Raw genomic sequence first — 55786 nt, 5'->3', positions numbered from 1 at the left:
CATCGGCGGGTCCGGATTACCCGCTCTATGATGAACTGCGCGCGGAGGGACTGACCGAGTACATCATCTGGCCCCTGCTCCATACGCTCGGCAAGCGGCACGCGGTCACCTTTGCAAGCGACAGGCCGGGCGGATTCAGCTCCGATGATCTCGCCTTCCTGAAGGATATTCTGCCGGCCCTGGCGCTTGTCAGTGAAATCCGGCTGAAGAACCGCTTCGCCCGCACGCTTCTCGAGACCTATGTCGGGCCGCATGCGAGCGAGCAGATCCTGGCCGGAGCGACCACACGCGGCAGCGGCGTGACGGTAGGCGCGGCGATCCTCATCTGCGATCTGCGCGACTTCACGAAGCTGTCCGACCTATGGCCCAGGGACGACGTCATCGAACTCCTCAACGGCTATTTCGACGCCATGTCGGAACCGATCGAGCGGCACGGCGGGGAGATCCTGAAATTCATGGGCGACGGGCTGCTGGCGATCTTTCCGCTCAGCAATCCCTGTGCCTGCAGTCAGCTTCTCGGAGCCATCGGCGAGGCGCAGGCCGCTCTTGCCGTTCTCAATGAGGAGAACCTGCGCAAGGGCCACGATCCGCTCGGCTACGGCATCGGCGTCCATGTCGGCGATGTGATGTATGGCAATATCGGTTCGCGCCGGCGTCTGGACTTCACGGTGATCGGACCGGCGGTCAACATCGCCTCGCGTCTCGAAACCCTTACGAAGGAGCTGAAGCGTCCGGTTCTGCTCTCAAGAGCCTTCGTCGAAAAGGCAGGCTGTGCAGGGCAGATGGAAAATCTGGGTTCCTATGCCTTGCGGGGGCTTGATGAGCCGGTCGACGTCTTTGCCTTCTCGGGAAAAAAATAGATTTTGCCTCTCATCCGGCCTGCCGGCAGGCCGGATGAGAGGCATGCGCCGTCACTTCATCGTATAGACGTCAATGGTGAAATACTTGTCGTTGATCTTCTTGTAGGTCCCGTCGGCGCGGATCTCATCAAGCGCCTTGTTCAGCTTCTCGCGCATTTCGTTGTCCTCCTGCCGGACAGCAATACCGACGCCGTCGCCGACGAATTTTTTGTCGGTGATCGGCTCGCCGACGAGCTCGCAGCAACCCTTGCCGTCGTCATTCTTGGTGACCCAATCGAGCAGCGGCAGCATGTCGCCGACCTGCAGGTCGAGCCTACCGTTGACCATGTCGAGATTGGCTTCGTCCTGGGTGGGATAGAGCTTGATCTCGGCATCCGGGTAGACGGCGGCGATATAGTCGGCCTGGGTCGTGCCGGATTGGGCGCCGATCACCTTGCCCTGGAGCGCCTCGTTGCTGAAGGCGCTGATGCCGGCACCCTTCGGTGCCGCATGCGTCATCGCGGCCAGGTAATAGGGATTGGTGAAAGCCACCTGCTTCTTGCGCTCCTCGGTAATGAACATCGACGCGATAATCATGTCGTACTTCTTGGCAAGCAGGCCCGGAATGATGCCGTCCCAATCCTGGGCGACGACTTCGCACTCGACCTTCATGCGCTCGCAGAGCGCGAGACCGATTTCCACGTCGAAACCGCCGATCTTGCCGCTGGAATCGACGAAGTTGAAGGGCGGATAGGCACCCTCGGTTCCGATCTTTAGCTTCTCCGCAGCAACGGCGGAAGAAGACAGTGCAGTGCCGGCGAGTGCCAGCGCCAGAATGAGCTTTCGCATGTTCTTTCCCCTCGGTTGCGCCTTTGTTCGGCGCTTCCAGGGAACTGTAGGGGCAGACGTTACATAAGCGAAATCGATAGGCGCGATAATCGATATTCTTAGCGTTGATGAAGTGTGGAAGTCGTGCCCGGGATTAGCCCTTTAGCCGCCCCTGCCTTTTCAGTTGCTGTTCGCGGAAGAAGATGAAGAGACCGGAGGCGACGATGAGGGCGGCGCCGATCACCATCGACAGCCGCGGCGTATCGCCGAAGATCAGCCAGCCGAAGAAGATTGCCCAGAAGAGTAGCGTATACTGCAACGGGGCGACCGTCGCGGCATCGGCGAGCTTCAGCGCCCGGTTGACGAGGACATGGGCGATCATTGCTACGGCGCCGAGCAGGCAGATGAGCGCCGTGTCGAGTGGTTTGAGGGGTGTCCAGTCGAAGGGTGCCCAGACGAGGCCGGCGACCGCGGCGCCGACAATCTGCCAGAAGGCGAGCGTCGTATCCGGAGTGCCGCGCAGCGAACGCCCGGAAATCATCATGAAGGCGAAGGTCATGCTGCCGAGAATCGAGATGACGGCCGGCAGCGTGAAGGCCTGTGACGACGGCTCGAGCGCGACGACGACGCCAACGAAGCCGATGCCGATCGCCGTCCAGCGCCGCCAGCCGACAGGTTCCTTCAGCACCAGCGGCGAAACGGCCGCGACATAGATCGGCGCCGCCAGCCAATAGGTCATGACGTCAGCCAGCGGCAGGTAGACGACGGCGAAATAGAACGCGACCACCTCGGCGGTCGAGGCGACGACGCGGGCAAGCTGAAGGCCGGGCCGCTCGAGAGTGAAGAGTTTTTTCGGGCCGCTTACCCACAGGAAGGGCGCGAGCAGAAGGGCAGCGGCGATGCTGCGGATAAGCACCACCTGGCCGACCGAGTAGGTGGCGACGAGCCACTTCCCCATGACGTCGTTCACCGAGAACATCAACATGCCGAGGAGCATAACGACCACGCCGGCGCGGGCGGCGCCGTTTTCACGGGAAAGGTTGCCGGGGACGCTGTCGACGGCCATGGATGCGAATTCCTTCAGAGCGGGTCCGCGGTCCCGCGGAACGTTTCCGGTCGCGAGGCACGGATTTCAGAGAATCCGGCGCGGCAACCTGCGCAGCCATTCGCATATTCGGGCGGCGCAATCCATGCCGCACTGCTTATCAATTCATCACCTTTGCGAATGATAGCAATTTGCGAAATTGCGGAATTCCGGGAAAGGCGAGGGACGGCGCCGGCGCATGCTGGAGCATTTCCGCTTTCCCCTGAATGCCCAGCCCTTTTGCTTTCGAAATTCCGGACGGAAAACCGCTGCGCACTTTTCCTGGAGTTTCCAGGTCAGGCGCTGCCGACCAGGCGCATGTCGGGATTGAGGAGTTCGCTGTAAAGCTCCGCATAGCGGGCCGCACTGCGATGCCACGAGCAGTCGGTTTTCATGCCCTGGCGGCGAAGTCCCTCCCAGACGCGTCGCAGCCGGTAGAGCCGGAAGGTGCGGCGCAGTGCATGGCGCAGTCCGTCCTCGTCGATGGGCGCAAACTGTATGCCCGTCGCGACATGGGCATGGAGCGCGGCATCGTTGGCATCGATGATGGTCTCCGACAGGCCGCCCGTGCGGGCGACGACCGGTACGCAGCCGTAGCGCAGCGCGTAAAGCTGCGTGAGGCCGCAGGGCTCGAACCGGGACGGAACGAGCATTGCATCCGCGCCGGCATGAATCCTGTGGGCGAGGTGCTCGTCATAACCGATGCTTACACTGATGTTTTGCGGGAACCGTCGCATGAGATCCATGAATGCGGCTTCCAGCTTCTCCTCGCCTTGCCCATGGATGATCAGGGTGCCGCCATTCTTGACAATCTCGCCGGCGGTCGCAGCGAGAAAGTCCATGCCCTTCTGCCATGTCAACCGGTTGACGCTGGCGAAGATCGGTCCGCAGGTGTCCGGCAGGCCGAAATGCCGGAGCAGCACCTGCCGGTTGGGCAGGCGGCGCAGCGGCACGCGCGCCGAATAGTGATGCTCGATGCAGGGATCCGAGGATGGATCCCATACTTCCAGGTCTATGCCGTTGACGATGCCCACGACATCCGCATGCCGTTCGTTCATCACGCCTTCCAGCCCCATGCCGAAGGCCGGGGACATGATTTCCCGCGCATAGGTGGGGCTGACGACCGTGATCGCATCGGCTGCCTGCAGGCCGCCCTTGAGGAACCCGATATCGCCGTAATATTCGACGCCGTCGATCGAATATGCTTCCGCCGGGAGGCCGAGCTCGGGGAAGTAGTGGGCCGGGAATTGCCCCTGGAACGCAAGGTTGTGCACGGTCAGGACGCGAGGAATGGTGTCGTCGCCGGCGTACTTCAGATAGAGGAGGCTCATCGCCGCGTGCCAGTCATGTGCGTGAATGATGTGCGGCCGCCAGTTGGGAACGAGCCCGCGCGCGATTTGCGATGCGACCAGCGAGAAGGCGGCGAAGCGTTTCCAGTTGTCCGCATAATCCCGGCCATGCCTGTCTACGTAGAGAGCCCCTTGCCTGTCATAGAAGGCCGGCGCATCGAGCACGAAGAGATCCAGCCCGTGAGCCCGCGCCGCGATGAGAATGGCGCGTTCGCCGAACAGGCTTTCAAACTCGGCGACCGGGGTCGCGTCGCTGAGCGCGCGCATGACGCCGGGGTAACCCGGAACGAAGCTGCGCGTGTGGATGCCGTGGGCCCTGAGTGCCTTGGGGAGCGATCCCGCTACATCTGCCAGGCCGCCGGTCTTGACGAGCGGAAAAATTTCGGCCGTGACAGACAGTATCTGCATCGTTCATGTTCCGGGAAACGTGTTGAATGCGACCGGCCCACTCGCCGCCTATGTGCCCTCCATCAACACAATCATGAGCATCAAAGTTCCCGCCGTCCGATGAAATTTTATCTGCCTATCGCGCGCTGTTCGTGCGGCTGGGATTCGCGGCGCCTGCCGCCGTCGGGAACACAAGTCGCGGCTCTTGGTTCTCCTATTCGCGCGAGGAGGCGCCGATGGGCCAATGCCCGCGCTCTCGCTTTTGTAGCAGCCGCGCCTGTGCGTTCCGTGGGACGTGCAAAGATCGCTGCGGCATTTGCTCGTACATGGAAGGAGGCAACTGATGACCTTCAGTCTGATCAGTCCCGTATTCGCCGACGGCCAGCCGATACCGCAGAAATATACCCGCTTCGGCGAGAACCTGTTCCCGCCGCTGAAATGGACGGGGACGCCCGAGGCAACGCAGAGCTTCGCGTTGATCGTCGAGGATCCCGATGCGGTGAGCGGTTTGTTCCGCCACTGCTCGATCATCAACATTCCCGGCAGCTGGACTGAGCTTCCGCAAGCGGTCGATACCGGACCCGAACGTGGGATCAAGTTCATCAGAAACGATTTCGGAAACGCCCGTTACGACGGGCCGCAGCCGCCTTCCGGAACAGGCGTGCACCGTTACCGGTTCAGGCTTGCCGCCCTCGACGCGGCCAATCTTTCGATCCCCGACGACGTGGGCGCGGCAGAAGCCTGGGAGAGGGCCTGCAAGCATCTAATCGGCGAGGCGGAGATCGTCGGCACATACGAAGGCTAGATGTAAGCATTTCCAGAAACGGTGTGTCTAGCGGCTTTCCCCCGCATCCGATCACTCGGGCAATCCGGCCAGCCGCAGTCCGTCCGCAAATCGGGCGAGGTCTTCCGGGCGATGAATCGGCAGCCAGTCCCGAAGGGTGGACACGCGCAGTGACGGGTCGAGCGCCCGCAGGCGCTGCATCGTCTTTCGCGCTTCCTCCGTCCGCCCGGCAAGCGCGTGGCTCGCCGCCACCAGGGCGACCGCGACGAGCAGGCTGGGCAGGTTTCCCAGCGCCCTTTCCGCCCAGACCAGGGCGGAGTCGAAGCGACCGGCGAAGAAATGCGCGAGTGCCGTTCCGGCCTGCATCCGGAACATTTCCTGGTCCAGGGGGCTCAGACGTGCGGCGTGCTCGATATGCTCGATCGCACTCTCCGGTTCACCGCGGAAAACGCGCAGGAAGCCGCCGAGGAACCAGGCGGGGGCGAAGTTGGGGTTGAGCAGCCGTGCCCGGTCGATGAGCGCAATGCCGCCGTCCAGGTCGCCGACGAGATGTCCGAGCGCGTGACCGCTTCTTGTCAGCGCCACCGCATCGTCCCGGCCAAGTTCCACTGCCCGCCGCGCCAGGCGCGCGCCCTCGGCTATCTCCTCGGCCCGATCGACCATCCAGCCATTCAACTTGCGCCAGAAGTAACACCAGGCGGCCCCGGCATAGGCAGACGCAAATTCCTGATCGAGCTCGATCGCCCGATAGAACAAGGGCAGTGCCGCCTCGATTGCTTCATGGGTTCCGCTGTGCAGTTTTGCCATTCCACGCAGATAATAGTCGTGGGCGTCGAGGCTTTCCGTCGGCTTGCACTTGGCGCGCTCCATTTCCGCCCGCTCGACCTGAGGTGCGATAGCGCCGACGACGCTTTCCGCCATCCGGTCCTGCAGCTCGAAAATGTCGTCCAGGGTGCCCTCGAAGCGCTCCGCCCAGAGATGCGTCCCCGTCGTCGCGTCGATGAGCTGCCCGGTTATGCGCACCCTGTTTCCGGATTTGCGCACGCTGCCTTCCAGCACATAGCGCACGCCAAGCTCCCTACCGACGTCCTTCACCTCCACCGCCCGGCCTTTATACCTAAAACTCGAATTGCGGGCGATGACGAACAGCCAGCGGATGCGCGAGAGGGCCGTGATGATGTCCTCCACGATGCCGTCTGCGAAATATTCCTGCTCCGGATCACCGCTGAGATTCTGAAAAGGCAGGACGGTGATGGAGGGTTTGTCCGGAAGGACGAGTGCGGAGGCTGTTTCTCCCGATCCGCCGGAGGCCTGTAACGCGGCGCCTGGCCCGACGGGCTGTCGGACTTCTCCGATCCCGCCGATCCTGATGTCGCCGACGAAGCGGAAGCCCTTGCGGGCGACCGTCCGGATCAGGCGCTGCTCCCCGCCGGTGTCGCCGATGGCTTTGCGAACCGCATTGATGTGGCTGGTGATCGTCGATTCCGAGACGATGCGGCCGCCCCACACCGCCTGGAGCAACTCGTCCTTGCTGACGACACGGTCGCGGGTGCCGACCAGATGCAGCAGGAGGTCGAAGACCTGCGGTCCGACGGACACGACCTGTCCGCGCCGAGTGAGTTCCCGGCGCTCCTGGTCGAGCACGTAGTCTCCAAACATGAATTGCACTTCGGCATCCCCTGGCCGGCCGCGCTCGCTGTCCGGGCAACTGGCGAATAATATCTGATTGCACGGCATCGCGTAACTGGCTGCACCGCCGGCAGCAAGGCATGCCGGTCGAACAACCGCTCCTTTGGACGCAATTCCAAGCTTCCTTGAAGGGCAATTCAAGCCCGCCACAGGGACTTCCCTGACGCGCGCAGGCACTCTCCGTTCAGACCGACGGCAATGGTTGCAGTCGAGAGAAGCGGAGACAAGCGATGAAGATCGTCGTTATCGGAGGCACCGGCCTCATCGGATCGAAACTTGTGCAGAACCTTCGCGAGCGCGGCCACGATGTGCTCGCAGCCGCCCCCAATACGGGCGTGAACACCATCACCCGCGAGGGCCTCGCGGGGGCGCTGGACGGCGCGGATGTCGTCGTCGACGTGGCGAACGCGCCGGTGTGGGAGGACAAGGCCGTTCTCGATTTCTTCGAGACGTCGGGCCGCAACCTGCTGGCTGCTGAAGCTGCCGCCGGCGTCCGCCACCACGTGGCCCTGTCGATCGTCGGCAGCGAACGTCTTCCCGACAACGGGTATTTCCGTGCGAAGGTCGCGCAGGAAAACCTCATCAAGGCATCCGGCATTCCCTACACCATCCTGCGTGCCACGCAATTCTTCGAGTTCGTCGGCGGCATTGCCCAAGCGGCGGCCGTCGGCGACGAGATCCGCCTGTCGCCGGCGCTGATCCAGCCGATCGCCTCCGACGACGTGGCGGCGGCGCTCGCCGAGGTCGCGGTCGCACCGCCGGTCAACGGCACGCTCGAAGTCGCCGGTCCCGAGGCGATACCGCTCGATGAACTGGTCAGGCGCTTCCTGCGGTCGACTGAGGACCCGCGCAAGGTCCTGCCCGATGTCCACGCGCGCTACTTCGGCGCCGTGCTTGACGATCAATCGCTGACCCCCGGCAAGAACCCGCGCCTCGGCGCGATCCGCTTCGAGGACTGGCTCGGCCGGCAAGCCGCGGGCTGAGGCTCCCGCGAACAATCGAAAAGGCGACCCGGCACCGGGCCGCGCCACACCAAAGCACTCTCAAAGGAGAACTGAAATGTTCACGCGATTCCTCTCGGCCGTTGCTCTTGCAGCACTCTCGTTCACTGCAGCCTCGGCCGGCGACCGGCCTGCCGGCAAGGTGACCGTCGTATTCGACCACGCCCTTCCGAACGTGCCCGGCAAAAGCATGAGGGGCGTCCTTGTCGAATACGGTCCCGGCGGCGGTTCGCCCGCCCACACGCATCCGAAGTCTGCCTTCATCTATGCGACGGTGCTCGAAGGCGCGATCCGCAGCAGCGTCAACGGCTCCCCGGAAAAGGTCTATCAGGTCGGCGAAAACTTCTACGAAGATCCAGGCTCGCAACATGAAGTAAGTGCGAACGCCAGCGACACGGAACCTGCACGGCTGCTGGCGGTGTTCGTTCTGGACACTGACGAAACGGAACTGACCACGCCGGTCGGGGAGTGACGGCTAGACGCTCATCAGCGCGGCAGCCCTGGCGCAGATCCCTGCGGCAGGGCTGCGGCAATCGACACCCAATAGGAAGTGAGAAGATGGAATCGCTGGAGGAGAAGGTCGCCATCATCACCGGCGCAAGGTCCGGGAACGGTGTCGCCGTGGCGCGACCCAACAGGAAAAAGATGATCGGCCTGGCGCTGTGCCTCGGCGCGGTCGTCGTCGTCGTTGCCGGGTGGACCTGGGCCCGCGAGAGCGGAGCGGCGTCGACCGACAACGCCTATGTCCGCGGGGATGTTACCTCGCTTGCCCCAAAGGTCGCAGGCTACGTCACGGCTGTCGAAGTCGAGGACAACCAAGCGGTACGGGCGGGCGACGTGCTCTTCCGGATCGACGATCGGGACTACCGCGCAAAGCTTGCGCAAGCGGTGGCCAATGTCGAAGCGGCAGAGGCACGGCTGACCAACGTCGATGCGGAGATGGCGCTTCAGCATGCCCTGATCCGCCAGGCCGAAGCGCAGCGACGTTCGGTCGTGGCCGAGTTGAACCTGGCGGCCAAGGCCTCTGACCGCCGCCGCGAGCTTATCCGCAGCAACACGATCAGCCAGGCCCATGTCGACGAAAGCGACGCGGCGAAATCGAGGGCCGAGGCGAACGTGTTGGCGGCTTCCGCAACGGTGGAGGCGCAGCAGCAGCGCATCGCCGTGCTTGCCGCGCAGCGCGAAGCCGCCGTCGCTGCGGTGGCACAGGCGGAGGCCGCGCGCGACCTCGCCGGGCTTGATCTGGAGAGCACCGTGGTGCGCGCCCCCGTCGGCGGCGTCATCGGCAACCGGCAGGTGCGCGTCGGCCGGCTCGTAGCGCCGGGCGCTTCCCTGCTCGATATCGTTCCGCTCGACAATGTATGGATCGTCGCGAATTTCAAGGAAACCCAGCTCGAACATATCCGGCCCGGTCAGCGCGCCAGCATCACCATCGATGGTTACCCGAGCGGAGCGCTTGAAGGCGTGGTGGACAGTTTTTCACCCGGCAGCGGCTCTGCCTTCAGCCTGCTGCCCGCAGACAACGCCACGGGCAACTTCGTCCGCGTCGTCCAGCGCGTTCCGGTGAAGATCCGGTTCGCCGGCAATCCGCTGTCGGGCCGCCTCCTGCCGGGCCTGTCAGCGCGTGTCGAGATCGATCTGGAGAGCGGTTCATGACCATCGCCACCGCCACGCCGGGCCGCGACATATCCATGGCAGGGGGCCTTCTCGTCGCCGGCATAGTGCTTGCGACGCTGACCGAGGCGATCGCCAGCACCGTGCTCTCGCTCGGGCGCGGCGATATCATCGGCGACACATATGCGACGCCCGACGAGTTCGCCCGGTTGGATGTCGGCTACACCGCTTTCAAGCTTATCGGGTTCATGGCCGCCTCCTGGCTGATGAGCCGCTTCGATCCGCGCAGCCTGATCGTCGGCTCGACGCTGGCCATGGGCATGGCATGCGGCATTGCCGCCATGACGGCCCGGCTGGACCTCCTCGTCGCTCTTCGAATGATTCAGGGCTTTTGCGGCGGCACCCTGCTCGTCGGCGGCCAGGCGATCATCTTTCTCGCCTTTCCGCGGTCCCGTCAGCCGATCCTCCAGGCCCTGTTCGCGATGGGGTCCGTCGTCGCTCCCGCGACGATTGCCCCGGCGCTTCAGGGCTGGCTGCTCGATAGCCAGTCCTGGACATGGATCTTCTTCAGCATCGTTCCGCTGGCGCTGGCGGCTGCCGGGCTTCTGCTGATCGCGGATGCCCCGATGCCCGCACGAGCCGCGCGGCGGCCGTTTGACTGGATCGGCTTCTCCCTGATTTCCATTGCGCTTTTCTGCTTCACCTACGTCTTCAGCCAGGGCAGCCGGTGGGACTGGTTCGAGGAGCCGCGAATCCTGTGGCTGGCAGTGATCGGTACAGCCACGCTTCTGGCCTTTCTCGGTCAGCAGGTGCTCGCCAAAGGACAGGGCCTGTTCGACTTCACCCTGTTCGAAACGGAGGATTTCTGCTTCGCCTTCATCGTCAGTTTCGTCGCCGGCGCCGCATTGTTCGGGAGCGCGTTCCTGATCCCGTCCTTTGCCGTGTCCGTCCTTGCCTTCACGCCGACAGACGCCGGGCAGCTCCTGCTGCCGAGCGGGGCACTTTTCATCGGCGCGCTCCTCATCGCCGCCTTTCTCATGCAGCTCCGCCGTGTTCCTCCGGTCGCCACCGTGCCCTTCGGCATCCTGATGATCATGGCGGCGATGTGGATGCTGTCCGGGTCGACCAGCGAAAGCGGTGCGGGCGACATGATGGCAGCGATCCTTTTGCGCGGCGCCGGCCTTGGCTTCCTGTTCCTGTCGATCACCCTGATCGCCTTCAGCAATCTCAAAAGCCGAAATCTCGCCTCCGGTATCGGTCTCTTCAATACGGGCCGCCAGCTCGGCGGTCTCATAGGGGTCAGCGCACTCCAGACCCTGATCGAGCACAACGTCTCCCACAATCTCGCGGTCCTCGGCGCCAACGTCACCGCAGGAGCTCCCGCCATCGCCGATCGGCTGACGACCACCGCTGCCCTGCTAACGGCAAAAGGGATGGACGCGGCTGCCGCGAGCCGCGGGGCGGCCAGTCTTCTCGGCCGGGCCGTGGCAGGTCAGTCCACCGTGATCGCCTTCGACACCGCATTCAACGCGATCGGCCTCCTCTTCGTCATCGCCGCCCCCGTGCTGGTCGGCATCAAGATCGGCCTCTCGCGATATGCAAAAGCGCGTGCTGAAAAAGGCCGCGCCGGCGTGGCGGCCAAGCCGTCGGGTCACCACACCCTTCCGATCAAGCGCGTCCCCGCATCATAAACGTCTCGCTTTTCGAGACACCGTCAGTTACCCGTATCGTCGAGATCAGCTCGTTCAGTTCCGACGCAATCATGGCCCACACACCGTTGGTGAAGACCGAACGCGTGGATTCCTTCGAAAGCACCTGTCGAACTGAAGACGGAGAATTGCGATGACGAATGCACAAGAAGAGACTGTCTCTCGCGCTGGAAGCCGGATCGACAGCGAGCGCGTCCGGCAATTCGCTCTGCGCATGACGTCCTGGCCCAGTGAAACCGGCACGCCGGGCGAAGCATCCTTCGCGGATCGCCTCCATGGGCTTCTCGGCGAACTCCCCTATTTTCGGGAGCATCCGCAGGACCTGGGCCTCCTTGCAAGTCACGGCGAACCGCTGACCCGCAATGTCGTTGCGCTCGTTCGCGGCACGGGCAAGCGAACACTGGTCATGGCCGGCCACTTCGACACCGTGTCGACCGACAACTATCACGAGCTCAAGGCGCTGGCATGCGACAGCCTGGCGCTCAAGGATGCACTCATCGAAAGCCTGTCGGCGCGAACCGGCCGATCCGAACAGGAAGAGCAGGCCCTGCAGGACCTGGCGAGTGGCGACTTCCTCCCCGGCCGCGGCCTTCTCGACATGAAGAGCGGACTCGCCGTGGCCATAGCCTGTCTCGAACAATTCGCGGCCGACACGGACCGACAGGGCAATCTCATGCTGGTCGCCACCCCCGACGAGGAACGGGAAAGCCGGGGAATGCGATCGCTCCGGGACGCGTTGCCCGGCTTGGTCAGGGATTTCGACATCGAAATAGCCGGGGGCATCAACCTCGACGTGACCTCGGATCAGGGCGACGGCAGCGAAGGACGGGCCGTTTACGCCGGCACGATCGGCAAGCTCCTACCCTTTGCCCTGGTGATCGGCTGCAGCTCTCATGCGAGCTACCCCTTCGAAGGGGTGAGCGCACAGGCCATGGCGGCCGGGATCCTGGCACGCCTGGAAGGGAATGCTTCCCTGGCGGATCGCGACGACAACGACATCTCGCCGCCGCCGATCTGCCTCGAGGCGAAGGACCTGCGCGACGGTTACGAAGTGACGACGCCGGAGCGCTTCTGGATAGCTTTCAACTGGCTCTACCATTCGATGACGGCGGACGCACTCTTTGAGCGCTTCCGAGAGGAGGTGCTGACCGGCGCGAACGAGGCCATCGAGACGTTTTCGGCACAGTCGGCGGAATACGGCAAGCTCGTCGGCAGAAGTGCGGGCGGCCTACCAGCCAAGCCGCGCCTTCTGTCGTTCCAGGAATTGCGGGCGGCGGCTGCACGCGTTTTCGGGCACGGCTTCGACGCATTCTATGCCGAGAAGGAAAGGGAATTCTCCCAGAGCGACAACCCTCTCGTCGCTACGCGGCAACTTACTGAGTGGCTCGTCGGTATCGCGCGCCTTTCCGGCCCCGCCATCGTCATCGGCTTCTCGGGATTGCATTATCCGCCCAGCCATCTGCGCCTGGCGGAAGGAAACGACCGCTCCCTTCATCAGGCGATCGAGAAGGCGCGTGCCGGTCTTGGCAACGATCCCGCGCGAAGCCTCATCTGGAAGCCGCATTTTTACGGAATCTCCGACATGAGTTTCCTCGGGCTTGCCGCCAGCGGCAGCCAGGTCGTTTCGGACAACACCCCGATCTCACGTCTGGTCGATCGGCCATCCGAAAACGCGCTGCGTTTTCCGACCGTCAATCTCGGACCTTGGGGACGGGAGTTCCACCAGAAGTTCGAGCGCGTCCATGAACCCTACGCGTTCAGGGTCCTCCCGGATCTCGTTTCCGAAATTGCCAGGACCTTCCTCGGCGACGACAGACACAGGGACTGAGGCTCGCAGATAGGCAAAAAAGTCGCCTGTCCTCCGAAACCCTTGAAACCGGTCGCGACAGGTGGCATATTTTGAGCGACAGATGACGTAGGAGAAAAATTATGGCTCTCGCGGCAAAAGCACCGATACCAGCGGCAGGCGGTGGTGAGCTGCAAAAAATCGAGACCTTACTCGGCGGTTCGCGTGTTCTGGCGCATCACCTGACCAATGCGCTCGACGCGCACGAGCTTCTCTTGCGTGGTCTGCCGGCATCGGCACTGGATCACCTTGTCGGGAATCTCGTCTTCATCGGCAAGACCGAGTCGCTCGAAAAGGCAGTAGGTATGAGTTTGCGCACGTGGCAGCGGCGCAAGGAGACACCCAACAAGCCGCTTAGCCAGGAGCAGAGTGGTCGCGCGTGGAAGTTTGCGGAAATACTCGCAAAGGCGACGGATATTTTTGGATCGCAGGCGGAAGCCGAACAATGGCTGGAGCGTCCGGCGGTCGGACTAGACCAACGCCGCCCGATTGATCTTCTCGGGACGCCGGCCGGCGTCGAGCTGGTCGAGGATCATCTCGACCGCGTCGAATACGGCATCTATGCATGACCCTTCTGCCGGTTGCGCTCGGCGGGACCGAGTTGGTGGCTTGGCGGCTCGACCAAGCCGTCCACGCACCGACATGGGATAGCGGAGAAGGCGCCTACCGAGTGGGCGGCCGCTGGAACAGTAAGGGGGTTCGTGCGGTCTACTGCTCACTCGACCCTGCGACGGCGATCCTTGAGGTCGCGGTTCATAAGGGTTTTCGGGCGCTGGACATGGTGGCGCATACAATGACGGCCGCAGCCATCGCGGACGCCGGCGATGTCTATGTCGTCGATCCGAAAAGCGTGCCTAATCCCAACTGGGCACGGCCGGGCATTCCCGGCGCGGGACAGCAAGCCTATGGGGATGATCTGCTTCGACGCCATCGGTTCGTCGCAATCCCGAGCGCGGTCTCGCCGCATAGCTGGAACCTGGTCTTTCTCGCGGGCGCCGCGCCGGCCGCCTATGCCCTCAAATTCCAAGAGCCATTTGCGCTGGACACGCGATTGCATCCACCGGGAACATGAACGCCCTCATTGGCCGACCCTGTCGTAATGCTCGAGACGCTCCTGAAAACGGCTCAGAGGCGTGACGAGGCGCTGCGTTCTTACGCCGTTCCCAGAATGAAACCGGCGCAGCGGTTGCCCTCGGGAGCATTGGTGTTGCCGGCATTGATGTCGGGGACGGCCGACATGTCGGCCACGCGCAAGCCCTCTATCACCCGCACGCGCATGCGCGCATCGAGCGCCGCCATCGGGTCGCCGTCGGCACCCATGCGGGCCTGGTGGGACGAGGTGATCGAAACCAATCTTACGGCGCAGTTCTGCTGACCCAGGCAGTGGGCCGCGGCATGATCGCCCGCGGGAAGGGCGGGAAAGTGATCTTCACCGCCTCGCTCCTGACCTTCCAGGGAGCATCACCGTGCCGGACTATGCGGCCTCGAAGGGCGGGGTCGGCCAGCTCGCCAAGGCTTTCGCCAACGAATGGGCAGCCCGGAACATTCAGGTCAATGCCATTGCCCCCGGGCTACATCGCCACCGACAATACCGAGGCCTTGCGCAACGATCCGAGCCGCGCCGAATCCATTCTCGCGCGCATCCCCGCGGGCCGCTGCGGCCGGCCCGAGGACTTTGCCGACCCGGCGGTCTTTCTGGCCTCGGCGGCATCCGATTACGTCTCGGGCACGATCCTCACCGTGGACGGCGGCTGGATGGGACGCTGATCCCACCTCGACCGCCGGTCAGGAACTGTACCACAGCCCTGTTTTCTCTTATGTTCCGGGTGGGTGGCGAAGCCAAAGCTCCGCCATGCCCGCCGTGCCGAGTGGGCACGCCCGTCCCAGGAGCCCGAGACATGATGGATGGCGCCTCAAACGCCGCGCCGCGGATAAGCGGTCTTCCCGCGCTTTTCGATCTGAGCGGCCGGGTTGCCCTGATTACCGGATCGAGCGGCGGGCTCGGCCTCACCATGGCGCACGCTCTTTGCGAGGCGGGGGCGTCAGTTATCCTCAACGGTCGCGACGAGGCGCGCCTTGCCGGTGCGCGTGCGGAACTCGAAGAGCACGGCTTCACCGTGGGAACCTCGGCCTTCGACGTCACCAAGTCGGCCGAGGTCGGCCGAGCGGTGGCCGATATTCTCGCCGAGCGAGGCCGTATCGACATTCTGGTCAACAATGCGGGAATACAGCACCGCACGCCGCTTCACGAATTCCCGGAAGACGCCTTCAGGCGCGTCATCGAAACCAATTTGACGAGTGCTTTCCTTGTCGGCCAGGCGGTCGTTCAGGGGATGATCGAACGCCGCGAGGGGACGATAATCAATATCTGTTCGGTCCAGAGCGAACTCGCACGTCCCTCGATTGCGCCCTACGCCGCGTCTAAAGGCGGGCTCAAAATGCTGACCAAAGGCATGGCGCTCGACTGGGGCCGATACGGCATCCGCGTCAACGGGCTTGCGCCAGGCTACTTCAAGACGGAACTGAACAGTGCGCTGGTTTCGGACGAGAAGTTCTCGACATGGCTCGAGCAGAGAACGCCGCTTGGCCGCTGGGGCGATACCGGCGAGCTGGCAGGGGCCGCTGTGTTCCTGGCGTCGGCCGCATCGAGCTTCGTCACCGGTCACATACTCTATGTCGACGGTGGCATCACCAGCTGCCTTTGAGGCGAACATTTCCTGCAGCTGAATCCAGCGAAGGCTGTTGCGGCGAGAGCTTCCGCTAGTGGTTGACTAGTCGTTCGGCGGGCCAAGAACTTCCGGCGGCAATGGGGCAAGGCGTGGCGGCTGCGGATTTATGGCGGGCCGCACAAGTTCAGCTTCGATCTCCACCGCGCAGGCGGGCTTTGGGTTTGGGCCATGCTGTTCGTGCTGGCCTGGTCTTCGGTCTCTTTCAATCTGAAAGAAGTCTATAATCCGGTGACGAAGGCGCCCCTGCCGACGCAGGCGGCCACTCGCTTCCGGGAACATGCTCCCAGGCTCGCCGAGCCGCGCTACCAGCCGCTGACCGATCGCAAGGAGGCGCTCGCCGTGGCGCGGCGACTTGTCGCCGAGCACGCAAGGCACGCGGATCTGCCGTAGAAAGGGAAGACTGGGTGGGGTACGACCCTCGGCGCGGTTTACACCTACATCGTGACATCGTGACATCGAGTCGTGACGCGGGTGAGTTCCGTGAAGGCGGGAATACGCGTCTCGCTTTCCATGGCGACAGCGGCGCATTTCTCGGAATCTACCTGCCCACCGGGCAAGCGGCCGGCGATACCGTCACGACTTGGCTGACTGCCCTGCAGATGGCAGCCGTGTGGGGTCTTCCGTTCAAGGTCTCCATGACCTTGATGGGCGCGCTGGTCGCCATGCTATCCGCCACCGGCGTCATCATCTGGTGGAAGAAACGTAAGGCACGCCGGTGGAGGAAGCTGGCCGTCCGGTCGCCTGCCAGCGAAAGCTGCAAAACGTGCAGGAACTAATCCCGCATCGACACCCATACCGGCGCATGGTCGCTCGACCCTTCAAGCGCACGGATCTCCCGGTCGATGCCGGCGCCGGTCAGGCGGCGCCGGAGCTTGCGGCTCAGGAGAATGTGGTCGAGGCGAAGGCCGGCGTCGCGCTGCCAGCGGTTGCGGCGGTAGTCCCAGAAAGTGAAGAGCTGCTCTTTCGGGTGGATCTTGCGCAGTGCGTCGAGCCAGCCCTGATCGACAAGGCTCCGGAAGGCTGCGCGGCTTTCCGGCTGGACGAGGGCGTTGTCGTCGTAGGAGCGGGTCGGATAGATGTCGCGCGGTTCCGGAACGACGTTGTAGTCGCCGGCGAGCACCACCGGCACGCCCGTCTCGAGCAGCGCGGCGGCATGCTGGTTGAAGCGCAGGTGCCAGGCGAGCTTGTAGTCGAATTTCGGCCCGGGCTGCGGATTGCCGTTGGGCGCATAGAGCGACGCAATCAGGATGCCGTTCACCGCAGCTTCGATGTAGCGGCTCTGCGTATCCGAGGAATCGCCGGGCAACCCGGTTCGCGTGAGCACCGGCTCACGATCGCGGGCGAGAATGGCAACGCCGTTCCAGGCGGTCTGGCCCCGCCAGACGGCACCGTAACCGGCCGCCTCGATCGCGGCTCTCGGAAACTGTCCGTCAGTCGCCTTGAGCTCCTGCAGGCAGACCACGTCCGGCTCGGCCGTACCGAGCCAGGTCAAGAGGATGTCGAGCCGCTTGTTCACGCCGTTGATGTTGAAGGTCGCGATCTTCATGAGGAGCTCAAGGCGCGAGGCGATCCGCCCATCGCGCAACCGCCTCGGCCAGCGTCTTCAGGTGATCTGCGGTCGAGAAGCCCGAGACTGTCTTGCGCGGCTTGAGGTCGTGGTCGCCGTCCTCCAGCCAGAGAAGTTCGATCCTGTCGGACAAGGCGTATCGCGAAACCTCGTCGCGGGTGCCGAATTCGTCGCGGGTCCCCTGACAGATCAGTGCAGGCGTCTTGAGATCGGTAAGATGTCGGGTGCGCAACTGGTCCGGTTTTCCGGGGGGATGGAAGGGATAGCCGAGGCAAAGGAGCCCGGCGATCTTGCCCTCGGCGTGAAGGTCGTCGGCGACCATGCTGGCGACGCGACCGCCCATGGACTTGCCGCCGATCACGAGGGTGCCTTGGGCGCCGAGCTCGGCAACGGCCGCCCGATACTCCGGATTGAGCGTTTCCGCGCGGGGCGGGGGCTTGCGCCCGTCGGCAGTGCGCCGGGCTGCCATATAGCCGAACTCGAAGCGGGCGACGCGAAAACCCACCCCTGCAAGCGCCATGGCGGCCGCGGTCATCGAAGTCGAATCCATCGGCGCGCCGGCTCCATGCGCGAGGAGAATGGTGACGGGCGCATCGCCCGGCCCGTCGAACAGGAATTTTCCGCTCATGTCAGCCAGCCGTTCTGGAGAGGAGATGAAGGTTCACGAACTGCACGCCGCGCTCGGCGGCGCGTGCCCATTCGGAATGCTGATCGAGCTCGAGGTAACGCATCCACCAGCGGCGGGCTTCGGCGAGATTGCCGGCATCGAACTCCAGCTTCGCCAGGTTGAAGATGGCATCGGCGTAATCGCCATCGATTTCGACCGCTCTCCTCAGATGCCGCCTGGCCGTGTCCGTGCGCCCACGTTCGCCCATCAGCCCGGCAAGATTGAACCAGGCCTCGACGAAGCAAGGATCGAGCTTTATGGCGCGGGCATAGTCATGCGCCGCTTCGGCCTCCCGCCCGGCGGCTCTGAGGCAGTTGGCCCGGTTGAACGCTGCAACCTCGTCGGTGCGGTCGATGGCGAGATAGCGCTGGTAGAACGCGGCCGCCTGGTCGTATTCCCCCGCCTCTTCGGCCGCTTCGGCCTGAGCGAAGAGATCTTCGAGCGCCTCCTCGTCGGGAGAGCCGACGTCGAGCAGCAATTGACCGTCGAGCTCGCTCAAGCCCTCGGCGCGTCGCGCATAGATCGTATCCTTGCCTTCGTGGTGCAGCGAGAGCGCGGTGAGGGAGGCGACGTTTCCGGAGCGGTGGACCGAGCGCGCGATCGCGCCCCAGCCGGCGCCGCTGGCCATCAGTCCCGCATATTTTCTGGCGAGGATCAGATCACGGAAAGAATAGGGCTCGCCGTCATGCTCGAAAGCGTCGAACAACGACAGAAGATCGAGGTGGCGAGGGGAGAGCCCGGACTGGTCGACGAGCGATTGCCGCGTAAGCGCCGATGTTTCCGGGGCGCTCGCCAGTCCGAGCAGGCGGAGGAAGCCGTTTTCGCTGAGCACGCGCCGACGCTGCCCGGTTTCGCTGTCGAAGCGAGCCTCGATCTCTGCTTCGGACGCCTTTGCGAGCAGCCCGCGCCCGAAGACCACGAACTTCGTCTGCCTGTTGACACCGCGCCTGAGGTGCCCGCCCTGGCGCTCGACCTCGCGAGCCGCCAGCCGCCGCGGAAAGGCGGCGAGCGCGCCCACGATACCGAATGTCCGACCGGCAAGCGCCATCAGGCTTTCTTCTTGGCCGCGGGTTTAGCAGTTACGCGTTTCGCCGCCGCGGCTTTGGCAGCGGGCTCCTTTGCTGCGGGCTCCGCCTTGGGCTTGCTCCGGGCGGGCGGCTTGGCCTGGGAAAGGCTCGCCTTCAGGGCATCCATGAGATTGACGACGTTGCCGCGTTCGGGCGCCTGCGCAATGATCGGCTTGTGACCCTTGAGCTTCTCGCGGATCATCTGCATCAGCGCGACCTCGTAGCGGTCCTCGTACTGCTTCGGATCGAAGGTGGTCGTCTTCTGCTCGATGAGCGCTTCGGCAAGCTGCAGCATCTCGGGATCCGGTTTGCCGACCGGAATGTTGCCGAAATAATCCGCCGTGCCGCGCACCTCGTTGGGATTGCGCAAGGTGCAGACGAACATTCCGGTCTCGCGCGGACCGATGGTCACCACCCGTTCGCGGCTGGACAGCACGAGACGGGCGATCGCGAGCTTCCCGCTTTGGCGCAGAGCTTCACGCAGGACGACGAAGGTTTCCTCGGCCATGGCCCCGTCGGGCGCCAGGTAATAAGGGGCGTCCTGATAGATGACGTCAACGGAACCGGCGTCGACGAAAGCCTCGATGTTCATCGTGTGATTGGATTCGATCCGGACGCTTTCCAGATCCGAATCCTCGATGATGATGTATTTCTTGTCTTCGTATTCGTAGCCTTTCACGAGGTCCGAACGCTCGACGAGGCCGAGCTCCGGATCGACGGGCTTCATGTTGATCCGGTTATGGGTGTCCTTGTGAAGCTGATTGAAGGAAATGCGCTCGCTTGCGCTGGTGGCGGGGTAGAGCCTCACCGGACAGCTCACGAGACTCAGTCTGATATAGCCCTTCCAACTTGCCCTTGGTGCCATGGTTTTCTCCCTACGCGGCACTACGATCACATCTGCCAGAGCGGGATGAGGAAAGTGCATGCGGTTTCCGCCTGCATCCCGCGCCTCAACGACTACAGTATAGGCAGATCCCTCGCGAAGTCGTCGATATCGGCCCAGGGATCGCCGGACGTGGCCAGAAGGCCCGGCAGCGAAGAATAGTTCAAATCCGCCGGAGCGTCGATAGTCTCCAGATCCGCCCACCTGAGCGGGGTGGAGGCGGGCAGATTGGTGCGGGCGCGCAGCGAATAGGGGGCCGCCCAGGTATGGCTGCGGGCGTTGCGATGGAAGTCGATGAAAATGCGCCTTATGCGGTTGTCCTTGCCCATGGTGGTGGTGAAGGTGTCGGGAGCGGTGGCCGCGAGACGGGTCGCGAGCGCGCTCGTTGCCTGATGGAATTTCTTCCAGTCGAGCTTCGGCACGACCGGTACGACGACGTGCACTCCCCTGCCGCCAGATGTCTTTACGAAGGGTACCAGCGCGAGCGCCTCGAGTTCGGCCTTGATGTGGATCGCGGCCTCGACCACCTCGCGCCAGGCGATGCCCTCGCCGGGATCGAGATCGAAGACGACGCGATCCGGCTTGCCGAGCAGCTTGCGCGTCGTCCCCCAATTGTGGAATTCGACGACGCCGAACTGCGCCAGCGCCAGGTATCCTCTCGCGTCCTCGACCGACAGGTAGGTTTTCGCCTCGCCCTCCGAGTTGGTTGCCTGGAACGTCGCGACCGAAGGCGGCATGCCGGTAAAAGGGTGGCGCTGGAAGAAGCAATCCTGCGTCCGGCCGGTCGGGCAGCGTACCAGCGAAACGGGACGGCCGAGAATATGCGGCAGCATGAAGTCGCCGATCATCGCATAATAGACGGCAAGGTCGAGCTTGGTCGGGCCGGATTTGCCGAAGAGCCGCCGGGTCGGGTTGGTGATCGATATGCCGGCGAGGTCCGCGTCCGAGATCAGGCGCTTTCTCGACATGGAAACCGGCGTCGACAGCTCGACGTCGCGGAGCCCCTTGAAGACGGCGTGACGCAGGACGTTATCGGTCGTCCGGTTGCCGTAGTGGATATGCGCCCGGAGCAAGGGCCGCACCCAGATGATCTCCCTCGGCGCTCCCTCGAGCTTTGCGGCGCCGGCGCGCAAGGGTTCGAGCCTTGCGAGCAACTCCTTGAGCATCTGCGCGTCGAAGCCGGTTCCAACCTTGCCGCGATATTCCAGCTCGCCGTCGGCCCACTCTCCGAGTGCAAGCGACGCAATGCCCTCGGCCGCCTCCGAAACGGTGTAGCCGACGATCACGAAATCCTCCGCCTTCAAAGCCTTCGTCTTGGTCCAGGTCTTCGACCGGCCGCTTCGGTAGGGTGCCGAGATGCGTTTGGAGACGATCCCTTCCAGGCCCATCTCGGAGGCCCGGTCGTAAAGCGCGCGCCCCTCACCCAGCACATGATCGCTGAACTGGATCGCCGAGCGGCTTGAGACCTGCTCTGCAAGCAATTGCTTCAACAGTGCCTTGCGCTTTTCGAGCGGGACGTCGAAAAGGTTCCAGCCGTTGAGATGCAGGAGGTCGAAGGCGTAGAAGACGAGGCTGTTGCCGGCGCCGGTGGAAAGCGCATCCTGCAGCAGCGCGAAGCGGCTGACCCCCGTCTCGTCCAGCACGACGATCTCGCCGTCGATGATCACATCGCGGCACGGCAGCCGCCGGAAAGCCTCCGGCAGGTCTCCGTAGCGCTTCGTCCAGTCGAGCCCGCCGCGGGTGACGAGGCGCACCTTTCCGTCCGCCACGTGGGCCATGGTGCGATAGCCGTCGAACTTGATCTCGTGCAGCCAGCGCTCGGGCTTTTTCGAGTCCTTTTCGGCTTCCGGGGGGAGAATCGTCTGTGTTGCGAGTTGAGGTTCGATGCGTTCGGGTGGTGCGGCCTTGACCGCACCGGCAAGCGCGCCGGGATTGAGCTTGACCGGCTTTGGCGGGGCCTTCGGCTTCTCCACCAGTTCCTCGATCCGCCGGCCGGATTTGACGCTTTCCGGCCGGGCGGCAAGGATATCGATCGATGTGTCGGCGGCCGGATCGCGCTCCTTGAAAAGGAGCCAGTTGCGCTGGTCCTCCTCTCCCGGGCGAGGCTTCAGACGCGCCAGCATCCATCCGCCGTTGAGTTTCTCCCCTGCCAGGCGAAACTTGAAGGCGCCCTTGCGCAGGTCGTCGTCGACATCGCCCATCGGCGCCCAGACGCCCTTGTCCCAGACGATCATCGGACCGCCGCCATATTCGCCTTCGGGGATCACGCCCTCGAAGTCGATATAGTCGAGGGGATGGTCCTCCGTCTCCACCGCCAGCCGCTTGTCGGCCGGATTGAGCGACGGACCTTTCGGCACCGCCCAGCTTTTCAGCACGCCGTCGACCTCAAGCCGCAAATCGTAGTGGTCGGCGGTCGCATGGTGCTTGTGCACGACGAAGCGATTGCCGCCGCCGGTCAGATTTCCGACCGGCTCCGGCGTCTTCGAAAAATCCCGCTTCTTGCGGTAGGCCTCCAGCTTCGGCGTCGCCATGCGCCCAAGCTATGGCGGATCGCGGCAGGCTGCAATATCAGGCGAGCCTGCCCGGGTTGCCGAGCGTCATGTGGCGGTTCACGTCCTTGTAGAGCAGGTAGCGGAATTTGCCCGGTCCGCCGGCATAGCAGGCTTGCGGGCAGAACGCCCTGAGCCACATATAGTCGCCTGCTTCCACCTCCACCCAGTCATTGTTGAGTCGGTACACGGCCTTGCCTTCGAGCACGTAGAGCCCGTGTTCCATCACATGGGTTTCCATGAACGGGATGACGCCGCCGGGCTCGAAGGTCACGATCGTGACATGCATGTCGTGGCGCATGTCGGAAGGATCGACGAAGCGGGTGGTGGCCCAGCGCCCGTCCGTTTCCGGCATGGGGGAGGGTGGGATCTCGCGCTCGTTGGTGACGATCGGCTCGGGAAGGGGAACCCCGTCAACCTTCTCATAGGCCTTGCGGATCCAGTGGAAGCGCGTCGGCGCACCGGATTCGTTTCTGAGGCTCCATTCGGTGCCGGGCGGGATGAAGGCATAGCCGCCGGATTGCATCAGATGCGTCTCGTCGCCGAGCGTCAGATGGAACTCGCCGTCCACCACGAACAGCACTGCTTCGGCGCGGGGATCCGTCTCCGGCCTGTTGCTGCCGCCGGAAGGGCCGACCTCCATAATATATTGCGAGAAGGTCTCGGCGAAGCCGGAAAGCGGTCGCGACAGGACCCAGAGCCGTGTGTTCGTCCAGAAGGGCAGATAGCTCGTCACGATGTCGCGCATGACGCCCTTTGGAATGATCGCATAGGCCTCGGTGAAGATGGCGCGGTCGGTAAGCAGGTTGGTCTGAGGAGGATGGCCGCCTTCCGGAAAATAGTAGTTCTTCTGCATGTGAGTCCCATCGAGATGCGTGGCGGAGACGGTGCCTCCGCCTCTCTGCAACGACTTTACCGGCTTGCTCCGCGATACGTCCAATATATTGTTCAACTCGATCCAGAGTAACAATGTATCGATAGGGTTATGCCATGGAGCTACGTCACCTGCGCTATTTCGTTGCGGTGGCCGATGCCGCGAGTTTCACGGCAGCCGCCAGGGGCCTCAACATCTCGCAGCCGCCCTTGAGCCAGCAGATCAGGGATCTGGAGGCGGAAATCGGCACGCGGCTGTTCGAGCGTTCCAGCCGTAATGTCGAGCTGACCGAGGCGGGCGCCAATTTTCTCGAACATGCCCGGATGATCCTCGGTCAGGTGGAGCACGCAACCCACCAGGCGCGCGCCATCGGTTCCGGGCAGGTAGGAACGCTGAACATAGCGACGACCGGCTCGGTGCTGCTGGGGCCGTTGTCCAACCTGATCGCGCGGTTCCGGGATGCATGGCCCGGCGTGTTCGTCCGAATCCATGAGATGGACCCGGAGGCGCAGGAGGCGGCCCTGCTCTCCCATCGCACCGACCTCAGTTTCGTGCGCAGGCCTCGAAACAATCCGGACCTCGTTACGCATGTCGCCTGGCACGAGAAGGTGGGCGTGGCCCTGCCCGAGCACCATCGCCTGGCGGGTTCAGAGACGATCGAGCTCGGTGATCTCCGAAAGGAAAACTTCGTCTTCCTGAGGCTCGCGGACTCCCGCTTTGCCCGCTACCTGCATGATTGCTGCGTAGCGGCGGGATTCGTACCTGATATCACGAACGAGGTCGTGGAATCCTATTCCCTCACCAGCCTCGTTGCCGCGGGGCTCGGCGTGGCACTCGTCCCGCAATGCATCAGAACCCTCTCGCGGCCGGGCGTGGTTTACCGGCCGCTCGCCGACCCCGCGCCGGAAGCCGACGTGTACGTCATCAGCCGGCCGAACCCCGGACCCGTCATCGCAGCCTTTCTGGAGGCAGCGCAAAGGCTCGCCGGAATACACGATTGATGCCGCAGTTATATTTCCCCAATTGAAAAAATTTAATACGATTTTGGAAATAAATCCGTATTATATTATCAAGATCGTCGGAGTTGCTGATAAATACTAATAGTTATACATTGACTGCCGTCTTCAATGTTGTGGTGCAATGGGGTGCCGCGACCTTCAATCGGTCAGGGAGAATGGCGTCATGGCGACGATCGTGGGTTCGAGCGGTTACGATATACTTCAAGGTACGGATGAGACCGATCGTATCTGGGGCCTGGACGGTGGCGACACGATCGACGCGGGTGGCGGCGACGATTTCGTCGACGGCGGTGATTCAGACGACGTGTTGACGAGTTCGAGCGGCTATGACCGGCTCGACGGCGGCGCCGGCGCCGACCACATCATCCTGACCGGCACCGGCGGCGCGGTCACCGGCGGCAGCGGCTACGATGGGCTGACAGTGGATGTCTCGGCGCTGTCCGGTCAGCTGGTCTTCAACGGTGCCAGCGGCCACGGCATCATCGGATATGGCAGCGCCGAGGAACGGCACATCTTCTTCCACGACGTCGAGTGGGTCCGTCTCGTTGCCGGAAGTGGAAACGACCGGATCGTGGGAACGGTAAGCAACGACAGGATCTCGACCGGAGCCGGCATCGACGTCGTCGCCGCGGGGGCCGGAAACGACATCATCACGAATACGGGCGGCTACGACCGGCTGGAGGGCGGCGACGGGAACGACCGCTTCGTGCTCGTCGGTACCGGCAGCACCGTCATCGGAGGCGCTGGAGACGATACGTTGACAATCGATCTGGCTGCGACCTCGGACGATGTCGTGTTCAACGCGAACACCGGCCACGCGATCATCGGAAGCGGAACTCCGGACGAGCGCCACGTCTTCGCCCAGTATAGCGAGATCGAGCGGATCGAGGTGATCACTGGCAGCGGAAACGACCGTGTCCAGGGGAGCGCTCTCGGAGACGTCATCAGGACGGATGCCGGAGACGATGTCGTCGACGGCGGAGCGGGCAACGATTCGATCACCGATGGGCGCGGCGTCAATCACATCACGGGCGGCGATGGCAGCGACCTCATTACGACCACACTTTATTCCGCTTCGGTCGACGGCGGCGAGGGCGAGGATTCGGTCCGGATCGAGGAACGATCACGTACGAGCGACGTCACCATCGACTTCATTGCAGGGACGGCGTCGACCGGAACGGTCTTCCGCAACATAGAATTAGCCAGTCTTGGGCTCGGAGCCGGCAACGATACGGTGATCACGACCGATCTCCTTGTATCCTTCGTATATGCCGGCGCCGGGGACGACCGCCTCGAAGGGGGAGCCGAGCGTGATGCGTTCCACGGCGAGGACGGCAACGACCGCATCGACAGCGGCGCGGGCAACGACATGATAACCACCGGTCTCGGTGACGATGTTGCTTTTGGCGGCGACGGCATGGACACGCTCGCCAATGGCGGCGGGAGGGACATTCTTGACGGGGGCGCTGGCGACGACTGGATTGCGGACGCCATTCCCGGACGCGGCAGCCTGGGCGATGGATCGGTGATGCTCGGCGGCGACGGAAATGACGCCTTCAGGGCGGCCTTCAAGGGAGAAGTCGATGGCGGCGAGGGGCGCGACCTGCTTCAGTTGGGCCTCGGATCGCTCTCGGTTGCAATCGACTTCGATGCGACGCTGGGAGCACTCCAGACTGGATTGACCTTCACCAATATCGAGGATTTCACGGTAACGACCGGAATTCGGAACGATACGCTCCGGGGTGGAAACGGTAACGACGTGTTCGATGCCCTGAGCGGCAACGATCTTCTCGAAGGGCGGGGCGGAAACGACATCCTGCGGGGATATTCGGAGTGGGATCGGCTGTTCGGCGGCGATGGCGAAGACCGGCTCGAGGGCGGCGCGCATGACGACCTTTTGAGCGGCGGCAACGGCACCGATACGCTGATCGGCGGCAGCGGAGCGGACACGTTTCTCTGGTCGGACGAAATCGCCGGACAGAGCGGCATAGACCGTATTGTCGACTTCAGCATAAGCAGCGGCGACGTCATAGCCTTTTCCGCTGCCGCTTCAGACAGGACCGGCATTCACGATTACGCCGATTTCGTCGCCGTCGCGACCGATACGGACGCCGGCATTCATGTCGCCTTCAGCGGTTCCGATACGGACGGGATCCTGATTGCGAATGCTTCGCTTGCAGCTCTGACGGCGAGCGATCTGGTCTTCGGTTTCGTTTGATTCTCCGGTGAGCTCGATGCTGGATGCGACGCGCCTTCAGCCTTCCTCCGGCCTGTGCCCGCCGATCGCGCGCGTCAACTCGTCCGCCATGCGGCGCACGGCGGGGCCGAGCACGCCGAGTCTCTCGTCGTCGATGCGGACGGTGGGGCCGGAGATCGAGATGCCGCCGATCGCCTCGCCGTACTCGTTGAAGAGCGGGGCTGCGATGCAGCGCATGCCGAGCGTGTGCTCTTCGTCATCGACCGACCAGCCGCGAAAGCGGATCTCCTGAACGTTGCGGATCAGGTCCGGCAGCGTGGCGAGCGTCCGCCCGGTAAAGCACGCGAGCGTTCTGCCGCTCAGGGTCTTGGCGATCTCCGTATCGGACCAGGTCGAAAGAATGGCCTTGCCGATGCCGGACGCGTGGATCGGGGCCCGCCGCCCGGGACGGAAGAAGGCGCGCATCGGCGCGTGGCTTTCGACCTGGGAGATGAAAACCACGTCGCCGTCTTCCTCTATGCCGATATTCGCCGTCTCGCCGCTTTCGTCCATGAGCCGCTTCAGGAACGGACGGCTGATCGTGCCGAGCTTGCGAAAGCGCAGGAAGGCGTTGCCGATCTCGAACGCCTTGACGCCGACGGTCCATGTGCCGGCCTCCGCGTCGTTCGCCACCATCCCGTGCTGGGCGAGCGACGTCAGCAGCCGGTGCACGGTCGAAGGCGCCATGCCTGACCGCTCCGAAAGCGCGGTCAAGGTCGAGCCGTCGCCTTCGGCGATGATCGCCAGCAGGGACAGGCTTCTGTCCAGCACCTGAACGGAAGCCGGCGCGGCGTTCTCTCCCGCCTTGCGCCCCCTCTTCCCCTTGCCGTTCGCCTCCATGCCAGTCTCCAAATCATTTGCCGCCTGAGATCATGCTCTACAGCCATTGCATCCGATTTTCTCCTATTTGTTGAAAATCTTTATTTCCATATGATGGGAATGATTTCCATAAACACGTTGAAATGGATGCGGCATGGATTTACCTTCCATACAAACAGGAGGAGTTCCCATGTCCAAGATGCGCGCAGTCGATGCAGCGGTTTATGTTCTGGAAAAAGAAGGGATCGATTGCGCCTTCGGCGTACCCGGCGCGGCGATCAATCCATTCTACTCGGCCCTCAGGGCGCGCGGATCGATCCGTCACATACTCGCTCGCCACGTCGAAGGCGCTTCGCACATGGCGGAGGGCTACACCCGCGCCAAGCACGGCAATATCGGTGTCTGCATAGGCACCTCCGGCCCGGCCGGCACGGACATGATCACCGGCCTCTATTCGGCCTCCGCGGATTCGATCCCGATCCTCTGCATCACCGGGCAGGCGCCGCGTGCGCGTCTCGACAAGGAGGATTTCCAGGCGGTCGACATCGCGAAGATCGCGGCGCCGGTCACCAAATGGGCGGTCACCGTCATGGAGCCGGCGCTGGTTCCCTTCGTCTTCCAGAAGGCCTTCCACCTGATGCGCTCGGGTCGGCCGGGGCCGGTCCTCATCGACCTGCCCGTCGACGTCCAGCTTGCCGAGATCGAATTCGATCCGGAAACCTATGAGCCGCTCTCCGCCTACAAGCCCGCCGCCACCCGTGCGCAGGCCGAAAAGGCGCTCGCCATGCTCAACGAGGCAGAGAGGCCGCTGATCGTCGCCGGCGGCGGCATCATCAATGCGGACGCCTCCGATCTCCTTACCGAATTCGCCGAGATCACCGGCGTTCCGGTCGTTCCGACGCTGATGGGCTGGGGCGTCATCCCGGACGACCACCCGCTGATGGCGGGCATGTGCGGTCTGCAGACCTCGCATCGTTACGGCAATGCGACGCTGCTCGCCTCCGATTTCGTCTTCGGCATCGGCAATCGCTGGGCAAACCGCCACACCGGCAACATCCCGACCTATACGGAAGGCCGCAAGTTCATCCATGTCGATATCGAGCCGACGCAGATCGGCCGCGTGTTCGCGCCCGATTTCGGCATCGTCTCCGACGCGGGTGCCGCGCTCAAGCTCTTCCTCGACGTCGCGACCGAATGGAAGACGGCCGGCAAGTTGCGCGACTGGTCTGCCTGGGCCCAGGAGTGCCGGGAGCGCAAGCGGACGATGCTGCGCAAGACCCATTTCGATCAGACCCCGCTGAAACCCCAGCGCGTCTACGAGGAGATGAACAAGTCTTTCGGCCGCGACACCTGCTACGTCTCGACCATCGGCTTGAGCCAGATTGCCGGCGCGCAATTCCTGCACGTCTACAAGCCGCGCAACTGGATCAATTGCGGCCAGGCCGGTCCGCTCGGCTGGACCCTGCCGGCAGCACTCGGCGTGCGGGCCGCCGATCCGAACCGGCAGATCGTTGCTCTTTCCGGCGATTACGATTTCCAGTTCCTGATCGAAGAGCTCGCGGTCGGCGCCCAGCACAAGCTGCCTTACCTGCATGTCGTCGTGAACAATTCCTATCTCGGGCTTATCCGTCAGGCCCAACGCGGCTTCAACATGGATTTCGAGGTCAGTCTGGCCTTTGAAAACATCAATGCCGACGGCGACGCGGAGAAGGGTTACGGGGTCGACCACGTGGCGGTTGCCGAGGGGCTCGGCTGCAAGGCGATCCGTGTCAGGAGCCCGAATGAATTCGCCGACGCCTTCGATCGGGCGCAGGCGCTGATGGAAGAGCACCAGGTGCCCGTCGTCATCGAGTTCATCCTGGAGCGCGTCACCAACATCGCCATGGGCGCGGACATCAACGCGGTCGTCGAGTTCGAGGAACTCGCCGAGCGCGGCGAGGATGCCCCGACCGCGATTGCCGCCCTTCTCGATTGAAGAACGTCCTACGCGGTTCCGCCCGCATCCCGCTTACCACAGAGGAGTGATCGCATGCCGAGATTTGCTGCGAACCTGACGATGCTGTTCAACGAGGCGCCGTTCCTCGACCGTTTCGCACTGGCCGCCAAGGCGGGGTTCGAAGGCGTTGAATATCTCTTTCCCTACGAGTTCGATAGGACGGCGCTGCGCGGCGAACTCGACCGCCACGGCCTGACGCAAGTGCTGCACAACCTGCCGGCCGGCGACTGGGCCGGCGGCGAACGGGGCATCGCGATCCTGCCGGATCGCATCGACGAATTCCGCAAGGGGGTCGCAACGGCCATCGACTATGCGACTGCGCTCGCCTGCCGCCAGGTCAATTGCCTCGTGGGGATTGCCCCGGACGGTGTACCCGACAGCGTGCTGCGCACGACCCTCGTCGCCAATCTGAAGCTTGCGGCGGCCGAACTCGGCAAGGGCGGCATCCGCCTCCTGATCGAACCGATCAACCCCTTCGATATTCCCGGCTTTTATCTCAACACGGTCGGGCAGGCGGCGTCGATCATCGAGGAGGTCGGGAGCGATAACCTCTTCATCCAGTACGACCTCTACCACCAGCAGCGCACCGAGGGCGAACTTGTCGGCACCTACAGGCGCTACCGCGAACAGATCACGCACATACAGCTTGCGGACAATCCCGGGCGCAACGAGCCGGGCACCGGCGAGATCAACTATCCCTTCGTCTTCGACGCGCTGGAAGCGGCCGGCTACGACGGCTGGATCGGGTGCGAATACAAGCCGCTGGCGACGACGGCGGAAGGACTTGGGTGGCTCGGCACCGAGCGCCAGCGCAAACAATCCGCAGACATCATCCAAATCAGGAGCTAAGCACGATGGCATCTATCGGTTTCATTGGACTGGGTATCATGGGCACGCCGATGGCGCGCCACCTTCAGGATGCCGGCCACAAGATCATCACGTCCAATTTCGTCATCCCGCCGCGCCAGGAGCTCGTCGACAACGGGCTGGAAATCGTCGAAACGCCGAAGGCGCTCGCGGAGACGGTCGACACGATCATCCTGATGCTGCCGGATACGCCGGAAGTGAAGGACGTCCTGTTCGGTGAGAATGGCGTCTACTACGGCCTGGGCGAGGGCAAGCTCGTCATCGACATGAGCTCCATCTCGCCGATCGAGACGAAGGGGTTCGCCAAGAAGGTCCGCGAAACCGGTGCCGAATATATCGACGCGCCGGTTTCCGGAGGCGAGGTCGGCGCCAAGAACGCCTCGCTCAGCATCATGGGCGGCGGCAAGCCGAGCTCCTTCGAACGCGCCCTGCCGCTCTTCAAGCTGATGGGCAAGAACATCACGCTCGTCGGCGATTGCGGCGACGGCCAGGTCACCAAGGTCGCAAACCAGATCATCGTGGCGCTGACCATCGAGGCAGTCTCCGAGGCGCTGGTCTTCGCGTCCAAGGCAGGGGCCGATCCGGCCCGCGTCCGTGAGGCACTGATGGGCGGCTTTGCATCGTCGCGCATCCTCGAAGTCCATGGCGATCGGATGATCAAGCGTACCTTCGAGCCGGGCTTCCGCATCTCGCTGCACCAGAAAGACCTGAACCTCGCGCTGCAGGGAGCGAAAAGCCTCGGCATCTCGCTGCCGAACACGGCGGCCACCCAGGAACTCTTCAACAACTGCGCCGCCAATGGCGACAGCGGGCTCGACCATTCCGGGCTCGTGCGGGCGCTCGAGCGGATGGCGAACCACGAGGTCGCATAAGTCGCGATCGAGGACGCGCATGATCGGCCGGCGGCCTCATCCGCCGTGGAGATCATGCATCCGGGCGGCGGAAGGAGGAGCCGCCGCCCGCGCATTTCTCAAACGGGAGGAACAATGGCCGCCGTCGCCAACCCGCGTCAATTCCTGGAGAGCCTGTTCGCCTCTGCGGTGTCTGCCGCTGATCCGGAACGCGTCATCGCCGCAAATCTGCCGGAGCGGCCGAAGGGGCGCACGGTCGTCATCGGAGCCGGCAAGGGCGCTGCTCAGATGGCCCGGGCGTTCGAAACCGCCTGGGAGGGGCCGCTCAGCGGCGTGGTCGTTACGCGCTACGGCTTCGGCGCGCGTTGCAAGAATATCGAGGTGCTCGAAGCCTCCCATCCCTTGCCGGACGAGGGCGGGATGAAGGCGTCGAAGCGGCTCCTCGCGGCGGTCAGCGGCCTGACCGGGGACGACCTGGTCGTGGCGCTGATCTGCGGCGGCGGTTCGGCGCTCCTGCCCGCACCACCGCCGGCGCTTTCGCTCGAGGATGAAATTGCCGTCAATCGGGCGCTTCTCGCGTCAGGCGCGCCGATCAGCGCGATGAACGCGGTACGCAAGCATGTTTCCTTAATCAAGGGCGGCCGCCTGGCCGCTGCGGCCCATCCGGCCAGGGTCGTCTCCCTCGTGGTCTCCGATATTCCGGGCGACGACGCGGCGCTGGTCGCATCCGGCCCGACGATCGCCGACGCAGCCAGCCGCGAGGACGCTCTGAAGATCGTCGAGCGCTATCGTCTCGCTTTGCCGGAAAAGCTCATGCGCTGGCTGGCAAGCGCTGCGGCGGATGCGCCGAGACCTTCCGATCCGCGCTTTGCCCGCAACGAGGTGCGGTTGATCGCTTCGGCAGGCGTCTCGCTGGAGGCCGCGGCGTCCAGGGCCCGGGCCTTGGGTATCGAGGCCGTTATTCTTTCCGATGCGATCGAAGGGGAGGCGCGCGACGTGGGACTCGTTCATGCGGCGATCGCGCGCGAGACGGCGCTGCGCGGCCGGCCCTTTCCGAAGCCCGCCGTCCTCCTTTCCGGCGGCGAAACGACGGTGACCGTCCGGGGCGAAGGACGCGGCGGGCGCAACAGCGAGTTCCTGCTGTCGCTGGCGCTCGGCATCGACGGCATCGGCGGGATCTCGGCGCTCGCTGCGGACACCGACGGCATCGACGGATCCGAGGACAATGCCGGCGCCTTCGCCGATCATACGACGATCGCCCGCCTGCTGGCGCGGCGCCTGGATGCCGCTGCGCTGCTTCAGAAAAACGACAGCTGGGCGGCCTTCGATGCGCTTGGAGACCTTTTCAAGCCGGGCCCGACCGGCACGAACGTCAATGATTTCAGGGCGGTGCTGATCCAGTGATCGGTGCCGGCGCCCGAAGACAATTGGTCCACCAGGGAGGAAAGACCATGATACCTCTACCGATCCGCCCGCTTTCGCGAAGCGAGTTCGCGCCCTTCGGCGACGTCATCGAGCCTGATGATGCGAAGAGCTTTCCGATCAACACCGGCAAATGCATCCGCTATCACGACCTTGCGAAGGTGGAGACGAGCGGCCCGGAAGCCCGAACGCTGGTCAGCCTCTTGAAGGGCGAACCCTACGACATCCCATTGACGCTGAAGATGGTGGAACGGCATCCGCTCGGAAGCCAGGCCTTCATCCCGCTGACGGGAAATCCATTCCTCGTCGTCGTGGCGCCCGATGAGGGCGGGAAGCCCGGCGAGCCGATCGCCTTCGAGACCGCGCCGGGCCAGGGGGTCAACATCGCGCAAAATGTCTGGCACGGAATTCTGACGCCGCTTCGTTCGACCTCCGAATTCGTCGTCATCGACCGCGGCGGCAGCGGATGTAATCTCGAGGAGCATTTCTTCGAAAAGCCTTATCAGGTCGAATACGCTTGACCGACGCGCGTCCCGCACTTGTTGCGGGGCGCTCGAACTCTTAGGTTCGGTGCTTCCGAGTCCGTGACCTTTGAGCAATGCAGCACTTCGCCAGGAAAATGTGGGGAGAAACCGGTTGGGGCATGCCGACCTCGCTCGCCCTGCACCTGGCGCTCGCCTTCTTGCTGCTGGTTCGGCTGCCGGAATTGTCTCCGCCGGGAAAGGAACAAAGCGTCAGCGTCGAGCTCGTTCCGCAGCCGAAGAGTGCGGAAAAGCCCGAGCAAAAGCCGAACGCGGCCAAGAGCGAGCAGGCGCGCCCTCAGCCTGAGGCGTTCGAGTCGGCGGCAGCGCCGGTCGAAAAGGAAAAGCCGCCTCGGCCCGAGTTGCCTCCGGCCGCGCCGAAGAAGACCGAAACGCCGAGCGAGACGCCGGAGGCCTCGCGGCCCGCCCCGGCAAAGACGGAGAATACCGCCAGCGAAAAGCCGGCGGAAAGCAGGACAGCGCTTGCGGAATTACGCGTCGATGCCCGGAGCGCAGCGAACGAGGCGGCCGACGCTGCAGCCGCGCCGCCGGCTGCAGCTGTTCCCCAGGAGAAACCGGTTCTGGAGGAAGCAAGGGCGGAGCCGACGCAGCCAGCCGAGGCGAAGGCCGAGCGTGAGTCGAGCCAACTCGTCCAGGCGAAGGAACTCTATTCTGAAAACGCCCTGTCGGACCCGCGCGTGAAACAGGCGATCGGCAGGCTGACGCCGAAAAAGCGGATCGTGCAGCTCTGCAGCATCGAGGCGCTCGAGCAGGTGCGACGCGAAATGCCCGGTGCCTTTCCGGACATGCTCGTTCCCTTCGGCCCTTCCGGGGGCTTCATCTCGCAGACGGGACTGAACGCCGATGGCGGCGCCTTCCGCAGCCGGTCGACATGGTACGCCATCGACTTCAAATGCGAAGTGAGCCCCGAAACGACATCGGTCACTTCCTTCAGCTTCGCGATCGGCAAAGCGATCCCGAAGAGCGAGTGGGGTGCGCGACAGCTGCCGAGCAATTAAACAGTGGGATGGATGGAGGGACTGAATGGCAAGCGCGTATCGCTGGCTGAACGAGCCGGCAAGCTGGGAGGGCGACGAACGCGATCTGTCGCTCAAGACCGACGGCAATACGGATTTCTGGCGCGAAACCTTCTACGGCTTCGTGCGCGACAGCGGACATGCCTATCTTCGTCCGGTTTCAGGCGATTTCACCGCCTCGGCGACGATCGTCGGTCAGTATGAGCAGCTTTACGACCAGGCCGGTCTGATGCTGCGGTTCGACGAACAGAACTGGATCAAATGCGGTATCGAATATACCGACGGGCTGATGCATTTCAGCGTGGTCGTGACGCGCGGCGTATCGGACTGGTCGGTCATCCCGCTACACGCCAAGGCGCCTTCGGACCCTCTGGAGGTGCGGCTGACGCGGCATGGGGATGCGGTGCGGGTGCAATTCCGCTTTGGCGAGGAACGCTGGCAGATGGCGCGGCTCTGTCCCTTTTCCGCCGCCGATGCCGAGGTCGGAGCCACGGCCTGCTCTCCGGAACGCGCGGGCTTTGCGGCAAGGTTCCGCGACTTGAATCTCGGCCCGCCGATCGCTCGCGCCTTGCACGACGACTGAAGCCCCGACACCCGGGATCTTTTGGGAAAATGGGTCAGGCGATCGCGCGCGGCGCCAGGCTGCCGACCGGCCGGCAGGAGTCGCGGATCACCAGCCGTCCCTGAAGCACGAGCCGGCGCGGCGCTTCCGGGCTGGCGCCGGAAAGACGGTCGAGCACGAGCTGTGCGGCCTGTTCGCCGATCGCCTGGACCGGCTGGGCGATCGTCGTCAGATGCGGCTGGAAGACGTCAGCCCAGGGAAAATCGTCGAAGCTTGCGACCGAAACGTCGTCCGGGCAGTGAAGGCCGATATCCCGGATCGCCTTCATCACCCCGATGACCATCAGGTTGTTGGCGGAGAAAATCGCCGTTGGACGCTCGGGACTCGTCAGCAGCTGGAGCGCGGCGGTGTAGGCGTCCTTCTCCCGAAAATTGCCGATGCGGATCAGGTCCTCCTCGCAGGGGAGCCCCGCCGCCTCCAACGCTGCCCGATAGCCGGCAAGACGCTCCCGCCCGGTCGAAGTGTCGAGCGAGCCGGAAATATAGCCGATGCGACGATGGCCGAGACCCAGCATATAGATGGTTGCGTCCTGAACCGCGCGACGATTGTCGAGCACGACCGCATCGGTGTCGATGCCGTCGCAAAGCCGGTCGATCAGCACGGTTGGAAGATTGGCGCTCGCGATCATGCGTTTCAACGTCTCGTCGTCTCCGGCTGGCGCGATGATCAGGCCGTCCACGCTCCGGTCGATCAACAGGGCGATCTGCTCGTCCTGCAGGGCGACGTCCTCGTCGTTGCAGCAGAGCATCACGGCGTAGCCGGCCCGATGCAGCACGTCCTGGATGACGGCTACGACATCGGTGAAGAACGGATTGGTAATATCGGCAACCATCAGGCCCACGGTGCGGGTCGTTCCGAGCTTGAGGCTGCGGGCGATCGCGTTGCGCTTGTAGCCTATGAGGCCGATCGCCTGCTCGATGCGGTTGCGCAATTCCGGACTGACCGGGGCCGAGCCGTTGATCATGGCCGAGACCGTCGCCACGGAGACATGCGCCGCCTTGGCGACGTCGAGCATGGTCGGTGCACCGGATTTCCGTGAATTTCGTCGCTGCTGCATCTCTTCCGAAACGTTTTGGTGATTTGCTCGCGAAACTGTATTTGAATTGCTGAAATTACGCAATGAAGGCCCGATCGGTCTGCTTGACAGCGTCGAAACGTTTAGAATAGGCTGCAGGAAATAGGCGAATAGAGCGTCAGATGTCGGCGGTAGGGAGGCTGCCAATATCATGCGCGATGCTATCCCCCGTGATTCGGCCACCACAAAATCCGACCGGCCAATTCTAATGGCCGAAGCGATCTCGAAATCGTTCGGCGGCGTCGCGGCGCTCAAGGATGTGCGCTTCGAGTTGCGCGCGGGCGAAATCCACGCGCTCATGGGCGAGAACGGCGCCGGCAAGTCGACGCTGATGAAGGTCCTGTCCGGTGTCTACACGGACTACGAGGGCACCGTCCGTGTCGATGGAGAAACCGTCCGCTTCTTCAATGTGCGCGATGCCGAGGCTGCCGGGATCGCCATCATCCATCAGGAACTCAACCTCGTCCCCGAACTCGGCGTCGCCGACAACATCTTCCTCGGCCGCGAACGGGTGATCGCCGGTCTTTTCGTGGATCGCAAGGCGAGCCTGGAGGCCGCACGAGGGCTGTTGAACCGCCTCGGAATCGAGTTCGACCCGGAGGCGCGTGTGGGGCAATTGCGGGTCGGCGAACAACAGCTCGTCGAGATCGCGAAGGCCCTGTCCGTGGAAGCGCGCATTCTGATCATGGACGAGCCGACCTCGGCGCTTTCGCCCGGCGAGTGTCGGCGCCTCTTCAAGATCATGCGGCAACTTGCAGCCGACGGCGTCGGCATCATCTATATTTCGCACCGGATCGACGAGGTCATGCAGCTCAGCGACCGGGTCACCGTCTTCCGCGATGGCCGCCATGTGTGGACCCGGCCGATGGCCGGACTGGACGAGAATGCGATCATCGCCGCAATGGTGGGCCGCAACCTCCTCGACGCGCACCGGCCCGACCGGGGCAAAGGCGGCGGCGAGCCCGTCCTTTCGGTCAGGGACCTGTCGCTTGCCGTATCCGGACGGCATGGCTGGCGCGACGTGCTGAAGGGGGTGAGCTTCGACGTTCGCGCCGGCGAAATCCTCGGCATCGGCGGCTTGCTCGGCGCGGGGCGCACGGAAATCCTGGAGACGATCTTTGCTGCGAATGAAGGCCTTCGCGGCGGTGAAATCCGGTTGGCCGGCAGCCCCGTCGAGATAAGCTCGCCCCGCGATGCTCGCCGCCTCGGTTTTGCTCTGGTGACGGAGGACCGCAAGGCGAAGGGGCTGCATCTTCATGAATCGATCAGAGACAATGTGGCCCTGCCGCTTGTTGGAAGGCTCGCACGATTCGGGCTGCGCTCCTTCGAAGGCGAGCGTGCGCTTGCGAAAGGGGCGGTCGATGCGCTCGGCGTTCGCTGCGCCGGGACCGGTCAGGCGGCCGGAACCCTGTCCGGCGGCAACCAGCAGAAGGTCGTCATCGGCAAGTGGCTGGCGACCGGGCCGCGCGTCCTTCTTCTCGACGAGCCGACGCGCGGCATCGACGTCGGTGCGAAGCGCGAGATCTACGATCTCATTTTCAAGCTCGCCGGCGACGGGCTGGCGATCGTGGTGGTCAGTTCCGAATTGCCGGAGCTTCTGCTCCTCGCTGACCGCATTCTGGTGATGGCCGAGGGGCGGCAGACCGGACTCATCTCCCGGGAGGAGGCGAGCGAGGAGCGCATCATGCAGCTCGCCGCACCGCGGAGCGCGCGCGGAAGGGCGGTTGCATGAATTTCCTGAAGGCTCTCTCGCGCACGAAACTCTATTGGGGGCTGATCGCCATTTTCCTGATCGGAGTCCTGTCCTCACCGGTGACGTCATCGGGCAGGAACATCTTTCTCTCCTCCGGCAATCTCCTCGACGTGTTGCGGCAGGTATCGACCACCGGGCTGATCGCCACCGGCATGACGGCCGTCATTCTGACCGGCGGCATAGACCTTTCGGTCGGCTCGCTGATGGCGATCTGCACCGTCGTCTGCGCGATGCTCTTGACCGTTCCGGGGGACACGGCCGCCCTCTATCTGGGTCTGCCGGCCGTCGGGCTTGCCGTCCTGGTCGTCGGTGCGGCGGCCGTACGCTTCGTCTTCCTGAATATCGAGAAATCCCGTACGGGCGTGACGCATATCCGCGACATCCAGCTTGACCGGACACGCGGTACCGTTCTGCCTGCCGCAGCCGGCATCGTTCTCTGTGCCCTGGTTCTGAGCTTCCTCTTGCCTCAGATGCAGACGAAATTCGGCGTGCTCGGCGTTCTGCTCGTGGCGCCGGCGGTCGGCCTCATGTTCGGCGCAGTCAACGGCGTGATCATCGTGGTCGGACGGTTGCAGCCATTCATCGTCACGCTTGCCATGATGGTCACGGCGCTCGGCATCGCCCGGCTCACCGCCGGGCAGAACAACGCCGTTCTGCCGGTCTATACCGGCAGCAATGCCACCGCCGACTTCGATATGCTGCGGCAGCTCGTCTTCGGCATCGTGCCGATGCCCGGCATATTCTTCATCGTCGCGATTCTTCTCTACGGCGCGGTGCTGCGCTTCACGCCTTTCGGCCGCTATATCTACGCCATCGGCGGAAACGAGGAGGCGGCGCGCCTTTCCGGCATCAATGCGGGCCGGGTGAAGATCGTCACCTATGCGATATCGGGTCTTCTCGCGGGCATCGCAGCGGTGCTCTATGTGGCGCAGTACCGCCAGGGCAAGCCGGACGCTGGCGCGGGCCTCGAACTGGATGCGATCGCGGCAGTGGTCATCGGCGGGACGAGCCTGATGGGAGGACGCGGGAGCCTTGCCGGGACGTTCTGCGGCGTCCTGATCTTCGGCCTGCTCTCCAACATCCTGCAGCTCCACAACATCAATTCCAATCTTCAGCTGGTGCTGAAGGGCGTGATCATCATCGGCACCGTGCTCGTTCAGGAGCGCAATGCCTACGATCTTCTCGCGCAGTTGCGGCTGCCGGGCGCAAGCCGGCGCCCGGCTCAAGGAGACACGTCCGTGGAGGAGCGGACGTCGAGAGAGACGTTGTCCATAACAATGGGAGGAAAGAAGAAATGAAACGCCGTGACATCCTGAAACTGACGGCGGTCGCCGCCGTTCTCGCCGCGCCGACCGCGCTCATGCCGGCGGACGACGCCCTGGCCCAGGACAAGAAGTTTCGCATCGGCTTCAGCCAGGCGACGACGATCGAGCCGTGGCGCGCGCAGTTCAACAAGGACATCATCGCCGAGGCCGCAAAGCATCCGGATGTCGAGCTGATCATAACCGACGGTGAGGACAGGACGGAAAAGCAGGTGGCCGACGTCGAGAACCTCATTCGCCAGGAGGTGGACGCATTGCTCGTATCGCCGAAAGAGTCCGCAGGGCTCACCGGCGTGGTGCAGCAGGCGATCGATGCCAAGATCCCGGTCTTCGTTCTCGACCGCAACGTCGAGACCGACCAGTACACCCAGTTCGTCGGCGGCGACAACAAACTGATCGGCCGCGCGGCCGGCGAATATGCGGTCGAGCTTCTCGGCGGCAAGGGCAAGGCTGAAGGCAATATCGTCGAGATATGGGGCGGCATGGGTACCCAGCCGGCCCATGACCGCCACGACGGCTTCCACGAGTTCACCGACAAGGAGCCCGGCATCAAGAACCTGCTCGATCAGCAATCCGGCGACTGGAAGCAGGACCAGGCCTACAACATCATGGCGACGGCGCTGCGCAACAACGAGAAGATCGACCTCGTATACGGCCACAACGATCCGATGGCCTATGGCGCCTACCTGGCGGCGAAGGACGCAGGCCGTGAGAAGGAAATGAAGTTCATCGGCATCGATGCTCTCCCGAACGAAGGCGTGACCTGGGTCAACAACGGCGAACTGACCGCTACCTTCCTCTATGCGACGCCGGGAGCAGAGGGTCTGCGCCAAGCGGTGAAGTTCCTGAAGGGGGAAAAGGTCGAGAAGACCGTCACGCTCGACACGATGAAGGTGACCAAGGAAAACGCGGCGCAGATCCTGAAGGACAACGGCCTTTAAGAGCCCTAGCGCGGACGCGCTGTGGCAAACGCAAGTCTGCATGCTCTCCTCGGTCCGATTTGAGGAAGCGTGCAGCGGGCGGGCGGCGGATACGAGGGGGACCGCCCGCCTTACCTCTCATCGCATCATCGACAGCGCCGTGGCGAAGAAATCCTCGCCGCCGAAATTGCCCGATTTCAGTGCCAGCAACATGTCGTTTCCGCCAGCGCCGATCGTCCTCAGCAGAGGGACGCCGGGGGCGATCTCCGGACCGATCAGGAAAGCCGGGATGCCGAGCCTGTCGACGGTCGCGCCGGAGGTCTCTCCGCCGGCGACGACGAGGCGTCTCACCCCCCGCTCGACCAGTTCGCCGGCGATCGCGGCGGTTGCCGTCTCGACCGCGTGCCCGGATGCCTCTCGCCCGTATCGCGCCTGCAAACGCGAAACGACCTCAGGTGCGGCGCTCGCGGCGATGGCCACCGGGCCCTCGGCTATCCGTTCCCCGGCCCAGGCAATCGCTGCGGAAATCTCGTCCGATCCGGCGAGGAGCTTTTCCGTGTCGAGCCGCAGCACCGGCATATGGCGTTCGGCCGCGTCGAGCTGCTTCAGCGTAGCCGCCGAACAACTGCCGGCGACCACCGCGGCAAGTCCGCCGACGGGGCGGATGACGTCGTTTTCGCCGTCGCTTGCCGACGCCCGGCCGGAGCGCAGAAGCGCGCGGGCGAGGCCGAGGCCGAGGCCCGACGCGCCGGTCGAAACGGGCATTTCGAGCGCTGCCTCCCCGAGCGTTTCGAGGTCGCGTTCGAAGACCGCATCCGCGATCGCCGCGGCGGCACCTTCGGCGCGTAACCGTTCGAGCCGCGCCCTTACCGCATCGGCTCCGCCTGTCACGGTCGGCATATCGACGAGGCCGACCTTGCCGCGCGACTGACGGGTGAGCACCCGCGCCAGATTGGCGTCGCGCATCGGGTTGAGGGGATGGTCTTTCAACGGGCTTTCGTCGAGCGGCTGGCCGTTGACGAAAAGATGGCCGAGATAGACGGTCCGTCCCGTTTCCGGAAAGGCCGGCGTGACGAGGGCGATGTCGCCGCCCGAGACGCTCAGAAGCGCTTCGGTCACCGGCCCGATATTACCGAGATCCGTCGAATCGAAGGTAGAGCAGATCTTGTAGAGCACATGGCCGGCGCCGCGGCCACGCAGCCAGCTTTCCGCCTCGAGGGCGGCGGCCACGGCGTCCTTCGCTGCGACCGAGCGGATCTTCAGGGAAACGACCACTGCATCGACGTCGGGAAGGGCGAGCGACGGATCGGGAATGCCGACCGTCTGCACGGTGCGAAGCCCGTTCTTCGTCAGCGTGTTGGCGAGATCGGAGGCGCCCGTGTAGTCGTCGGCGATCGATCCGAGCAGGATTGTCATGGGTCAGCTCCGTCGAAAGGGTTTGAACCAGCCGAGGCCGTCCAGCGTCTGGCCGCGCGGGTTATATTCGCAGCCGACGAAGCCGCCATAGCCGAGCCGGTCGATTTCTTCAAAGAGGTAGCGATAGTTCAACTCCTCGCCATCCGGCTCATTCCGCGAGGGCACGCTGGCGATCTGGATATGGCCGGTGACCGGCATAAGCTGGCGGAGTGCCATTGCGACGTCGCCGTGCAGGACCTGCCGGTGATAGATGTCGAATTGCAGCTTGAGGTTGGGGAGCGCGAGCTCGGCGATGAGCCGCTCGGTGGTCCCGAAATCGTTGAGGAAATAACCCGGCATGTTGCGGCCGTTGATCGGTTCGATGAGGAGATCGATGCCCTCGTCGGCCAGGCGCCCGGCGGTATAGGCGACCGACCGGCGGTAACGGGATGCGGCCTCCGGGTCGGATGCATCAGCAAGACCTGCCATCAGGTGCAGGCGCTTGGCGCCGGTCGCGGCCGCGTAGTCGAGCGCCTTGTCGACATCCGATTTCAACGCATCGTAGCGGCCGGGCAGGGCGGCGATGCCGCGTTCGCCGGCTGCCCAATCGCCCGGCGGCAGGTTGAACAGTGCCTGCTCAAGCCTGTTGCGGGCAAGCCGTTCGGCGATCGCTTCCGGCGGCACCTCGTAGGGAAAAAGATACTCGACGGCGGTGAATCCGGCGTCGGCGGCCGCGTCGAAGCGGTCGAGGAACGGCAACTCGGTAAACATCATCGTCAAATTGGCGGCAAAAACGGGCATGCGCGTCTTCCTTATGGATTATTCGTGCCGGGCAGCGTGGCCCCGGAGAGCTGGGCGTAGAGCCGCGCGAGGGAGGAATCGTCGTCGCGCCCCATGCCTGCGCCCGAGGCTGCAAGATACATCTGCAGTGCGGCCGCCACGAGCGGCACCGGATAGCGCTCCGCGCGCGCCATATCCTGGACGATGCCGAGGTCCTTCACGAAAATCTCGATGGCGCTCAGCGGGGCGTAATCTCCCGCGAGCACATGCGGGATGCGGTTTTCGAACATCCAGGAATTGCCGGCCGAGGCGGTGATCACCTCGTATACTTTGTCGAGGTCCAGCCCCTGTTTGGCCGCGAAGGCGATCGCTTCGCAGGCGGCCGCGATATGCACGCCGGCGAGAAGCTGGTTGATCATCTTGAACGCGGCGCCGGTCCCGGCGGTGTCGCCGAGTTCGTAGACCTTGGCGGCCATGGCGTCGAGGGCAGGGCGGGCGGCGGCGAAGGCCTGCGGCGAACCCGAAGCCATGATCGTCAGTTCGCCCTTCGACGCCTTTGCCGCGCCGCCTGAGATCGGCGCGTCCAGATAGTGAAGCCCGAGTGCTTTGATCCGCTGCGCCAGGTCGCGCGCGATCGCCGGATCCATGGTCGCAGACGATACGAAGACGGCACCGGGCTTCATCGCGCCTGCGACGCCATCGGGGCCGAACAGAACGGCTTCGGTCTGCGCGCCGCTCACGACGACCGAAACGACGACGTCGGCGCCCGTCACGGCCTCGCCTGGCGTGCCCGCTCCGCGACCGCCTTCGGCGACGAAACGCTCCACTGCGGGCGGGGCGACGTCGTAGCCCGATACGTCGAGGCCCGCGCTTTTCATCGAGCACGCCATACCGAAGCCCATCGAGCCGAGCCCGAGCACTGCGATCTTCGATGCCATTTCGTCTCCTCCAGTTGCCAGGCACCCGTTCTAGTGAGCTTTGGCAGCGCTGCCAACTAAAATTGGTAGCGCTGCCAAAAATTTCCGCCTATGAAGTCGATCAGAGCCCCTAGCGGCCACGTCAAACTGGAACAGGCGCGAAGTGACGACGGGCTTCAAGCAGCAGACGACCGTAACGCTCGCAGAGGTGGCGGAAGCCGCGGGCGTGGGCGAGAGCACGGTTTCCCGCGTGCTGCGCAATCACGGCTCGTTCTCCGGCAAGGCCCGGGAGCGCGTGTTGGATGCGGTCGAGCGGCTTGGCTACGTACCGAACCGGATCGCCGGAACCTTGGCCTCGGCCGGGTCCCGCCTCGTCGCCTTCGTCATCCCGTCGCTCACCAACATCGTGTTCCCGGACGTGCTGCGGGGTGCAAGCGCCGTTCTGGAGGAAAATCGCTATCAGGCCGTCTTTTCCGTGACGGACTATGAGCCGGAGCGCGAGGAGGCACTTGTCGCCGCCATGCTCGCCTGGCGGCCGACGGCGGTGATGCTTGCCGGCTTCGAGCATACGGAGGGCACGCTCAAGATGCTGCGGGCGAGCGGCTGTCGTGTCGTCGAACTGCTCGATATCGACGGGACCGCCATAGACCTGGCGGTCGGCTTTTCCAATCGTGAGGCGGGTCGCGCAAGCGCCGAATTCCTGTTGAAGCGAGGTTATCGCCGGATCGGCTATGTCGGCCACGATCTCGACCGCGACACACGCGCCGGCAAACGCTTCGACGGCTTTCGTGAAGCGCTGAACCTCGCCGGCGTTCCCCTCGTGGATCGGGAAATCCGTGCGGGTGCTTCTTCGGTGGAGAGCGGGCGGGCGGGGCTCGAGCAGCTTCTTCGAAGGGCTCCGGGACTCGATGCGGTCTATTTCTCGAACGACGACATGGCGCTCGGCGGATATTTTCATTGTCTTGCACGCGCCATTCCCGTTCCCACCAGGCTCGCCCTTTTCGGCCACAACGGCCTCGACATCGGCCAGGCCACGCCGCAACCTCTGACGACCATTCGCACGCCTCGCGTCGCGACGGGAAAGCTGGCGGCTGAGTTGGTCATCAACGATCACCCGTCCCACGTCGCCGATCTTGGATTTGAACTTATCGAAGGCGCTACAGCCTGAACGGAAAGGACCACCAATGTCAGTAACGCGTCTTCGCGAAGAAATCTGCCGCTACGGCCGGTCCCTCTTCGAGCGGGGCCTGACACCCGGCTCTTCCGGAAACATATCGATGAGACTCGAAGACGGTGGCTGGCTGGTGACGCCCACCAACGCCTCGCTCGGCTTCCTCGACCCCGCGCGCATTTCGCGGCTCGATGCCGGCGGCCGGCTCGTCTCGGGCGACAAGCCGACGAAGGAGATTCCCCTTCATTCCGCCCTCTATGAGACGCGCGGCAGCGCCCGTGCGATCGTGCATCTCCATTCGACCCACGCGGTCGCGCTGACGATGCTGCCGGAGATCGATCCGCGGGCGGCCCTTCCGCCGATGACGCCCTATTACCTCATGCGGGCCGGGGAGACGGCGCTCGTGCCCTATTACCGCCCCGGAGACCCGGCCGTCGCCGATGCGATCCGCGGGCTCGCGGGCAAATATTCCTCCGTGCTGCTCTCCAACCACGGGCCGGTCGTCGCCGGCGACAGTCTGGAGGCAGCGGTCTTTGCGACGGAGGAACTGGAGGAGACGGCAAAGCTCTACCTGCTGCTGCGCAACCTCAATCCGCGCTACCTGAGCCCGCAGCAAGTGGCCGATCTTGTCGAAACGTTCAGCCTCGACCTGCCGTCGCTCGGCGACCACGAGGGGCATGATCACGGATAGAGTGCCTCCGAGCGGCTATTCTCAACCGTCTGAGCCTGGACTTGCCCCTCACCCCGCAGGCGGGGAGAGGGAACTTAGGCGGGCGACGCGGGTCCGCTTCGCCCGGCGTGCGGGGAGAAGGTGCCGGCGGGCGGATGAGGGCGGCCGAGCTCTCCTATCCCACGGCGCTGCACAACGGAGCCGTGCATTTTTGGTGCGCTGCCGCAACGAACCTCCCTTGACCGCGCGCTCCCATAGGCACTCTATTTGTAATACTGATCTGCTGGACCAACCAGTGGATCAGTTGGAGGCGCCGCGGTGAATGGAAGTCCAATCCTCACGCATATGCCTAAAGTCGGGAAGAGCCTCGAGCGCCGTACCGCGCGCGACCTCATTGCCGACAAGCTTATGGTGCTGGTTGCGACCAACATGCTGAGGCCGGGCGATGTGCTGCCGGGCGAGCGCGAGCTTGCGAGCGTGCTCCATGTGAGCCGCGAGACGGTGCGCGGGGCAATCCAGACGCTGGCGGCGCGCGGTGTGGTCGAGGTGTCGCAAGGAAGCCGAACGCGCGTCGGGAATGTCGATCTGAGCCATGTCACAGTGACGATCGCTTCCCCGAACGCGATCGACAGCTACGATCTCGAGGACGTTCACGCCGCAAGGCTTCACATCGAGTTGAAGGTGGTCGGCGACGCGGCAGAGAACATCGATGAAGAGGCGCTGCGCAAGCTTGACAGCCTGCTCGACGCGCAGAAGATCTGCGGCGACGACGCGATGCGCTTTCTGATCTGCGACCGCGAGTTCCATGTGGCGATCTACCGGGCCTGCGGCAATCCGCTGCTCTCCGATTTCGTCACCGACCTTTACACCTATATGATGGACTACCGGCGAAGCGCCATGTCACGGCCCGGAGCAATCGAAGCGAGCTACAAGGATCACAGCGACATCGTCGCCGCCTTGAGGCAGCATGACCGGGCGGCTGTCGTCGCCGCCTTTCACCATCATCTGATCCGGATCTATGAGACGACGAAGGCTTTGCTGGCGGACGAGCAGGCAAACGGAGCGAACAGAAAGTCAAGCTGAGCCAGGACTGCCCGGGTGGCCGAACAGGAGGAGGTTCGCCGAAAATGCATGTAATGGTCATTGGTGCCGCCGGCATGATCGGCCGGAAGCTGGTCGAAAGGCTGGCCGCGGAGCCCGGTTCGCTAGGACGCGAGATCGCCAGCCTGACATTGGCGGACGTGGTGGAGCCGCCCCTGCCGCCGGCATTTTCGTCGCTTGCGACGACGCTTGCGATCGACCTGTCCACCGAAGGCAGCGCAGAGCGCCTGATCTCCTCGCGGCCGGACGTGATCATCCATCTCGCGGCGATCGTCTCGGGAGAGGCGGAGGCCGACTTCGACAAAGGCTACCTGGTCAATCTCGACGGCACACGCGCGCTCTTCGAGGCGATCCGCCGCGAGGGACAACGTAAGCGCTACCTCCCGCGCGTCCTCTTCGCCTCCTCTATCGCCGTCTTCGGCCAGCCGTTTCCGGAAAAGATCGGCGACGAGTTCTTCACCACGCCGCTGACCAGCTACGGGACGCAAAAGGCGATCTCCGAACTGCTGCTCGCCGATTATACCCGCCGCGGCTTCTTCGACGGTATCGGCATTCGGCTGCCGACCATCTGCATCCGGCCCGGAAAGCCGAACAAGGCCGCATCCGGCTTCTTTTCCAACATCCTGCGCGAGCCGCTCGTCGGCCAGGAAGCTATCCTGCCGGTGGACGAGAATGTCCGGCATTGGTTCGCGAGCCCGCGCTCGGCCGTGGGCTTCTTCATCCATGCGGCGCGAATGGACACGGGTGTCATCGGGCCGCGGCGCAACCTCACCATGCCGGGGCTCTCGGCGCTGGTCGGCGAGGAGATCGAGGCGCTCGCCCGCATTGCCGGCCAAAAGGCCGTGAGCCTCATCCGCCGCGAGCCGGATCCGTTGATCCAGACGATCGTCTCCGGCTGGGCGACCGACTTCGATGCCCGCCGTGCGCGGGAACTCGGCTTCACGGCCGAGAGCAACTTCGACGAGATCATCCGGATCCATATCGAAGACGAACTCGGAGGAAGGGTCTGAGATGGCGCAAGGAAAGGGATCGGGCGAGGGCAGGATCGCGCTGGTCACGGGCGGCGGGACCGGTGTCGGCCGTGGCATCGCCCAGGCCTTGAGTACGGAAGGCTACAGCGTCGTCATTACCGGCCGCCGTCCGGATGTACTCGAGGCTGCGGCCGGCGAAATCGGCGGGCGGACCGGCAATATCGTCCGCCCGGTCGTCTGCGATGTCGGCGATCCGGATCAGGTCGCGGCTCTCTTCGCGGCCGTCCGGACGGAATTCGCCCGGCTGGATCTCCTCGTCAACAATGCCGGCTCGAACGTGCCGCCCGTGCCCCTCGAAGAGGTGACCTTCGAACAGTGGAACGGTATCGTCGCGGCGAACCTGACGGGCGCCTTTCTGTGCACGCAACATGCCTTCCGGCTGATGAAGGCGCAGACGCCGCGCGGGGGCCGGATCATCAACAACGGCTCGATTTCCGCGCAGACGCCGCGGCCCAATTCGGCGCCCTATACCGCGACCAAGCACGCCATTACCGGCCTCACGAAATCGACGGCGCTCGATGGCCGGATGCACGACATTGCCTGTGGCCAGATCGACATCGGCAATGCCGCGACCGACATGACCGCGAGGATGAGCACCGGCGTGCTGCAGGCCAATGGCGAGGTTGCGGCGGAGCCGACGATACCGATCGAGCACATCGCCGAGGCGGTCGTCTACATGGCGAGCCTGCCGCTCTCGGCCAATGTTCTCACGATGACCGTGATGGCGACCAGGATGCCGCTGGTCGGCCGCGGATAAAAAGAGGTTTTCAGCCTGGCGCGGTCGCGCGAACGATGAATTGGGCGGCCGCAAGGATAAAGATCAGTTCTGGGAGGAACGCAAATGGCAGGCGTGGATTTTGTCGATGTCCGGAAGTCCTTCGGTGCTTTCCCTGTCATCAAGGGCGTGAACATCGAGATCGAGGATGGCGAGTTCGTCATTCTCGTCGGCCCTTCCGGTTGCGGCAAATCCACCTTGCTCCGGATGCTGGCGGGCCTCGAAAACATCACCGCGGGCGAAATCCGCATCGGCAACCAGGTGGTCAACCGCTTGCCGCCGAAGGACCGCGACATCGCCATGGTGTTCCAGAATTATGCGCTCTATCCGCATATGACGGTCGCCGACAACATGGCCTTCTCGCTGATGCTGGCAAGCAGACCGAAATCCGAAATCGACAAACGCGTCGGTGTGGCGGCCGAAATTCTTGGCCTTTCGAAGCTGCTGGACCGCTATCCGCGTCAGCTTTCCGGCGGTCAGCGCCAGCGCGTCGCCATGGGGCGGGCGATCGTGCGCGACCCGCAGGTGTTTCTCTTCGACGAACCGCTTTCCAATCTCGATGCCAAGCTGCGCGTCGCCATGCGCGCCGAGATCAAGGAACTGCACCAGCGGCTGAAGACCACGACCGTCTACGTGACGCATGACCAGATCGAGGCGATGACCATGGCCGACAAGATCGTCGTCATGCATGACGGCATCGTCGAGCAGATCGGCGCACCGCTCGAGCTCTACGACGACCCCGCCAATCTCTTCGTGGCCGGTTTCATCGGCTCGCCTGCGATGAACATGCTCAAGGGCCGTCTCGATCCGGCCGATCCGAGTGTCTTCCTCACGGCCGACGGAACGGCTCTGCCCGTGGCGCGGCCGGCGGCAGCCGCCCAGGGGCGCGATCTCGTCTACGGACTGAGGCCCGAATACATGGCTCTCGATCCGAACGGGCTTCCGGCCGAAATCGCGGTGATCGAGCCGACCGGCTACGAGACGCAACTGATCGCAAGGCTCGGCGGCCACGATGTGACCTGTGTTTTCCGCGAGAGGGTGAATGCCAAGCCCGGCGAAACGATCCATCTCGCAATCGATGCCGCGCATGTGCACTTGTTCGACGCCGGAACCGGACGGCGGCTGGTCGCCTGACGTCGCTGACGAAGGGAGGAGCCTTCGTGGGCCAATAAAGATGCCAGGCAGTGGCCGGCATCGCTCAAGCCGCATTCGCCAAGCGGGACGGTGAATGCGGAGAAAGACGCTCCCGCTTTTTGAGGAGGAGTAGCATGCCGATAAAGAGACGTGATTTTCTCGCAAGCTCCGCCGCACTCGCCGGCGTTGCGGGTCTGGGCATCCGCCCGTCCTTCGCGCAGGCCGAGCCGAGCTACAAGCCGGAGGAGGGGGCAAGCCTCAGGCTTCTCAGATGGACGCCCTTCGTCAAGGGTGATGAAGACGCGTGGATCGCCAATACCAAGAAGTTCACGGAGGCGACGGGCGTCGAAGTCCGCATCGACAAGGAAAGCTGGGAGGACATCCGGCCGAAGGCGGCGGTTGCCGCCAATGTCGGCTCCGGCCCTGATATGGTGATGTGCTGGTTCGACGACGCACATCAATATCCGGACAAGCTCGTCGACCTGACGGAGCTCGCCGACTATCTCGGCAACAAATATGGTGGATGGTACGACGGCCTGAAGGGCTATGCGAGCCGCGACGGGCAGTTCATCGCCATGCCGCTGGCCGCGATCGGCAACGCCGTCTGCTACCGCGAGAGCCACATGAAGGCGGCCGGCTTCAGTGAATTCCCGAAGGACACGGCCGGCTTTCTCGAACTCTGCAAGGCTCTCAAAGCCAAGGGAACCCCGGCCGGTTTCCCCCATGGAAAAGCGGTCGGTGACGGCAACAACTACGCCCATTGGCTCCTGTGGAGCCATGGCGGCAAGATGGTCGACGAGAGCGGCAAGGTCACGATCAACAGCCCGGAAACGCTCGCTGCGGTCAATTACGCGAAGTCGCTATACGAGACCTTCATCCCGGGTACCGAAAGCTGGCTCGACATCAACAACAACCGCGCCTTCCTTGCGGGGCAGGTATCGCTGACGGCAAACGGCGTCTCGCTCTACTATGCGGCCAAGAAGGACGCGGCCCTTGCGGAGCTTGCAGCCGACATCCGCACGACCAACTTCCCGGTCGGTCCGGTCGGCCAGAGCGTCGAACTCCACCAGACGAGCTCGATCCTGCTGTTCAAGCACAGGAAGTATCCCGAAGCCGCCAAGGCCTATCTCAAGTTCATGATGGAAGCCGACCAGATGAACGCCTGGATCGAGGGATCGAGCGCCTATTGCTGCCAGCCGCTGAAGGCCTTCGCCGACAACCCGGTCTGGACCTCGGACCCGATCCACGCACCCTATGCGCGCGCCTCGGAGACGCTGCGGCCGAACGGCTATGCCGGACCGCTCGGCTATGCCTCGGCAGGCGTCATGGCCGACTACGTCCTGGTCGACATGTTCGCCAGTGCGGTCACCGGCCAGGCGACGCCGGAAGACGCTGTCATCGAGGCCGAACGGCGGGCGAACCGCTATTATCGCGTCTGATCCAGCCGCTGCCTACAGCGCCGCGCGTCTTATCAGACGCGCAAAGGTCGCTGTAGCACTTTGATCTGCTGCATGTTTTTGTCCGTTAATCGGATAGGATTAAAGGAAACATGCAGTAGGGCCGCCTCAAAGCCGGCAGCAAACGCTGCCGGCAAATGCCTCGAGATCCGTTCCTCCAGCCGGAGAAGCCCGATGTCCTCCATAACGCCGTCCGGAAAGCCATCCACCACGGCTTCGCTGATGCAGAACAACAATATGCTCGGCTTCCTGTTCATGCTGCCGGCAGCCGTCTTTCTGATCTGCTTTCTGACCTATCCGCTCGGGCTGGGCGTCTGGCTCGGCTTCACCGACACCCGCATCGGCCGCGACGGCGTCTTCATCGGGATCGAGAATTACGAATTCCTGGCCCGGGATTCGGTCTTCTGGCTGTCGGTCTACAACACGCTGCTCTACACCTTCGTGGCGTCGATCCTGAAATTCGTGCTCGGGCTGTGGCTGGCGCTGCTGCTGAACGAAAACCTGCCTTTCAAGTCCTTCTTCCGCGCGATCGTGCTCCTGCCCTGGGTCGTGCCGACCGTGCTTTCGGCGCTCGCCTTCTGGTGGATCTACGATTCGCAGTTTTCCATCATCTCCTGGTCGCTGATGCAGCTCGGTATCATCGACGGGCCGATCAACTTCCTGGGCGACCCGAACAATGCGCGCGCTTCCGTCATTGCCGCCAATGTCTGGCGCGGAATTCCCTTCGTCGCGATCTCGCTTCTCGCCGGCCTGCAGACGATCCCGGCTTCGCTGCAGGAGGCAGCCTCGCTCGACGGCGCCACCAGCTGGCAGCGTTTCCGCTATGTCACCCTGCCGATGCTGACCCCGATCATCGCGGTCGTCATGACCTTCTCGGTGCTGTTCACCTTCACCGATTTCCAGCTGATCTACGTGCTGACCAAGGGCGGGCCGGTCAACGCAACCCATCTGATGGCGACGCTTTCGTTCCAGCGCGGCATTCCCGGCGGGCAGCTCGGGGAGGGGGCAGCGATCGCCGTCGCCATGATCCCCTTCCTGCTCGCCGCAATCATGTTCAGCTTCTTCGGTCTGCAACGCCGCAAATGGCAGCAGGGCGGCCAGGATTGAGCGGGAGGACAAAAATGAACACAACCACACGAACCGACGACGAGGTCCTCACCGACACGGCCGAGGGCATGAGCTATCTGAACCGCCTGCCGCGGCGGATCGTGGTGCTTTACCTGCCGATGGCGGTCTTCGTCTTCGTATTGCTCTTCCCGTTCTACTGGATGGCGATCACAGCGGTGAAGCCAAATGCGCAGTTGACCGACTACAACAATTATAGCCCCTTCTGGGTGGTCCGTCCGACGCTCGACCACATCAAATATCTGCTCTTCGAGACCTCCTATCCGGGCTGGCTATGGAACACGATGCTGGTGGCCGTAGGCTCGACCATCCTGTCGCTTGCCGCATCGGTTTTCGCGGCTTATGCGATCGAGCGGGTGCGCTTCACCGGGGCGCGGCCCGTCGGGCTGCTGATCTTCCTCGCCTATCTGGTGCCGCCGTCGATCCTGTTCATCCCGCTCGCCTTCATCGTCTTCAAGTTCGGCATCTACGATTCCAAGCTGGCGCTGATCTTCACCTATCCGACGTTCCTCATACCGTTCTGCACCTGGCTCCTGATGGGCTATTTCCGCTCGATCCCTTTCGAGCTCGAAGAAAGCGCGCTGGTGGACGGAGCCACGCGCTGGCAGATTCTGGTGAAGATCATCCTGCCGCTTGCGGTGCCGGGCCTGATATCGGCCGGCATCTTCGCCTTCACGCTCTCGTGGAACGAGTTCATCTACGCGCTGACATTCATCCAGTCCTCGGAGAACAAGACCGTACCGGTCGGCGTGCTGACGGAACTGGTGCGCGGCGACGTCTTCGAATGGGGCGCGCTGATGGCGGGCGCACTGTTCGGTTCGCTGCCCGTGGTCATTCTCTATTCCTTCTTCGTCGATTATTACGTGTCGTCGATGACGGGAGCGGTGAAGGAGTGAGTTTCCCTCATCGTCTGACGAGGAGGAGGGCAAATGTCACGAAGATCACCGCGAAAGGTGCCCAGGCGCCCGCATCCTCCAGGGCCAGAAGGGTGAGGGCGCTGAAGGCGCACCAGAGGACCGGAATGGGCAGAAGCAGCCACAGCTTCTGCGGCATGAGCGCCACGAGGGCGCCGAGCGTCACGGCAACGGTCGGATCCGGCATTGCACCGAAGGACTCGGCCGAGGCGGGCGCGCGGCCGGCAAGCAGCGGGCCGAAAGGATAGCCGAGCGAGCCGAAGACCATCAGGCCAATGCCGCCACGCCGGCGCAGGCTGTTCGCGGGCAATGCGCCGCGTTGCGTCCACCGGATCGCGAGAAGCAGCAAACCGGCCTGCAGCATGAAGGCCGCCGTCGCATAGGACATCGCCCAGTTTATGGTGGAGTAACGCAGCCACAGAAATTGCCACGCGCAGAAGAGCCAGGCCAGGGCCAGCGTCGCCATGGCCGCGGCGCGGGCGCGCCGTCCGTCCGTTGCGGTGGCGAACAGGATGGCAAGCGCGCCCGCGACGAAGACCAGCTGAAGCGGCCAGAGTCCCTGATTGTAGCGTTCGACGAGGCGAAAATAGACGCGCGGCGAAAACATCAGGAAATCCGCGAGCCTGTAAGTCGCCCACTCCGACATCACGTCAAATCCGTATCACGCCGCGACAGGGTCATGCTTCACAGCGCCTCCACATAGCCGGCCATGCGCCCGCGCAGCTTCTCGTCGGGCAGGATGCCTCTTGCGGCCTCGAGATTCTCCCGTACATGGTCGACGCGCGTCGTCGCCGGGATTGCGCAGGTGACCGCCGGATGCGAAATGATGAACTTCAGGAGAAACTGCGCCCAGCTGCGAGCGCCGGTCTCCGCAATCCAGTCCGGCAACGGTTCGTCTTCAACCTGCCGGATCAGACCGCCCTGCCGGAACGGCCGGTTGACGATCACGGCAATGCCCTTCTCCTGCGCCAGCGGCAAGATGCGCTCCTCCACCTCGCGGTCGAGAATATTGTAGGTGACCTGGACGAAATCGATCGGCTGGGTCGCCATGACCTGTTCGATCTCGCGGTGCCTCCGCCCCTCCGAGGTGGTGATGCCGACATAGCGCAGCCGGCCTGCCGCCTTCATGTCGAAGAGCGCGGGCAGGTGCTCCTCCCAGGAGACGAGATTGTGAACCTGCATGAGATCGAATTTTTCGACGCCCCAGTAGTCCTTCGATGCTTCGATCTGGGCGGCGCCTTCGCCGGGGTCCGATATCCAGACCTTTTCCGCCGAGAAGAGCTGCTTTGGATATCCGAGCTTGCCGAGGCCGTAGCCGATGGTCGGCTGGGACGATCCGTACATCGGCGAGGAATCGATCATGCGACCGCCGCCTTCGAAGAATGCAGCGATCACGGCGGCACATTCGCCCATCAGTACGGGGTCATCTCCGACGTTGAAGGTGATCCAGGTGCCGAGGCCGATGAGCGGCAACGGTTCTTCGCTCTTCGGTATGACCCGCGTCGTGAGGTCGGCAGCCTGGCCCCACGCCCGCGGCACAAGCGGCAGCGACATACCGATGCCTAGCCCCTGAACGACTGCGCGCCGCGTGAAAGTCATCGCTCCCTCCCTTCGGCCCGAAGCTCTCTAGATCACGATGCTTTTGGGTCAGGTCGACCTGAAAGCATGAACGTGATCAATTCCAAGAAGTTGAGACGCGGGATGCGGGCGGAAAACCGCACACACTTTTCCTCATCCCGCGCTAGCCTGTGGCTCACGGGGCGGGATAATAACCCCTGCGGCGCTACTCTGCAGCCACGAAGTCGTGAGCGCGGTGCTGTAAAGCTAACCGCGGTGAGCCCGCTCGAGTGCGGCGATATCGAACTTCACCATGGCAAGCATGGCTTCCGTCACGCGCTTCGCTCTTTCGCGGTTCGCATCCGAGATCATCTCGCCGAGGACGCGGGGAACGATCTGCCAGGACAGGCCCCGGCGGTCCTTCAGCCAGCCGCAGTGCTCCGCTTGGCCGCCATTGTCGAGGAAGGCCTCCCAGATGCGGTCGAGCTCTTCCAGGTTGTCGCAGGCGTCCTGGATTGAGTAAGCGTGGTTGAAAGGATCGAGAAACCGGCTTCGAGCGCGGTGAAATTCTGGTCGCCGAGCCTGAATTCGATCACCGTGACGCTGCCCGGCGGGCCGCTGGGTGTTTCGGCGGGCACGGTGGTGCTGCCCGATATGGCGGAATTCGGGATCGTCGATACGTAGAAGTCGACCGCCTCACGCGCGTTTTCCGGGAACCAGAGATGGGAGATAATCTTGGGCATGGAAGGATCTCCTTCGATAAGGGGACATTCTGTACGGCCCAAGGACGTTCGGGATTCGCAGTTCCCGACAGACCCGGTCAGAATATCTTCCACGCCTGCAGGGTAGAGCGGATGCGTGCAGCTTTGCGCCCGCATCCGCTCTACCTTTTGCATCCACGCAATGATCATCGCAATTTAAGGGGCGAAGCGGACTAGCTCCTATGCGGGTTCCGCGGGGACGCGGAGGGCTCCAGCTCATTGATGCCGTCGATTCGCTGATCGTTCGCAGGAACGGCCTCGATCTCGAGATTGTGCTTTGCATGGCGCATGTGCTGCCATTCCTTCTCGAGGCGCAGGAATACGTCCGTCGGCATGAATTTTCTCTGCATTCGACCCTCCACGCGGCTGCGTCGAAGAACACGCAAGGAACTGCTTTGTTCCCGCGCCATTTTGCAAATCGCGAAGGAATTTGCGTTTCGGTGTGCCATCGAACCGGTCCGGCACCGACCCGATAGGTGAACCCGCGCTGCTGCTGATCGGTTATGCGGCGGGGTCCACCTATCGCCCCCTCGAAACTGGTGAGGCCGCCTCCTCAAACGTATTCGGCGGGCGGCCTCAAGGCATACGCCTCAACGCGGATTTCACTCCCGGCGCGCGCTCGCGTCAAGGTTTAGCGCTTACTCAATTCGAGTTAGGAAAGATGTATCGGGCGCGTTTCCCTGCCGGGCAAGCCGAATGCGATACGGCTTAGATGGTCTGCAGGGTCCAGGACGCCGCGCCGGCTATTAGCCCGAGGGCGAGCGCAATGGCGATCGCATATCTCATCATCTTCATCCGACGTGTCCGCTCGCCGGTCCAATCGTAGCTCATCATGTGCTCCGAGATGTGCAGCTCAAACGTTAAGATTGGACGCTTTTTCTTAACAAAATGGAAACTACGCGGTTCCACGCCTCGAGTCCTGCAGTGTGAAAGAACCTGACGGCGCGCGGTCCCGTTATCGATCTGTTAAGACTGCACGATTTGTCAGTCGATCCAATTTTAGTAAAATAAGTGTAAAAACGTATCAAAGTAAATATGAATAGTAAGCGGCGCAAAGACGAGGCGATTATTA

General features: G+C 63.6%; 54 protein-coding genes and 3 pseudogenes (1 of these 57 cut by a window edge). 35 read left to right on the top strand and 22 right to left on the bottom strand.

What is annotated here, in order from left to right; genetic code table 11:
- Nucleotides 1-860: the 3' portion of an adenylate/guanylate cyclase domain-containing protein gene (locus PZL22_RS03125; protein ID WP_003530528.1), read on the top strand. Its footprint begins 406 nt before the window's first position; 860 of the gene's 1266 nt are visible here — the last part of the coding sequence; its start codon lies beyond the left edge, outside the window; its stop codon occupies nucleotides 858-860.
- Between the two features lie 51 nt (nucleotides 861-911).
- Here PZL22_RS03125 and PZL22_RS03120 read toward each other — a convergent pair whose 3' ends face one another.
- The 3 genes from PZL22_RS03120 to glgA all read right to left on the bottom strand — a co-directional run bounded on the left by PZL22_RS03120 (nucleotide 912) and on the right by glgA (nucleotide 4508).
- Entirely contained in the window at nucleotides 912-1688 is a 777-nt protein-coding gene (locus PZL22_RS03120) for an ABC transporter substrate-binding protein (protein WP_003530526.1), read from the bottom strand.
- Between the two features lie 133 nt (nucleotides 1689-1821).
- The gene (locus tag PZL22_RS03115) at nucleotides 1822-2733 is read right to left on the bottom strand and encodes a DMT family transporter (protein WP_003530524.1); all 912 of its coding nucleotides are present in this window, start codon (nucleotides 2731-2733) and stop codon (nucleotides 1822-1824) included.
- Between the two features lie 314 nt (nucleotides 2734-3047).
- Nucleotides 3048-4508 carry a glycogen synthase GlgA gene (gene glgA / locus PZL22_RS03110; RefSeq protein ID WP_127594948.1) on the bottom strand — a complete coding sequence of 487 codons (1461 nt, stop codon included), beginning with the start codon at nucleotides 4506-4508 and terminating at the stop codon, nucleotides 3048-3050.
- Nucleotides 4509-4830: 322 nt separating this feature from the next.
- Between glgA and PZL22_RS03105 the strand changes: the two genes are divergently transcribed.
- Nucleotides 4831-5292, top strand: a complete 462-nt coding sequence (locus tag PZL22_RS03105; protein ID WP_003530520.1) for a YbhB/YbcL family Raf kinase inhibitor-like protein — start codon at nucleotides 4831-4833, stop codon at nucleotides 5290-5292.
- Between the two features lie 51 nt (nucleotides 5293-5343).
- Here the strand turns inward: PZL22_RS03105 and PZL22_RS03100 are convergent, their stop codons facing one another.
- Nucleotides 5344-6939, bottom strand: coding sequence for a winged helix-turn-helix domain-containing tetratricopeptide repeat protein (locus PZL22_RS03100; protein WP_284718466.1), 1596 nt, complete (start codon nucleotides 6937-6939; stop codon nucleotides 5344-5346).
- A gap of 251 nt (nucleotides 6940-7190) precedes the next feature.
- Here PZL22_RS03100 and PZL22_RS03095 point away from each other — a divergent pair, with 251 nt between their 5' ends.
- The 7 genes from PZL22_RS03095 (at nucleotide 7191) to PZL22_RS03065 (ending at nucleotide 14202) form a co-directional block, all read left to right on the top strand.
- Nucleotides 7191-7943, top strand: coding sequence for an SDR family oxidoreductase (locus PZL22_RS03095; protein ID WP_003530516.1), 753 nt, complete (start codon nucleotides 7191-7193; stop codon nucleotides 7941-7943).
- A 76-nt stretch (nucleotides 7944-8019) separates the two neighbouring features.
- Nucleotides 8020-8433, top strand: coding sequence for a cupin domain-containing protein (locus PZL22_RS03090; protein WP_003530515.1), 414 nt, complete (start codon nucleotides 8020-8022; stop codon nucleotides 8431-8433).
- Nucleotides 8434-8519: 86 nt separating this feature from the next.
- Nucleotides 8520-9617: an HlyD family secretion protein gene (locus PZL22_RS03085; protein WP_003530513.1), complete on the top strand. Its 1098-nt coding sequence runs from the start codon at nucleotides 8520-8522 to the stop codon at nucleotides 9615-9617.
- On the top strand, nucleotides 9614-11266 hold the full coding sequence (locus PZL22_RS03080) for an MFS transporter (protein ID WP_003530511.1): 1653 nt from the start codon (nucleotides 9614-9616) through the stop codon (nucleotides 11264-11266). Before PZL22_RS03085 ends, PZL22_RS03080 begins: the two co-directional genes overlap by 4 nt.
- 151 nt (nucleotides 11267-11417) lie before the next feature.
- Nucleotides 11418-13112, top strand: coding sequence for a M20/M25/M40 family metallo-hydrolase (locus PZL22_RS03075; RefSeq protein ID WP_284718465.1), 1695 nt, complete (start codon nucleotides 11418-11420; stop codon nucleotides 13110-13112).
- 101 nt (nucleotides 13113-13213) lie between these two features.
- The gene (locus PZL22_RS03070) at nucleotides 13214-13699 is read left to right on the top strand and encodes a DUF2384 domain-containing protein (protein ID WP_003530506.1); all 486 of its coding nucleotides are present in this window, start codon (nucleotides 13214-13216) and stop codon (nucleotides 13697-13699) included.
- Nucleotides 13696-14202, top strand: a complete 507-nt coding sequence (locus PZL22_RS03065) for an RES family NAD+ phosphorylase (protein WP_003530504.1) — start codon at nucleotides 13696-13698, stop codon at nucleotides 14200-14202. The genes PZL22_RS03070 and PZL22_RS03065 overlap by 4 nt, the downstream gene beginning before the upstream one ends.
- A gap of 80 nt (nucleotides 14203-14282) precedes the next feature.
- Here the strand turns inward: PZL22_RS03065 and PZL22_RS03060 are convergent, their stop codons facing one another.
- Nucleotides 14283-14483 carry a GMC oxidoreductase gene (locus PZL22_RS03060; RefSeq protein ID WP_324280275.1) on the bottom strand — a complete coding sequence of 67 codons (201 nt, stop codon included), beginning with the start codon at nucleotides 14481-14483 and terminating at the stop codon, nucleotides 14283-14285.
- A 113-nt stretch (nucleotides 14484-14596) separates the two neighbouring features.
- Between PZL22_RS03060 and PZL22_RS31560 the strand changes: the two are divergent.
- The 5 genes and pseudogenes from PZL22_RS31560 to PZL22_RS03040 all read left to right on the top strand — a co-directional run.
- Nucleotides 14597-14716, top strand: a pseudogene (locus tag PZL22_RS31560) (SDR family NAD(P)-dependent oxidoreductase); the annotation flags it as partial.
- Entirely contained in the window at nucleotides 14685-14897 is a 213-nt protein-coding gene (locus PZL22_RS31555; protein WP_411974192.1) for an SDR family oxidoreductase, read from the top strand. The pseudogene PZL22_RS31560 and the gene PZL22_RS31555, both read left to right, overlap by 32 nt.
- A gap of 131 nt (nucleotides 14898-15028) precedes the next feature.
- Entirely contained in the window at nucleotides 15029-15835 is an 807-nt protein-coding gene (locus PZL22_RS03050; RefSeq protein WP_284718462.1) for a glucose 1-dehydrogenase, read from the top strand.
- 120 nt (nucleotides 15836-15955) lie between these two features.
- Nucleotides 15956-16249, top strand: a complete 294-nt coding sequence (locus PZL22_RS03045; protein ID WP_050543876.1) for a PepSY domain-containing protein — start codon at nucleotides 15956-15958, stop codon at nucleotides 16247-16249.
- A 59-nt stretch (nucleotides 16250-16308) separates the two neighbouring features.
- Complete coding sequence (locus tag PZL22_RS03040) at nucleotides 16309-16635, top strand: PepSY domain-containing protein (protein ID WP_127515770.1); 327 nt, start codon at nucleotides 16309-16311, stop codon at nucleotides 16633-16635.
- On the opposite strand, the gene xth is transcribed toward PZL22_RS03040, so the two are convergent.
- From xth to PZL22_RS03010, 6 genes are all read right to left on the bottom strand, one after another.
- Nucleotides 16632-17405, bottom strand: coding sequence for an exodeoxyribonuclease III (gene xth / locus PZL22_RS03035; protein ID WP_003526415.1), 774 nt, complete (start codon nucleotides 17403-17405; stop codon nucleotides 16632-16634). The two genes, PZL22_RS03040 and xth, sit on opposite strands and share 4 nt — an antisense overlap.
- Nucleotides 17406-17412: 7 nt before the next feature.
- On the bottom strand, nucleotides 17413-18054 hold the full coding sequence (locus PZL22_RS03030) for an alpha/beta hydrolase family protein (protein ID WP_284718461.1): 642 nt from the start codon (nucleotides 18052-18054) through the stop codon (nucleotides 17413-17415).
- 1 nt (nucleotide 18055) lies between these two features.
- Entirely contained in the window at nucleotides 18056-19141 is a 1086-nt protein-coding gene (locus PZL22_RS03025; RefSeq protein ID WP_284718460.1) for a tetratricopeptide repeat protein, read from the bottom strand.
- Nucleotides 19141-20025: a non-homologous end joining protein Ku gene (ku, locus tag PZL22_RS03020; RefSeq protein ID WP_284718459.1), complete on the bottom strand. Its 885-nt coding sequence runs from the start codon at nucleotides 20023-20025 to the stop codon at nucleotides 19141-19143. Before ku ends, PZL22_RS03025 begins: the two co-directional genes overlap by 1 nt.
- A 92-nt stretch (nucleotides 20026-20117) precedes the next feature.
- Nucleotides 20118-22574 (bottom strand): DNA ligase D, encoded by a 2457-nt coding sequence (gene ligD, locus PZL22_RS03015; protein WP_284718458.1) that lies wholly within the window; start codon nucleotides 22572-22574, stop codon nucleotides 20118-20120.
- 37 nt (nucleotides 22575-22611) lie between these two features.
- Nucleotides 22612-23448, bottom strand: a complete 837-nt coding sequence (locus tag PZL22_RS03010) for a bifunctional allantoicase/(S)-ureidoglycine aminohydrolase (protein ID WP_003526410.1) — start codon at nucleotides 23446-23448, stop codon at nucleotides 22612-22614.
- Between the two features lie 134 nt (nucleotides 23449-23582).
- Between PZL22_RS03010 and PZL22_RS03005 the strand changes: the two genes are divergently transcribed.
- Nucleotides 23583-24467, top strand: coding sequence for a LysR substrate-binding domain-containing protein (locus PZL22_RS03005; protein ID WP_003526409.1), 885 nt, complete (start codon nucleotides 23583-23585; stop codon nucleotides 24465-24467).
- A gap of 181 nt (nucleotides 24468-24648) precedes the next feature.
- A complete protein-coding gene (locus PZL22_RS03000; RefSeq protein WP_003526408.1) occupies nucleotides 24649-26703 on the top strand; it encodes an SMc04171 family calcium-binding repeat protein in 2055 nt (684 codons plus the stop codon).
- Between the two features lie 36 nt (nucleotides 26704-26739).
- On the opposite strand, the gene PZL22_RS02995 is transcribed toward PZL22_RS03000, so the two are convergent.
- Nucleotides 26740-27561, bottom strand: a complete 822-nt coding sequence (locus tag PZL22_RS02995) for an IclR family transcriptional regulator (RefSeq protein WP_003526406.1) — start codon at nucleotides 27559-27561, stop codon at nucleotides 26740-26742.
- Between the two features lie 169 nt (nucleotides 27562-27730).
- Here PZL22_RS02995 and gcl point away from each other — a divergent pair, with 169 nt between their 5' ends.
- The 7 genes from gcl (at nucleotide 27731) to PZL22_RS02960 (ending at nucleotide 34817) form a co-directional block, all read left to right on the top strand.
- The gene (gcl, locus tag PZL22_RS02990; protein WP_127613848.1) at nucleotides 27731-29515 is read left to right on the top strand and encodes a glyoxylate carboligase; all 1785 of its coding nucleotides are present in this window, start codon (nucleotides 27731-27733) and stop codon (nucleotides 29513-29515) included.
- A gap of 54 nt (nucleotides 29516-29569) precedes the next feature.
- Complete coding sequence (gene hyi / locus PZL22_RS02985) at nucleotides 29570-30385, top strand: hydroxypyruvate isomerase (protein ID WP_003526404.1); 816 nt, start codon at nucleotides 29570-29572, stop codon at nucleotides 30383-30385.
- 5 nt (nucleotides 30386-30390) lie between these two features.
- Nucleotides 30391-31275, top strand: coding sequence for a 2-hydroxy-3-oxopropionate reductase (locus PZL22_RS02980; protein WP_284718457.1), 885 nt, complete (start codon nucleotides 30391-30393; stop codon nucleotides 31273-31275).
- A 114-nt stretch (nucleotides 31276-31389) separates the two neighbouring features.
- Nucleotides 31390-32658: a glycerate kinase type-2 family protein gene (locus PZL22_RS02975; RefSeq protein WP_003526401.1), complete on the top strand. Its 1269-nt coding sequence runs from the start codon at nucleotides 31390-31392 to the stop codon at nucleotides 32656-32658.
- A 47-nt stretch (nucleotides 32659-32705) separates the two neighbouring features.
- Nucleotides 32706-33197: an ureidoglycolate lyase gene (locus PZL22_RS02970; RefSeq protein ID WP_003526400.1), complete on the top strand. Its 492-nt coding sequence runs from the start codon at nucleotides 32706-32708 to the stop codon at nucleotides 33195-33197.
- A 98-nt stretch (nucleotides 33198-33295) separates the two neighbouring features.
- On the top strand, nucleotides 33296-34216 hold the full coding sequence (locus tag PZL22_RS02965) for a DUF930 domain-containing protein (RefSeq protein ID WP_033048303.1): 921 nt from the start codon (nucleotides 33296-33298) through the stop codon (nucleotides 34214-34216).
- 25 nt (nucleotides 34217-34241) lie between these two features.
- Complete coding sequence (locus PZL22_RS02960) at nucleotides 34242-34817, top strand: DUF1349 domain-containing protein (protein ID WP_003526398.1); 576 nt, start codon at nucleotides 34242-34244, stop codon at nucleotides 34815-34817.
- Nucleotides 34818-34851: 34 nt separating this feature from the next.
- Here the strand turns inward: PZL22_RS02960 and PZL22_RS02955 are convergent, their stop codons facing one another.
- The gene (locus PZL22_RS02955; protein WP_033048302.1) at nucleotides 34852-35871 is read right to left on the bottom strand and encodes a LacI family DNA-binding transcriptional regulator; all 1020 of its coding nucleotides are present in this window, start codon (nucleotides 35869-35871) and stop codon (nucleotides 34852-34854) included.
- Nucleotides 35872-36082: 211 nt separating this feature from the next.
- Here PZL22_RS02955 and PZL22_RS02950 point away from each other — a divergent pair, with 211 nt between their 5' ends.
- The 3 genes from PZL22_RS02950 to PZL22_RS02940 are packed head-to-tail and all read left to right on the top strand — an operon-like array spanning nucleotide 36083 to nucleotide 39947.
- The gene (locus PZL22_RS02950; protein WP_284718456.1) at nucleotides 36083-37663 is read left to right on the top strand and encodes a sugar ABC transporter ATP-binding protein; all 1581 of its coding nucleotides are present in this window, start codon (nucleotides 36083-36085) and stop codon (nucleotides 37661-37663) included.
- Nucleotides 37660-38982, top strand: a complete 1323-nt coding sequence (locus PZL22_RS02945; RefSeq protein ID WP_003526395.1) for an ABC transporter permease — start codon at nucleotides 37660-37662, stop codon at nucleotides 38980-38982. Before PZL22_RS02950 ends, PZL22_RS02945 begins: the two co-directional genes overlap by 4 nt.
- On the top strand, nucleotides 38979-39947 hold the full coding sequence (locus tag PZL22_RS02940) for a substrate-binding domain-containing protein (protein ID WP_127594934.1): 969 nt from the start codon (nucleotides 38979-38981) through the stop codon (nucleotides 39945-39947). Before PZL22_RS02945 ends, PZL22_RS02940 begins: the two co-directional genes overlap by 4 nt.
- A 117-nt stretch (nucleotides 39948-40064) precedes the next feature.
- On the opposite strand, the gene otnK is transcribed toward PZL22_RS02940, so the two are convergent.
- Genes otnK through ltnD form a run of 3 tightly spaced genes read right to left on the bottom strand, consistent with a single transcriptional unit; the run spans nucleotide 40065 to nucleotide 43039 of the window.
- The gene (gene otnK / locus PZL22_RS02935) at nucleotides 40065-41342 is read right to left on the bottom strand and encodes a 3-oxo-tetronate kinase (RefSeq protein ID WP_003526391.1); all 1278 of its coding nucleotides are present in this window, start codon (nucleotides 41340-41342) and stop codon (nucleotides 40065-40067) included.
- A gap of 3 nt (nucleotides 41343-41345) precedes the next feature.
- Nucleotides 41346-42122, bottom strand: coding sequence for a 2-oxo-tetronate isomerase (otnI, locus tag PZL22_RS02930; RefSeq protein WP_003526390.1), 777 nt, complete (start codon nucleotides 42120-42122; stop codon nucleotides 41346-41348).
- 11 nt (nucleotides 42123-42133) lie between these two features.
- A complete protein-coding gene (ltnD, locus tag PZL22_RS02925; RefSeq protein WP_003526389.1) occupies nucleotides 42134-43039 on the bottom strand; it encodes an L-threonate dehydrogenase in 906 nt (301 codons plus the stop codon).
- A gap of 142 nt (nucleotides 43040-43181) precedes the next feature.
- Between ltnD and PZL22_RS02920 the strand changes: the two genes are divergently transcribed.
- From PZL22_RS02920 to PZL22_RS02880, 9 genes are all read left to right on the top strand, one after another.
- A complete protein-coding gene (locus PZL22_RS02920; RefSeq protein WP_127594930.1) occupies nucleotides 43182-44186 on the top strand; it encodes a LacI family DNA-binding transcriptional regulator in 1005 nt (334 codons plus the stop codon).
- Nucleotides 44187-44202: 16 nt separating this feature from the next.
- Nucleotides 44203-44880 (top strand): 3-oxo-tetronate 4-phosphate decarboxylase, encoded by a 678-nt coding sequence (otnC, locus tag PZL22_RS02915; RefSeq protein ID WP_127594928.1) that lies wholly within the window; start codon nucleotides 44203-44205, stop codon nucleotides 44878-44880.
- Nucleotides 44881-45177: 297 nt separating this feature from the next.
- Nucleotides 45178-45942 carry a FadR/GntR family transcriptional regulator gene (locus PZL22_RS02910; RefSeq protein WP_014530163.1) on the top strand — a complete coding sequence of 255 codons (765 nt, stop codon included), beginning with the start codon at nucleotides 45178-45180 and terminating at the stop codon, nucleotides 45940-45942.
- A gap of 44 nt (nucleotides 45943-45986) precedes the next feature.
- Nucleotides 45987-46970 (top strand): D-erythronate dehydrogenase, encoded by a 984-nt coding sequence (gene denD / locus PZL22_RS02905; RefSeq protein ID WP_003526382.1) that lies wholly within the window; start codon nucleotides 45987-45989, stop codon nucleotides 46968-46970.
- Nucleotide 46971: 1 nt separating this feature from the next.
- A complete protein-coding gene (locus PZL22_RS02900) occupies nucleotides 46972-47748 on the top strand; it encodes an SDR family oxidoreductase (RefSeq protein ID WP_127515758.1) in 777 nt (258 codons plus the stop codon).
- 84 nt (nucleotides 47749-47832) lie between these two features.
- Nucleotides 47833-48900, top strand: coding sequence for an ABC transporter ATP-binding protein (locus tag PZL22_RS02895; protein ID WP_284718455.1), 1068 nt, complete (start codon nucleotides 47833-47835; stop codon nucleotides 48898-48900).
- A 134-nt stretch (nucleotides 48901-49034) separates the two neighbouring features.
- Nucleotides 49035-50339 (top strand): ABC transporter substrate-binding protein, encoded by a 1305-nt coding sequence (locus tag PZL22_RS02890; RefSeq protein WP_284718454.1) that lies wholly within the window; start codon nucleotides 49035-49037, stop codon nucleotides 50337-50339.
- Nucleotides 50340-50531: 192 nt separating this feature from the next.
- Complete coding sequence (locus tag PZL22_RS02885; RefSeq protein ID WP_003526375.1) at nucleotides 50532-51464, top strand: carbohydrate ABC transporter permease; 933 nt, start codon at nucleotides 50532-50534, stop codon at nucleotides 51462-51464.
- 14 nt (nucleotides 51465-51478) lie between these two features.
- On the top strand, nucleotides 51479-52378 hold the full coding sequence (locus PZL22_RS02880) for a carbohydrate ABC transporter permease (RefSeq protein WP_003526374.1): 900 nt from the start codon (nucleotides 51479-51481) through the stop codon (nucleotides 52376-52378).
- A 7-nt stretch (nucleotides 52379-52385) separates the two neighbouring features.
- Here the strand turns inward: PZL22_RS02880 and PZL22_RS02875 are convergent, their stop codons facing one another.
- From PZL22_RS02875 to PZL22_RS02855, 6 genes and pseudogenes are all read right to left on the bottom strand, one after another.
- On the bottom strand, nucleotides 52386-53042 hold the full coding sequence (locus PZL22_RS02875) for a DUF6064 family protein (RefSeq protein WP_127515756.1): 657 nt from the start codon (nucleotides 53040-53042) through the stop codon (nucleotides 52386-52388).
- 38 nt (nucleotides 53043-53080) lie between these two features.
- On the bottom strand, nucleotides 53081-53995 hold the full coding sequence (locus PZL22_RS02870; protein WP_003526371.1) for an aldo/keto reductase: 915 nt from the start codon (nucleotides 53993-53995) through the stop codon (nucleotides 53081-53083).
- Nucleotides 53996-54403: 408 nt separating this feature from the next.
- Nucleotides 54404-54541: pseudogene (locus tag PZL22_RS31550) on the bottom strand (hypothetical protein); the annotation flags it as partial.
- Between the two features lie 99 nt (nucleotides 54542-54640).
- A pseudogene (locus tag PZL22_RS31545) lies at nucleotides 54641-54696 on the bottom strand (VOC family protein); the annotation flags it as partial.
- 191 nt (nucleotides 54697-54887) lie between these two features.
- Nucleotides 54888-55064 carry a hypothetical protein gene (locus PZL22_RS02860; RefSeq protein ID WP_003526366.1) on the bottom strand — a complete coding sequence of 59 codons (177 nt, stop codon included), beginning with the start codon at nucleotides 55062-55064 and terminating at the stop codon, nucleotides 54888-54890.
- Between the two features lie 358 nt (nucleotides 55065-55422).
- Nucleotides 55423-55545 carry a hypothetical protein gene (locus PZL22_RS02855; RefSeq protein ID WP_013850378.1) on the bottom strand — a complete coding sequence of 41 codons (123 nt, stop codon included), beginning with the start codon at nucleotides 55543-55545 and terminating at the stop codon, nucleotides 55423-55425.
- Nucleotides 55546-55786: the final 241 nt, after the last annotated feature.

The organism is Ensifer meliloti, from assembly GCF_030064585.1.
GTDB classification, from domain to species: domain Bacteria; phylum Pseudomonadota; class Alphaproteobacteria; order Rhizobiales; family Rhizobiaceae; genus Sinorhizobium; species Sinorhizobium meliloti.
The sequence above is the reverse complement of the archived record's forward strand: the minus strand, read 5'-3'. Positions and strand labels throughout refer to the sequence as shown.

Excerpts from the sequence above, each read along its gene's own strand:
- PZL22_RS03080 (WP_003530511.1), top strand. The coding sequence starts at position 9,614 with ATGACCATCGCCACCGCCACGCCGGGCCGCGACATATCCATGGCAGGG.
- PZL22_RS03105 (WP_003530520.1), top strand. The coding sequence starts at position 4,831 with ATGACCTTCAGTCTGATCAGTCCCGTATTCGCCGACGGCCAGCCGATA.
- PZL22_RS02970 (WP_003526400.1), top strand. The coding sequence starts at position 32,706 with ATGATACCTCTACCGATCCGCCCGCTTTCGCGAAGCGAGTTCGCGCCC.
- ltnD (WP_003526389.1), bottom strand. The coding sequence starts at position 43,039 with ATGGCATCGAAGATCGCAGTGCTCGGGCTCGGCTCGATGGGCTTCGGT.
- PZL22_RS02945 (WP_003526395.1), top strand. The coding sequence starts at position 37,660 with ATGAATTTCCTGAAGGCTCTCTCGCGCACGAAACTCTATTGGGGGCTG.
- PZL22_RS02940 (WP_127594934.1), top strand. The coding sequence starts at position 38,979 with ATGAAACGCCGTGACATCCTGAAACTGACGGCGGTCGCCGCCGTTCTC.
- PZL22_RS03085 (WP_003530513.1), top strand. The coding sequence starts at position 8,520 with ATGGAATCGCTGGAGGAGAAGGTCGCCATCATCACCGGCGCAAGGTCC.
- PZL22_RS02900 (WP_127515758.1), top strand. The coding sequence starts at position 46,972 with ATGGCGCAAGGAAAGGGATCGGGCGAGGGCAGGATCGCGCTGGTCACG.
- PZL22_RS03050 (WP_284718462.1), top strand. The coding sequence starts at position 15,029 with ATGATGGATGGCGCCTCAAACGCCGCGCCGCGGATAAGCGGTCTTCCC.
- PZL22_RS03115 (WP_003530524.1), bottom strand. The coding sequence starts at position 2,733 with ATGGCCGTCGACAGCGTCCCCGGCAACCTTTCCCGTGAAAACGGCGCC.
- PZL22_RS02980 (WP_284718457.1), top strand. The coding sequence starts at position 30,391 with ATGGCATCTATCGGTTTCATTGGACTGGGTATCATGGGCACGCCGATG.
- PZL22_RS03005 (WP_003526409.1), top strand. The coding sequence starts at position 23,583 with ATGGAGCTACGTCACCTGCGCTATTTCGTTGCGGTGGCCGATGCCGCG.
- PZL22_RS02860 (WP_003526366.1), bottom strand. The coding sequence starts at position 55,064 with ATGCAGAGAAAATTCATGCCGACGGACGTATTCCTGCGCCTCGAGAAG.
- PZL22_RS02875 (WP_127515756.1), bottom strand. The coding sequence starts at position 53,042 with ATGTCGGAGTGGGCGACTTACAGGCTCGCGGATTTCCTGATGTTTTCG.
- PZL22_RS03070 (WP_003530506.1), top strand. The coding sequence starts at position 13,214 with ATGGCTCTCGCGGCAAAAGCACCGATACCAGCGGCAGGCGGTGGTGAG.
- PZL22_RS03095 (WP_003530516.1), top strand. The coding sequence starts at position 7,191 with ATGAAGATCGTCGTTATCGGAGGCACCGGCCTCATCGGATCGAAACTT.
- PZL22_RS02870 (WP_003526371.1), bottom strand. The coding sequence starts at position 53,995 with ATGACTTTCACGCGGCGCGCAGTCGTTCAGGGGCTAGGCATCGGTATG.
- glgA (WP_127594948.1), bottom strand. The coding sequence starts at position 4,508 with ATGCAGATACTGTCTGTCACGGCCGAAATTTTTCCGCTCGTCAAGACC.
- xth (WP_003526415.1), bottom strand. The coding sequence starts at position 17,405 with ATGAAGATCGCGACCTTCAACATCAACGGCGTGAACAAGCGGCTCGAC.
- denD (WP_003526382.1), top strand. The coding sequence starts at position 45,987 with ATGCATGTAATGGTCATTGGTGCCGCCGGCATGATCGGCCGGAAGCTG.
- otnK (WP_003526391.1), bottom strand. The coding sequence starts at position 41,342 with ATGACAATCCTGCTCGGATCGATCGCCGACGACTACACGGGCGCCTCC.
- PZL22_RS31555 (WP_411974192.1), top strand. The coding sequence starts at position 14,685 with ATGCCATTGCCCCCGGGCTACATCGCCACCGACAATACCGAGGCCTTG.
- PZL22_RS02855 (WP_013850378.1), bottom strand. The coding sequence starts at position 55,545 with ATGAGCTACGATTGGACCGGCGAGCGGACACGTCGGATGAAGATGATG.
- PZL22_RS03090 (WP_003530515.1), top strand. The coding sequence starts at position 8,020 with ATGTTCACGCGATTCCTCTCGGCCGTTGCTCTTGCAGCACTCTCGTTC.
- PZL22_RS03075 (WP_284718465.1), top strand. The coding sequence starts at position 11,418 with ATGACGAATGCACAAGAAGAGACTGTCTCTCGCGCTGGAAGCCGGATC.
- PZL22_RS02895 (WP_284718455.1), top strand. The coding sequence starts at position 47,833 with ATGGCAGGCGTGGATTTTGTCGATGTCCGGAAGTCCTTCGGTGCTTTC.
- PZL22_RS02880 (WP_003526374.1), top strand. The coding sequence starts at position 51,479 with ATGAACACAACCACACGAACCGACGACGAGGTCCTCACCGACACGGCC.
- PZL22_RS02885 (WP_003526375.1), top strand. The coding sequence starts at position 50,532 with ATGTCCTCCATAACGCCGTCCGGAAAGCCATCCACCACGGCTTCGCTG.
- PZL22_RS03000 (WP_003526408.1), top strand. The coding sequence starts at position 24,649 with ATGGCGACGATCGTGGGTTCGAGCGGTTACGATATACTTCAAGGTACG.
- PZL22_RS02950 (WP_284718456.1), top strand. The coding sequence starts at position 36,083 with ATGCGCGATGCTATCCCCCGTGATTCGGCCACCACAAAATCCGACCGG.
- gcl (WP_127613848.1), top strand. The coding sequence starts at position 27,731 with ATGTCCAAGATGCGCGCAGTCGATGCAGCGGTTTATGTTCTGGAAAAA.
- otnI (WP_003526390.1), bottom strand. The coding sequence starts at position 42,122 with ATGCCCGTTTTTGCCGCCAATTTGACGATGATGTTTACCGAGTTGCCG.
- PZL22_RS02965 (WP_033048303.1), top strand. The coding sequence starts at position 33,296 with ATGTGGGGAGAAACCGGTTGGGGCATGCCGACCTCGCTCGCCCTGCAC.
- PZL22_RS03025 (WP_284718460.1), bottom strand. The coding sequence starts at position 19,141 with ATGGCGCTTGCCGGTCGGACATTCGGTATCGTGGGCGCGCTCGCCGCC.
- PZL22_RS02975 (WP_003526401.1), top strand. The coding sequence starts at position 31,390 with ATGGCCGCCGTCGCCAACCCGCGTCAATTCCTGGAGAGCCTGTTCGCC.
- PZL22_RS03120 (WP_003530526.1), bottom strand. The coding sequence starts at position 1,688 with ATGCGAAAGCTCATTCTGGCGCTGGCACTCGCCGGCACTGCACTGTCT.
- PZL22_RS03065 (WP_003530504.1), top strand. The coding sequence starts at position 13,696 with ATGACCCTTCTGCCGGTTGCGCTCGGCGGGACCGAGTTGGTGGCTTGG.
- PZL22_RS02955 (WP_033048302.1), bottom strand. The coding sequence starts at position 35,871 with ATGCTCGACGTCGCCAAGGCGGCGCATGTCTCCGTGGCGACGGTCTCG.
- PZL22_RS03010 (WP_003526410.1), bottom strand. The coding sequence starts at position 23,448 with ATGCAGAAGAACTACTATTTTCCGGAAGGCGGCCATCCTCCTCAGACC.
- PZL22_RS02960 (WP_003526398.1), top strand. The coding sequence starts at position 34,242 with ATGGCAAGCGCGTATCGCTGGCTGAACGAGCCGGCAAGCTGGGAGGGC.
- otnC (WP_127594928.1), top strand. The coding sequence starts at position 44,203 with ATGTCAGTAACGCGTCTTCGCGAAGAAATCTGCCGCTACGGCCGGTCC.
- PZL22_RS03030 (WP_284718461.1), bottom strand. The coding sequence starts at position 18,054 with ATGAGCGGAAAATTCCTGTTCGACGGGCCGGGCGATGCGCCCGTCACC.
- PZL22_RS02890 (WP_284718454.1), top strand. The coding sequence starts at position 49,035 with ATGCCGATAAAGAGACGTGATTTTCTCGCAAGCTCCGCCGCACTCGCC.
- PZL22_RS02995 (WP_003526406.1), bottom strand. The coding sequence starts at position 27,561 with ATGGAGGCGAACGGCAAGGGGAAGAGGGGGCGCAAGGCGGGAGAGAAC.
- hyi (WP_003526404.1), top strand. The coding sequence starts at position 29,570 with ATGCCGAGATTTGCTGCGAACCTGACGATGCTGTTCAACGAGGCGCCG.
- ku (WP_284718459.1), bottom strand. The coding sequence starts at position 20,025 with ATGGCACCAAGGGCAAGTTGGAAGGGCTATATCAGACTGAGTCTCGTG.
- ligD (WP_284718458.1), bottom strand. The coding sequence starts at position 22,574 with ATGGCGACGCCGAAGCTGGAGGCCTACCGCAAGAAGCGGGATTTTTCG.